Source organism: Bifidobacterium pseudolongum subsp. globosum (assembly GCF_000741295.1).
In the GTDB taxonomy this organism is placed as follows: domain Bacteria; phylum Actinomycetota; class Actinomycetes; order Actinomycetales; family Bifidobacteriaceae; genus Bifidobacterium; species Bifidobacterium globosum.
The window spans coordinates 1-57,671 of the sequence record NZ_JGZG01000004.1; the positions used below are offsets into that span (position 1 = coordinate 1).

Annotated in this window: 49 protein-coding genes, 2 tRNA genes and 1 pseudogene (1 of these 52 running past the window's edge); 24 read left to right on the forward strand and 28 right to left on the reverse strand. The window is 65.0% G+C overall.

What is annotated here, in order from left to right:
- The 3 genes from BPSG_RS08390 to BPSG_RS01765 all read right to left on the reverse strand — a co-directional run.
- On the reverse strand, nt 1-136 hold a 136-nt coding region (locus tag BPSG_RS08390; RefSeq protein ID WP_462138070.1), incomplete at its 3' end, for a helix-turn-helix domain-containing protein.
- Nucleotides 96-2,219 carry a choice-of-anchor A family protein gene (locus BPSG_RS01760; protein ID WP_034878953.1) on the reverse strand — a complete coding sequence of 708 codons (2,124 nt, stop codon included), beginning with the start codon at nt 2,217-2,219 and terminating at the stop codon, nt 96-98. The genes BPSG_RS01760 and BPSG_RS08390, both read right to left, overlap by 41 nt.
- Nucleotides 2,220-3,319: 1,100 nt before the next feature.
- Nucleotides 3,320-3,730, reverse strand: coding sequence for a hypothetical protein (locus BPSG_RS01765; RefSeq protein ID WP_051894167.1), 411 nt, complete (start codon nt 3,728-3,730; stop codon nt 3,320-3,322).
- Here BPSG_RS01765 and BPSG_RS08610 point away from each other — a divergent pair.
- Nucleotides 3,720-3,920 (forward strand): hypothetical protein, encoded by a 201-nt coding sequence (locus tag BPSG_RS08610; protein WP_129865769.1) that lies wholly within the window; start codon nt 3,720-3,722, stop codon nt 3,918-3,920. The two genes, BPSG_RS01765 and BPSG_RS08610, sit on opposite strands and share 11 nt — an antisense overlap.
- A gap of 504 nt (nt 3,921-4,424) precedes the next feature.
- Nucleotides 4,425-5,408 (forward strand): DUF559 domain-containing protein, encoded by a 984-nt coding sequence (locus tag BPSG_RS01770; protein ID WP_080699245.1) that lies wholly within the window; start codon nt 4,425-4,427, stop codon nt 5,406-5,408.
- Between the two features lie 215 nt (nt 5,409-5,623).
- On the opposite strand, the gene BPSG_RS01775 is transcribed toward BPSG_RS01770, so the two are convergent.
- Together BPSG_RS01775 and dapE are read right to left on the reverse strand one after the other, a co-directional pair.
- On the reverse strand, nt 5,624-8,899 hold the full coding sequence (locus BPSG_RS01775) for an Rne/Rng family ribonuclease (protein ID WP_080699246.1): 3,276 nt from the start codon (nt 8,897-8,899) through the stop codon (nt 5,624-5,626).
- 313 nt (nt 8,900-9,212) lie between these two features.
- A complete protein-coding gene (dapE, locus tag BPSG_RS01780; RefSeq protein WP_051592045.1) occupies nt 9,213-10,370 on the reverse strand; it encodes a succinyl-diaminopimelate desuccinylase in 1,158 nt (385 codons plus the stop codon).
- A 192-nt stretch (nt 10,371-10,562) separates the two neighbouring features.
- Between dapE and BPSG_RS01785 the strand changes: the two genes are divergently transcribed.
- On the forward strand, nt 10,563-11,507 hold the full coding sequence (locus tag BPSG_RS01785) for an AEC family transporter (RefSeq protein WP_026643724.1): 945 nt from the start codon (nt 10,563-10,565) through the stop codon (nt 11,505-11,507).
- On the opposite strand, the gene BPSG_RS01790 is transcribed toward BPSG_RS01785, so the two are convergent.
- The 9 genes and pseudogenes from BPSG_RS01790 to BPSG_RS01830 all read right to left on the reverse strand — a co-directional run bounded on the left by BPSG_RS01790 (nt 11,504) and on the right by BPSG_RS01830 (nt 20,427).
- A complete protein-coding gene (locus BPSG_RS01790) occupies nt 11,504-12,967 on the reverse strand; it encodes an FtsX-like permease family protein (RefSeq protein WP_026643725.1) in 1,464 nt (487 codons plus the stop codon). The two genes, BPSG_RS01785 and BPSG_RS01790, sit on opposite strands and share 4 nt — an antisense overlap.
- A pseudogene (locus tag BPSG_RS01795) lies at nt 12,964-13,772 on the reverse strand (ABC transporter ATP-binding protein). The gene BPSG_RS01790 and the pseudogene BPSG_RS01795 overlap by 4 nt, the downstream one beginning before the upstream one ends.
- Nucleotides 13,773-13,862: 90 nt before the next feature.
- Nucleotides 13,863-14,636, reverse strand: a complete 774-nt coding sequence (locus tag BPSG_RS01800) for a ribonuclease HII (RefSeq protein ID WP_026643726.1) — start codon at nt 14,634-14,636, stop codon at nt 13,863-13,865.
- A gap of 18 nt (nt 14,637-14,654) precedes the next feature.
- A complete protein-coding gene (gene lepB, locus BPSG_RS01805) occupies nt 14,655-15,371 on the reverse strand; it encodes a signal peptidase I (protein WP_080699249.1) in 717 nt (238 codons plus the stop codon).
- Between the two features lie 591 nt (nt 15,372-15,962).
- Nucleotides 15,963-16,328, reverse strand: coding sequence for a 50S ribosomal protein L19 (gene rplS, locus BPSG_RS01810; RefSeq protein ID WP_022858343.1), 366 nt, complete (start codon nt 16,326-16,328; stop codon nt 15,963-15,965).
- 513 nt (nt 16,329-16,841) lie between these two features.
- Entirely contained in the window at nt 16,842-18,539 is a 1,698-nt protein-coding gene (pgi, locus tag BPSG_RS01815; RefSeq protein ID WP_026643727.1) for a glucose-6-phosphate isomerase, read from the reverse strand.
- Nucleotides 18,540-18,718: 179 nt separating this feature from the next.
- Nucleotides 18,719-19,930: a mannose-1-phosphate guanylyltransferase gene (locus BPSG_RS01820; RefSeq protein WP_026643728.1), complete on the reverse strand. Its 1,212-nt coding sequence runs from the start codon at nt 19,928-19,930 to the stop codon at nt 18,719-18,721.
- Between the two features lie 295 nt (nt 19,931-20,225).
- Nucleotides 20,226-20,307 (reverse strand) — tRNA-Leu (locus tag BPSG_RS01825).
- Nucleotides 20,308-20,351: 44 nt separating this feature from the next.
- Nucleotides 20,352-20,427: transfer RNA gene (locus tag BPSG_RS01830), tRNA-Thr, on the reverse strand.
- 321 nt (nt 20,428-20,748) lie between these two features.
- Here BPSG_RS01830 and BPSG_RS01835 point away from each other — a divergent pair.
- Complete coding sequence (locus tag BPSG_RS01835; protein WP_026643729.1) at nt 20,749-21,759, forward strand: AEC family transporter; 1,011 nt, start codon at nt 20,749-20,751, stop codon at nt 21,757-21,759.
- A gap of 7 nt (nt 21,760-21,766) precedes the next feature.
- On the opposite strand, the gene BPSG_RS01840 is transcribed toward BPSG_RS01835, so the two are convergent.
- The 5 genes from BPSG_RS01840 to BPSG_RS01860 all read right to left on the reverse strand — a co-directional run bounded on the left by BPSG_RS01840 (nt 21,767) and on the right by BPSG_RS01860 (nt 26,525).
- Nucleotides 21,767-23,041, reverse strand: coding sequence for an aminoacyltransferase (locus BPSG_RS01840; protein ID WP_033502218.1), 1,275 nt, complete (start codon nt 23,039-23,041; stop codon nt 21,767-21,769).
- Nucleotides 23,038-24,318, reverse strand: a complete 1,281-nt coding sequence (locus tag BPSG_RS01845) for an aminoacyltransferase (RefSeq protein WP_026643731.1) — start codon at nt 24,316-24,318, stop codon at nt 23,038-23,040. Before BPSG_RS01845 ends, BPSG_RS01840 begins: the two co-directional genes overlap by 4 nt.
- A 15-nt stretch (nt 24,319-24,333) precedes the next feature.
- A complete protein-coding gene (locus BPSG_RS01850; protein ID WP_026643732.1) occupies nt 24,334-24,999 on the reverse strand; it encodes a non-canonical purine NTP pyrophosphatase in 666 nt (221 codons plus the stop codon).
- A 35-nt stretch (nt 25,000-25,034) separates the two neighbouring features.
- Nucleotides 25,035-25,790, reverse strand: a complete 756-nt coding sequence (rph, locus tag BPSG_RS01855; protein WP_033502234.1) for a ribonuclease PH — start codon at nt 25,788-25,790, stop codon at nt 25,035-25,037.
- A 108-nt stretch (nt 25,791-25,898) separates the two neighbouring features.
- Nucleotides 25,899-26,525, reverse strand: a complete 627-nt coding sequence (locus tag BPSG_RS01860) for a Pr6Pr family membrane protein (protein WP_026643734.1) — start codon at nt 26,523-26,525, stop codon at nt 25,899-25,901.
- Nucleotides 26,526-26,655: 130 nt separating this feature from the next.
- Here BPSG_RS01860 and BPSG_RS01865 point away from each other — a divergent pair, with 130 nt between their 5' ends.
- Together BPSG_RS01865 and BPSG_RS01870 are read left to right on the forward strand one after the other, a co-directional pair.
- Nucleotides 26,656-28,029, forward strand: coding sequence for a nicotinate phosphoribosyltransferase (locus BPSG_RS01865; RefSeq protein ID WP_051592032.1), 1,374 nt, complete (start codon nt 26,656-26,658; stop codon nt 28,027-28,029).
- A 48-nt stretch (nt 28,030-28,077) separates the two neighbouring features.
- Nucleotides 28,078-29,085: an aldo/keto reductase gene (locus BPSG_RS01870; RefSeq protein ID WP_026643736.1), complete on the forward strand. Its 1,008-nt coding sequence runs from the start codon at nt 28,078-28,080 to the stop codon at nt 29,083-29,085.
- An 84-nt stretch (nt 29,086-29,169) separates the two neighbouring features.
- Here BPSG_RS01870 and BPSG_RS01875 read toward each other — a convergent pair whose 3' ends face one another.
- On the reverse strand, nt 29,170-29,475 hold the full coding sequence (locus tag BPSG_RS01875) for a DUF3039 domain-containing protein (protein ID WP_026643737.1): 306 nt from the start codon (nt 29,473-29,475) through the stop codon (nt 29,170-29,172).
- 181 nt (nt 29,476-29,656) lie between these two features.
- Between BPSG_RS01875 and coaD the strand changes: the two genes are divergently transcribed.
- The 10 genes from coaD (at nt 29,657) to cysS (ending at nt 40,282) form a co-directional block, all read left to right on the forward strand.
- Complete coding sequence (coaD, locus tag BPSG_RS01880; RefSeq protein WP_022858331.1) at nt 29,657-30,166, forward strand: pantetheine-phosphate adenylyltransferase; 510 nt, start codon at nt 29,657-29,659, stop codon at nt 30,164-30,166.
- Nucleotides 30,167-30,201: 35 nt separating this feature from the next.
- A complete protein-coding gene (locus BPSG_RS01885) occupies nt 30,202-30,906 on the forward strand; it encodes an ATP synthase subunit B family protein (RefSeq protein WP_371836397.1) in 705 nt (234 codons plus the stop codon).
- A 96-nt stretch (nt 30,907-31,002) separates the two neighbouring features.
- Nucleotides 31,003-31,608, forward strand: coding sequence for a YceD family protein (locus BPSG_RS01890; protein WP_026643738.1), 606 nt, complete (start codon nt 31,003-31,005; stop codon nt 31,606-31,608).
- Nucleotides 31,609-31,680: 72 nt separating this feature from the next.
- Complete coding sequence (gene rpmF / locus BPSG_RS01895; RefSeq protein ID WP_022858328.1) at nt 31,681-31,875, forward strand: 50S ribosomal protein L32; 195 nt, start codon at nt 31,681-31,683, stop codon at nt 31,873-31,875.
- 112 nt (nt 31,876-31,987) lie between these two features.
- Entirely contained in the window at nt 31,988-32,719 is a 732-nt protein-coding gene (gene rnc, locus BPSG_RS01900; RefSeq protein WP_022858327.1) for a ribonuclease III, read from the forward strand.
- Nucleotides 32,720-32,863: 144 nt separating this feature from the next.
- Complete coding sequence (locus BPSG_RS01905) at nt 32,864-34,774, forward strand: acetolactate synthase large subunit (protein ID WP_051592033.1); 1,911 nt, start codon at nt 32,864-32,866, stop codon at nt 34,772-34,774.
- A 14-nt stretch (nt 34,775-34,788) separates the two neighbouring features.
- On the forward strand, nt 34,789-35,343 hold the full coding sequence (ilvN, locus tag BPSG_RS01910) for an acetolactate synthase small subunit (protein WP_026643739.1): 555 nt from the start codon (nt 34,789-34,791) through the stop codon (nt 35,341-35,343).
- A gap of 286 nt (nt 35,344-35,629) precedes the next feature.
- Complete coding sequence (locus BPSG_RS01915) at nt 35,630-36,358, forward strand: type 1 glutamine amidotransferase (protein WP_026643740.1); 729 nt, start codon at nt 35,630-35,632, stop codon at nt 36,356-36,358.
- A gap of 55 nt (nt 36,359-36,413) precedes the next feature.
- Nucleotides 36,414-38,594 (forward strand): ABC-F family ATP-binding cassette domain-containing protein, encoded by a 2,181-nt coding sequence (locus tag BPSG_RS08960; protein ID WP_026643741.1) that lies wholly within the window; start codon nt 36,414-36,416, stop codon nt 38,592-38,594.
- Nucleotides 38,595-38,632: 38 nt separating this feature from the next.
- The gene (gene cysS, locus BPSG_RS01925) at nt 38,633-40,282 is read left to right on the forward strand and encodes a cysteine--tRNA ligase (protein WP_026643742.1); all 1,650 of its coding nucleotides are present in this window, start codon (nt 38,633-38,635) and stop codon (nt 40,280-40,282) included.
- Nucleotides 40,283-40,287: 5 nt separating this feature from the next.
- Here the strand turns inward: cysS and BPSG_RS08795 are convergent, their stop codons facing one another.
- Both BPSG_RS08795 and BPSG_RS08800 read right to left on the reverse strand, forming a co-directional pair.
- Nucleotides 40,288-40,845, reverse strand: coding sequence for a hypothetical protein (locus tag BPSG_RS08795; RefSeq protein ID WP_238548923.1), 558 nt, complete (start codon nt 40,843-40,845; stop codon nt 40,288-40,290).
- Nucleotides 40,803-41,171: an MFS transporter gene (locus BPSG_RS08800; protein WP_225531679.1), complete on the reverse strand. Its 369-nt coding sequence runs from the start codon at nt 41,169-41,171 to the stop codon at nt 40,803-40,805. Before BPSG_RS08800 ends, BPSG_RS08795 begins: the two co-directional genes overlap by 43 nt.
- Before the next feature lie 11 nt (nt 41,172-41,182).
- Between BPSG_RS08800 and BPSG_RS08805 the strand changes: the two genes are divergently transcribed.
- Nucleotides 41,183-41,413, forward strand: a complete 231-nt coding sequence (locus BPSG_RS08805) for a hypothetical protein (protein ID WP_225531680.1) — start codon at nt 41,183-41,185, stop codon at nt 41,411-41,413.
- Between the two features lie 43 nt (nt 41,414-41,456).
- Here the strand turns inward: BPSG_RS08805 and BPSG_RS01935 are convergent, their stop codons facing one another.
- Both BPSG_RS01935 and BPSG_RS01940 read right to left on the reverse strand, forming a co-directional pair.
- Nucleotides 41,457-42,074 (reverse strand): ArsR/SmtB family transcription factor, encoded by a 618-nt coding sequence (locus BPSG_RS01935; RefSeq protein ID WP_051592034.1) that lies wholly within the window; start codon nt 42,072-42,074, stop codon nt 41,457-41,459.
- Between the two features lie 542 nt (nt 42,075-42,616).
- Entirely contained in the window at nt 42,617-43,522 is a 906-nt protein-coding gene (locus tag BPSG_RS01940) for a cation transporter (protein ID WP_026643744.1), read from the reverse strand.
- 138 nt (nt 43,523-43,660) lie between these two features.
- Between BPSG_RS01940 and ffh the strand changes: the two genes are divergently transcribed.
- Both ffh and BPSG_RS01950 read left to right on the forward strand, forming a co-directional pair.
- Nucleotides 43,661-45,289: a signal recognition particle protein gene (gene ffh / locus BPSG_RS01945; RefSeq protein WP_026643745.1), complete on the forward strand. Its 1,629-nt coding sequence runs from the start codon at nt 43,661-43,663 to the stop codon at nt 45,287-45,289.
- A 328-nt stretch (nt 45,290-45,617) separates the two neighbouring features.
- Nucleotides 45,618-46,790 (forward strand): endonuclease/exonuclease/phosphatase family protein, encoded by a 1,173-nt coding sequence (locus BPSG_RS01950; RefSeq protein ID WP_026643746.1) that lies wholly within the window; start codon nt 45,618-45,620, stop codon nt 46,788-46,790.
- Nucleotides 46,791-46,792: 2 nt separating this feature from the next.
- Here the strand turns inward: BPSG_RS01950 and BPSG_RS01955 are convergent, their stop codons facing one another.
- Nucleotides 46,793-50,164: a glycoside hydrolase family 2 TIM barrel-domain containing protein gene (locus BPSG_RS01955; RefSeq protein WP_026643747.1), complete on the reverse strand. Its 3,372-nt coding sequence runs from the start codon at nt 50,162-50,164 to the stop codon at nt 46,793-46,795.
- A 322-nt stretch (nt 50,165-50,486) separates the two neighbouring features.
- Between BPSG_RS01955 and rpsP the strand changes: the two genes are divergently transcribed.
- From rpsP to trmD, 4 genes are all read left to right on the forward strand, one after another.
- Entirely contained in the window at nt 50,487-50,942 is a 456-nt protein-coding gene (gene rpsP / locus BPSG_RS01960) for a 30S ribosomal protein S16 (RefSeq protein WP_026643748.1), read from the forward strand.
- Between the two features lie 7 nt (nt 50,943-50,949).
- On the forward strand, nt 50,950-51,183 hold the full coding sequence (locus BPSG_RS01965; protein WP_022858313.1) for an RNA-binding protein: 234 nt from the start codon (nt 50,950-50,952) through the stop codon (nt 51,181-51,183).
- A complete protein-coding gene (gene rimM, locus BPSG_RS01970; RefSeq protein WP_026643749.1) occupies nt 51,180-51,725 on the forward strand; it encodes a ribosome maturation factor RimM in 546 nt (181 codons plus the stop codon). Before BPSG_RS01965 ends, rimM begins: the two co-directional genes overlap by 4 nt.
- Before the next feature lie 133 nt (nt 51,726-51,858).
- Nucleotides 51,859-52,656: a tRNA (guanosine(37)-N1)-methyltransferase TrmD gene (trmD, locus tag BPSG_RS01975; RefSeq protein ID WP_026643750.1), complete on the forward strand. Its 798-nt coding sequence runs from the start codon at nt 51,859-51,861 to the stop codon at nt 52,654-52,656.
- Here trmD and rsmD read toward each other — a convergent pair whose 3' ends face one another.
- The 3 genes from rsmD to rpmB form a co-directional block, all read right to left on the reverse strand.
- Nucleotides 52,657-53,268 (reverse strand): 16S rRNA (guanine(966)-N(2))-methyltransferase RsmD, encoded by a 612-nt coding sequence (rsmD, locus tag BPSG_RS01980; RefSeq protein ID WP_033502217.1) that lies wholly within the window; start codon nt 53,266-53,268, stop codon nt 52,657-52,659.
- Nucleotides 53,269-53,801: 533 nt separating this feature from the next.
- Nucleotides 53,802-56,195 (reverse strand): ATP-dependent DNA helicase RecG, encoded by a 2,394-nt coding sequence (locus tag BPSG_RS01985; protein ID WP_051592035.1) that lies wholly within the window; start codon nt 56,193-56,195, stop codon nt 53,802-53,804.
- A gap of 56 nt (nt 56,196-56,251) precedes the next feature.
- Entirely contained in the window at nt 56,252-56,449 is a 198-nt protein-coding gene (gene rpmB / locus BPSG_RS01990; protein WP_022858854.1) for a 50S ribosomal protein L28, read from the reverse strand.
- Nucleotides 56,450-56,725: 276 nt separating this feature from the next.
- On the opposite strand from rpmB, the gene BPSG_RS01995 reads away from it, so the two are divergent.
- Nucleotides 56,726-57,671, forward strand: partial view of a PfkB family carbohydrate kinase gene (locus tag BPSG_RS01995; protein ID WP_033502216.1) — the 5' portion only. It continues 107 nt past the right edge of the window; 946 of the gene's 1,053 nt are visible here — the first part of the coding sequence; the start codon lies at nt 56,726-56,728; the stop codon falls past the right edge of the window.

Here is a 57,671-nt window from a genome sequence, read left to right on the forward strand (position 1 = left end):
CGTCCGTTCGACGGGTTCGCCCGTTGCGCCACACCTTTCCCGTGCGCTTGGAGACGCCGACCGCGTGCGCTGCCTGGGTGAAGTTCAGTCCTTCCTCAAGCAGCTGCACATACCGGGCGCGCCGGGCCTCCTGCATGTCTCGAAGCTTCCCGTACTGCACGCCCTCGAACTCGTATGCCATCGCTGCAACCTCCGACTCTCGATGGTGTTGCAACGACCACTAGAATTCGCCCTGGGTTCCAGTCGCCGGATGGGGGGTCATTGTCCTTGACCGCAGGGTAAAGGGCGTTCTGTTCCGCAACGGCATCCTGCACGTTCTTATAGACGCCCCACGTGGAGCCTGCGAGCGTATTGCCGCTTTCATCGACCTTGGTCCAGCTAATGGTGGAGCATTCGCTGCGCAGCGAGCCCTTCCACGGGAAGTTGTGGCGTTCCTGATCCATATCGATGACAGATGAGGAATTGCCTTCGCCAATTCCATCGGGGAAATTCACAGCAAATTTCGGGTTGTACATCATGAAATCCTGACCAACCCACACTCGGCCGTTGGTCGTGACATGGTCCTCGAACGAGCCACGTGGCACGAGGATGGAACCAATCATGGCTGCGGCCGGGTCGTCGTCCACCGTAGTGGAGATATCCGTAACACCAAGAGGGCCGGCATTTGCCCAGCGCACCGCTTGCCCATTGGTCAGTACGCCACCACGGATGGTGAGCTTGGGTGTCTGCGCAAAGTTCCACAAAATGGACTGCGAGGCCTGATTGTAGGCTTTCTGCTTCGCTTCAGACGCGAGTTTGGCGTAGCCGTTGCCGATTTCCTCGCCGTTCCACCAGAAGCGCCAACCATTGTGGAAATCGATTGACTGATTCCCTTTGACATTGACAACGACCGATGCGCCTTCCTTGATGTTCTGGAAGTTGAACACCAGACCATTTGCGCCATCACTGTTGAGATCGGATGCATTCACATCGAACACGATTGTGGAATTCTGGTTGGCCGCCCCACCGCCGTCGAAGGTGATCATCTTCTCTTTGTAGTTCGAATCATTGAACGTCATCTTGACGCCAATGTAAATCGTCTGATTGTTTCCTGACCGGCTATGTCCGGAATTGTACTTGTCTCGAACATAGCCATACTGGCTTTCAGTAGAAGGCGCGGTCTGGTTCACAGTGACTGTAGAGGTCTCCTGCGCAGGAATAGCCCCCAACATATCAGAAAGCTCGGTAATGGTCTGCGTGTTGCCACTGTAATCATGCTGGTTGCCATTCAGAGTAACGGTCTTCAACGGATTGTTCTGGTTCCAATAGACCACGCTGCCCGAGCTAGTGCTGTACAACGATTTGACTGCAGACGGAGTTCCTGCCCGTTCATTACCGTTATCAACCGTCCATGCCAGTTCTGTACCATCAGTAGAGAATTGAGCACCATTATCAAACTGGAAACCAATCTTCGCCGTGGTGGGGAAAGTATACGCTACCCACTCATCGGTAACCCGGTACATTCGAGGGCGACTATTCCAGTCCGTAATATTGCCTCCGCCAACATACCACGCATGAATATATGGCGGCGTTGCTGCGGTATTCTTCAAATAGATAGTGGTACTCGCAACAGGTGCCATCACCGCGGACTCACGGCCGACGATTTGTGCATTGTACTCAGACTCCTCGCTGTTGGTCGTGCCAATCCAGCCACGCCCCAACTGCCCCCAGCCCAATACATTGGTGCTCTGCCCGTCTGAATCCGTCAGCGTAATGTCTGTGCTATTACCACCCACCACAAGCGTGTCGCTACCTGTTCCAGGACGATACTGCGCACCAAAGCCGACGATACCAAAACGGAAGCCTTTTTGGCTCCAGCTGGTCTTGGTTGAGTTTATGGCGAGTTTTCCATTGACAAGAGTCAGGCCTTCAGCCTCAACCGCATAGGATTTATCTGGAGCGTTACCTTCTCTAAATGATGTCTTTCCATCTGGAGCGCCTACATACATGTTACGGCCGACCCAAGTGGCGATGCCATCATCAGTCTGCGCGTTCGAAGTGTTATCACCCATCGTGATGTCCTGCGGCGTGCAGATACCCGCTTCGGCCGCCTGGGCGGTCCTCGGCAGCAACGCGGGAACGGCGGTGGCGAACATCATCGCTACCGCCGTGAACGCAGCGAGCAAACGGGGCTTCATCGATATGGTCGGCCCGCGGTCGCTCCCATGTTTCATCCTCATAGGTCCTTCCCCTTTTGCTCTGTTCTCCCGATCAGGCAGATCGAGACGCTTCTCTAAAGTTCTCATGGCATTGCGCTCGGCTGGATGCCGCGGTGATTCCGGCTGCAATCCTTCGCAGTCACATCCCTCCTCTAACCGATTGGCAACACCGTCGTTTTTGTATATGTACTGCATTTTACCCGAAGCTGGATAAAATGCACGCATCCCGCAGGTGCTGAATCGCTTAAGGCACACTGCTCAAACGTTTGCATCGGCGTTTCGTAGGAGGCTTCAGAATGTCATCGAAAACACCCCAAAGTGCAATGAACAATTACAGCACAACAATCTCAGGAACATCAACCAATTCTCTGATTCCTCACGAAGATTTCACAATCCACCCAAGTGTTCCCGGCTACCGCCGCCGTAGGTACGCGCAGATTCGCGCCAACTCTTCACAGTTAAGCCACCAGAACCGTGTTTGCTCTCTCATGCCGCAACAGGCGCACGGGCGAATCCCAGCCGAGAGCCTGTATTTGAATACGTATTCATACCCATGTACGCGCCGTAACCGCAGGAGCTTCATTGGCTCAATCAAAGCCGCAGCAGAGATATGGAAACAGTGTCTGCACCCCCATTGGCGCAGACACTGTTTCCGGGAGAGTGAGACGGCGGCAATGCGTGCCCGTTGCCGCGCACCTCGCATACCCCTCCACCAAGGAGCCGCTAGGGGTGTATGCCCCTTGGCCATTGTCTCCGTGTTGTACTGTAGGCACCCGCGGCCTGCAGTTCCACTGTCTTCACAGCCCCTGCAAGAAACCTCTACGTCTCCCCCCCACCAGATTAGGGCGAAATCCCCAGTATCCAAAACCCTTCAGAGTCCCAAAACCTCTTGGGTCTCCCTGTATTGCCACGGGAGCCCCAAGATAAACGAGTAGATCGACACATCGATGCATGCCGAACTAGCGCTTCACATCATACCCCATCATCCGTGTAGCTTCAGTGCCGTAGACACCAACGCACGACGGATTTACCTGCCTATCCGTGCAGCTTCGGCGCATACTGCACTAAGGCACGACGCAAACCCGCCAACGCAGCACGCAAACCCGGCTGGCCGCCAGCAGCTACCTGCGTCGCAGTGGCACACCGGCCCTCGCCAGCCGCTGCTTCAGACCTTCCAAGTCGTGCAGATCGTCCATCTGGATGCACACAATCACGTCCACGCCCGCACGCTTGAGCCCCTCGCTGCGTTCGCGTTCATCGTCGATCACACCGCCCAGCGTGCGGCCGTCCATCATCTGCGGATCCCTGTATTTCACGAGCCCGTCGAGCTCGACCACAACAATCCACCCATCGCCCGTGCGCCACAGAAAATCGACGCGGTACCGTTTGCCCGTCTGCGGGTCCACGAATTCCACCTGCTGAGCGGGCGGCTCGAACCCGCACAGGATCATCGCGGCGAGCGCCCTCGCCTCACCGCCGTTTTCCGCGAACGGCGTGGCGAAACGGAACACGCTCTGCGCGTTGGCGTTCATCAGTCCTTCGCGCGTGGCGCATGCGATGATCTCCGTGCTGCTGGTGCCGTTGCGCAACGCGCAGCACATGACCTCCATCGCCGCCATGAACTGCATGCTGTTCGCGCAGACGGCGGCGGTGCGCGCGGGCGTCGTCACCCGCACGCCGCCCACCACGCAGTATTCACCCGAAGCCGACCATAGTCTGTGAATATGCCGGCTGTCTGCATAATTGCCACGCGTATTGCACACTATGAGTACCGTGCGCTGCCGCAACGTCGCTCGCACAGTGCGGTAGTCCACCCACATGCCGTGCGCATGATTGCGGCAGTGCGCGGTACCCAGATCAGTCGGCGAGTTGGTTTTCAGGGCACGCGGGCACCCTCGCCTGTATCCCCTATTCTCCTCCCCTTCCTGCATCCCTCTTTCAGAGCATTGTCATCTTCAGCCACCCAAACCATGGCTTTCGTCCGCGAGACCCGATTCAGTGCTTGTGGATAGGTGGCGTGTCGTCCACTTATCCACATTTTCCGCCAAACCTGCGGTGGTTACAGTTCAAAACCTTTATAGTCGCGGTCATGAATACAACATCAACATCGCCAACCCTCCCATATGGAACAGCAGCCCCAGCCCAGGATCCCACACATGCGTCAGCTGCGGTTCGACACACACGGCGTTCGACATGCCCCCATTGGGGCCTAAACACCCGTGAGCCATGAAGAACGAATCCATATCGCTGGATGAGCTGAGCCAGCGTGCAAGCGACCGCAGACAATGTTGCCAAGAAGCCGAGAGCCTTTGCCAACGGCAATGCGCGTGCGTGTTCACCCTCACCACGGCATTGTTGCTCCAAGGCATTGAGGTACCGGCCATCGATGTGCGCAAGCATCCACGTCTGGGCGAAGGCGTGCTGCAGGTTGCCGTGGGTCCGGACGAATACAAGCCGAGGGACCATGTACGCGGCAATCGGCGCAAGCGCGCCAAATCGGCGGGGCTCCCCTACGCGTTCTTTGCGAGCGGCGTGCCGTTGGACACGGTGGAGGTGGCGCCCGGAATCACCTGCACCACGCCCATATTCACGTGGTTCCTTTTCGCCACGCGGCTCAGTCTGGAGGAATTGGTGGTGTTGGGAGACGCCCTGCTGCGGCGCAACGTGCTCCACGAACGCTACACGTTGCAAGACTTTGAAGACATGCTCGTGCATATTGGGCACTGCGCCCGCAATCCGCGCAGCGGCCGGACGCGGGCGCCCCGAGGCATAACGGCATGCCGCAAAGCATTGGTGCTGATGCAGGAGCATACAGATTCTTCCACCGAGACGCGGCTGCGGCTGATGCTGGAGCGCCACGGCCTGCCACGCCCCACGGTGAACCACATGGTGCAACTGCCGGATGGTGGCGTGGTCTTCATGGACATCGCCTTCGTGAAGGCGCAAGTGGATGTGGAATATGACGGAAAACACCATGAGCTCCAGTGGGAGGCCGATGCACAGCGGCGGTTACGCATCGAATCGGCCGGATGGGACTATGTGCAGGTGGTGAACGGCAGTATGCACTCCGAAAACGGGCAACGCATGGTGGCGGAAGTGGTGGCCCGGCACATCGAGGATCGGACAGGCGTCAACTATCTGCGGACAACGCCTTTCACCCTTGAACAGCTGGCCGATCGGCGCCGCTCACTCTGGAAAACGGCGGCCTAATACCCCTTTCCAGAACCTATCTCGCTTACGAGAGTGCCCTAATCTGGCCACCCCCAAGTATGGGGCCACAGAATTGGTGAAATGACGGCATTTCACAGAGGTCATACTCGAGGGTAGACCGATTAGGGCACTCTCATAAGCGAGATAGACAACACAAAGGGCTCTGAACGCGATATTTGCAGCGTTCAGAGCCCTTGATGCATTAGTCAGGCGCGTTACTCGGCGGTTTCGGCCTCGGATTCGGACGAATGCTCGGTGGATTCCGCATCCGGCTGCGATTCCGCTTCCTCGGCTACGGATTTGGTGGCCGGCTGTGCTGCTGCCGCTTCCTCGGCGTTGGCATCAGAAGCATCCACAATCGTTTCATCTGCGGTTTCCGCGGCTTCTGGCTCCACAGTGGGCTCAGCGGTCTCGGCGCCCTCAGACTCTGCTGATTCCTCGGCGGCCGCGGCAACCTTGGCATCGCCTTCGGCATCCACTGCGGCCTCGGTGGCCTTGATCTGCTCGGCTTCGGCGGTTTCCTCGATGTGTTCGATCTGCACCTCGAGTTCCTCAGCCTGCTTGGCGGCGTCTTCGGCGACCTCTTCGGCGTTGTTCGCCGCCACGGCCGCGGCCGCGATCTGCGCGAGCTTGGCGCGCACCGCGGCGGAAGACCCCTTGGGCGCATGCACGGCATGGGCTTCCGTGCCATGGCCATGCTTGTTGGTCTTCACGAACGGGTCGCCACCTTTGAGCGCGTACGGGTCGTCGTATTCCTTGGAGATCGTGGGTTCGTCGTGCACAATGAACCCACGGCCCTTGCACGCCGGGCATTCCTCGGAGAACGCCTCCACAAGGCCCTGACCGATGCGCTTGCGCGTCATCTGCACCAGGCCAAGCGACGTGACCTCGGCCACCTGGTGCTTGGTGCGGTCGCGCGCCAGGCATTCGAGCAGGCGGCGCAGCACCAGATCGCGGTTCGAAGGCATCACCATGTCGACGTAGTCGATCATGATCATGCCGCCGATGTCGCGCAGGCGCAGCTGGCGTGCGATCTCTTCGCTCGCCTCAAGGTTGCAGCGGGTCACGGTCTCTTCGAGCGACTTGCCCTTGCCGATGAAGCGGCCGGTGTTCACATCGATCGTGGTCATGGCCTCGGTGCGGTCGATGACGATCGAGCCGCCACTCGGCAGGTACACTTGGCGTTCCATGCCCTTGCGCAGCTGCGAGTCGATCTGCCACTTGTCGAACACATCCTTGCCCTCATGCTCGGCCGGGTCCCACTTCTCCAGCTTCTCGCGCAGGTCGGGGGCCATGGTCTCGAGGTATTCCTCGATGCGCGTGTACACGCCATCGCCCTCCACGATCATCTTGCGGAAGTCGTCGTTGAAGATGTCGCGCACCACGCGGATCGCCATGTCGGGCTCGCCCTGCAGAAGCTTCGGGCGCTTGCCATGGCGGAACTCCTCGAGCTTGGACTGGATCTGCTCCCACTGGTGGGTGAGCATCTCCAGATCCTTGGTGATCGCCTCCTCCGACGCGCCTTCGGCCGCGGTGCGGATGATGACGCCCATGTCTTTCGGCGAGATCTTCGAGACGATCGACTTGAGGCGGCTGCGCTCACGGCTGCTGAGCTTGCGGCTCACACCCGTCATGCCACCGGACGGCACGAGCACCAGGAAGCGGCCGGCGAGCGTCACCTGGCTCGTCAGGCGCGCGCCCTTGTGGCCGATCGGGTCCTTGGTGACCTGCACGAGCACCGGGTCGCCGGAGCGGAACGCGAGTTCGATGCGGCGCGGCTGGCCGTCGAGGCGCGTGGAATCCCAGTTCACCTCGCCCGCATACAGCACGCCGTTGCGCGCCTGGCCAATGTCGACGAACGCGGCTTCCATGCTCGGCAACACGTTCTGCACGCGGCCCAGGTAGATGTTGCCCACCGTGGCGACTTCCTGGATATCGGAGACGTAATGCTCCACGAGCACGTTGTCTTCGAGCACGGAGATCTGCGTGTGGCGGTCGCGCTGGCGCACCACCATCAGGCGGTCCACGTTTTCGCGGCGCGCCAGGAAGTCCTGCTCGAGCAGCTGGTTCTGGCGGCTGCGCTCGCGGCGGTTATCGCGGCGGCGCTGCTTCTTCGCCTCGAGGCGCGTGGAGCCCTCCACATCGGCGATTTCGTCGATGTACTGCTGCTTGCGCGAGCGGCGGGTTGTGGTCTCCTCCTCCGCGTTCTTGCCGTTGCGGCGGCGGCGACGACGGCGCGTGACCGTGGTCTCCTCGTCGTCTTCGGAGCTAGACTCGGTGGTCTCCTCGTTCTGCTGCTCCTCGGCGGACTCGTGGTCGGCGCGGCGGCGACGGCGGCGACGGCGCACGGTCGGCTCGCCGTCCTCGCCCTCCTCGCTGCCGCTGTTGAGGTCTGCTTCCACGATGGCCTCGGCCTCTTCGTCGTTCTCATGCTTGCGCTTGCGCTTGGCGTTGCGGGCGATCGCCTCGTCGATCGGCGCATACGTGATGTCGTCGAGCACCAGATCCTCTTCGATCTGCTCCACTTCGGCGGCTGCGCGGCGTTCCTGCGCGTTCATGCGGCGGTTGGAGCGGCGGCGCGACGTGGACTCGCTGACGTCTTCCACGTCGTCGAAATCGGCGTCATAATCGACCGGCGACCGGCGGCGGCCACGCCGGGATTCGCCGGCGGCTGGCTTGGTGGTTTCGGCCGACTCGTCGCCCTTGCGGCCGCGCGTGCGACGGCGGCGGCGCGTGGTGGGCTCGTCGTGCTCGTCGGCCGGTCCGTTGGACTCGCCAGATTCGGCAGCGTCGTCCGCGTCGTCATCGGCATGCTTGGGGCGCTGCGGAATGACGGGCTCTTGGAACAGCAACGACGTCATGGGGCGCGACGATGCATGGTGACGTCGCGACTGGTGCGTCTCATGCTCCTCGGACTCGGCCGGCGCGTCATCGCCAAGTGCATCGAGCGCATCGGCTGCGCGGCTGGCTTCGCTCGGCTCCGGCGCGGAGGCTGTGCGGCGACGGCGCGTGGCGCGTACCGGCTCTTCGACCGTCTCAGGCGTGGCGTCTCCCGCGTGCTCAACGGCCTCAGCGCCTTCATCCGCGGCCGCTGCGGCCTTGGTGGTGCTACGGCGGCGCGTGCGGCGTGGCGTCTCGGCTGCCTCGTCGGTTTCGCCGGCAGTGGAACGGCGGCGCGAACGCGTCGTCTTGCGCGCGGGCTCATCCTGCTCGGCGGCCGAAGCCTCAGCCTTGTCCCCCTTCGCGGCAGGCGCCGCGGTCAGTGCGTGCACCGGCTTCGACGCGGGCAGTGCGGTGGGAGGTTCCTTGAAAAGCGGGCCGTGCTCCTCCACTTTGAGCTCCACCGTGGCGCCGGCGGCACCGGCCCCGCGCACTACTCGGCGGCCTGTACGGCGGCGGCGTGGTGCGGCCGGCTGCTCGTTGGTTGATGAGGAATCGGTATTCGATGCGGTTTCGAGTGGCTCAAAACCCTGTTCTGTCTGTTCGGGCACAATGCTCCTACTGGTGGCGCCGTGCTGCAATCTTGGCGCACTCGTCCTGGCCCCATGCGGCCTCACACCATACTCTCACCATGGCCGCGCCGTGACGGCGCCCGCTGGAAGCAATCCAAAAGTCAAATCATGCGGCAACGGACACCGGCGCTCGCGAAACTGATCACGCAGTTCGTCGCGAGGGGATCAACGCTGTCGGATGGAGGGCGATGTTGCAGATATCGCCCTCTCTAGTATTGCACAACTCATGGTCGATGCCGCGCCGCCACGCAAAATCATTCACGGGCGTAGCGGCGCGGGCGCGCACGGTGCGTCAGTCGAGCCAGTCGATGAGGATGCCGGCCATCAGCGTCAGGTCGGAATTCGGCACTTGCTCGTTGTTTTTGTGGGCGAGCAGCGGACTGCCGGCGCCCAGATTCACCGCCGGCACGCCGAGCTGCGAAAAGCGCGCCACGTCGGTCCAGCCGAGCTTGGCGAGCGGCTGGCGGCCGGTGCGCTCCTCGACGAGTTTGACGAGCGACTGCACGAGCGGATCGCTCATGCCCGGGCGCGCCGACGGCGATTCGTCGCGCATCTCGATGTCGAAACCGTGGAAGAAGCCGCCGGTGGCGGGGTGCTCGCCGTTGCCGAGCTCGGATTCGGCGCCTTCGCCGATCATGAGCGCCTTCGCCTCGGCGAGCGTCTTGTCGGGTGCGAAGCGGTAGTTCACGTGCACGCGGCATTCGGACGGGATGACGTTGGTGCCGTTGCCGCCCGAGATCAGCGTGGCGTTAAGGCCCTCCTGGTAGATGAGGCCGTCCACATCCACGGCCTCGTCCTTGTGCGCGACGAGGCGGTTGAGGATCTCGGCGGCCTTGTGGATCGCGTTGTCGCCCATCCATGCGCGGGCCGAATGCGCGGCCACGCCGTTCGCGATCACGTCGAAACGCATTGTGCCGTTGCAGCCGGCCTCGATGCCGCACGACGTGGGTTCGCCGATGATCGCGAAATCGCCTTGGATCCAGTCCGGGTGGTCTTCGACGACACGGCCCAGACCGTTGTATTCGGCGGCCACCTCCTCGTGGTCATAGAAGACGAAGGTCAGGTCCACCTTCGAGTCGGTCAGCGTGGCCGCGAGGTAGAGCAGCACCGCGTCGGAGGCCTTCATGTCGGTGGCGCCGCGGCCCCACATCACCGGCGTGCCCGGGTACATCTCGGCCACGTCCTTGTCGATGAGCGGGTCGCCGGGGGCGAGCCACTTCGGCGGGAAGTTATCGAGCACCGGCACCGTGTCGAGGTGCCCGGCCAGAATCACACGGTTCTTGCGCCCCAGATCGGTGGACGCCACGATTGTGTCGCCGTCGCGGTGCACCTGCAGGTGCGGGTAGCGCTTGAGGAAGCGCTCCACGCGGTCGGTGAGCGGGCCCTCCGCGTCGCTCACCGAATAGACGGCCATGATCTGGCCGAGCAGCGAGTCAAGGCCGTCCTGCATGGAGGCGGCCGGGTCGAGCACGATTTCGCGCGGCTCGATGTCGAGTGACTTGGACTGCGCAGAAGGCAGGTATTTCTTGGGATTGGTTTGGGTGTTTCGCGTGGCCATGTGGCATCTCCCGTGTGAAGTATCGAATCTGCGCAATATGGTAGTCACAGGTAGTAACAGGGCCGGGAAAGCAACAGGAGCGGCATGGCTGGATTGTTGGACGCGATGCAGGGATTCACCGTGATCGGCATCGTGATCGCGGTGGGGTATGTGGCCGCGCGCATGCGTGTGGGCGGCTCGCAGGCGCAGATGGTGCTCAACCGCATGAGCTTCTTCGTGGCCACGCCATGCCTGATCTTCAGCATCCTGTCACGCGAGCGGCTCACCACGCTCCTGCACCCCTCGATTGTGGTGGCGTTCGTGGCCGCGCTCACCGTGGGCGCGCTGTTCCTGCTGTGCAACCGGCTGTGGTTCCACCTGCGCGCGCCCGACGCGGCGATCGGCGCACTCGGCGCACTGTATCTCAACTCGAACAACATCGGGCTGCCGGTCGCCACGTACATCCTCGGCAATCCCGCCCTCGTGGTGCCGATCGTGATGATGCAGTGGCTCATCTTCATGCCCGCCGGGCTGGCGGCGCTCGACGCCACCACGCGCGGCACGGTCTCCGTGCGCGCGATGGTGCTGCAGCCGCTCAGACAGCCGATCCTGATCGGCAGTGTGCTCGGCGTGGTCGTCTCGGCAATCAATGCGCGCGTGGGGTTCGACGTGGTGCCGGCGTTCGTGCGCAACCCGATCGGCATGATCGGCGACGCGGCCGTGCCGATGATCCTCATGGCGTTCGGCATGTCGTTGCGCGGCGCGCGCCCGCTCGGCAGCAGGTCGGGCCGCGCGGCCGCACTGACCGTGGTGGCGCTCAAAAACCTGGTGATGCCGGCCGTGGCCTTCGCTATGGCCTACTGGGTCATGGGGTTCCGCGGGCCCGTGCTGTACGCGTGCGTCGTGCTCGCCGCGCTGCCGACCGGGCAGAACGTCTACAATTACGCCGCCAGTTACAACGCGGGCGTCGCGTTTTCGCGCGACTGCATCCTCGTCAGCACCATCGTGAGCCCGCTGGTGATCGCCGGGATCGCGCTCGCCCTCGGCTAGTCGTCGGCGCGGGCGGTGACACAGGCCAGACGCGCCGCGGTGCGGTTCGCGGCCACCGCGCCCACCAGCACAAGCGCGTAGCACAGCGCCACTCCCCCGACGAAGCTGATGAGCGGGCCGGGCTGGGTGAACGCATTGCCCACGAGCGGCGCGAGCAGCAGCAGTGAGCAGATGCCGGCCAGCAGCACCACGGTGTTGAGTGGAGTGAGCACCTCCTGGAACCGCGCCTTGCGCAGGGTGGCTTCGTCGGTGCCTTCGAGCACCAGCATGTTGTATTCATTGGATTGGTCAATCACGCTGGCCGATTGCATGACGCCCGAGCTGACGGCCGCGAGCACGCCGGCGAACGCGAGGGTGAGCAGGCCGCCCGTGCCGATGTCGCGCATCATGATCACGTCGGCCGAGTTGGGGTCTCCGCTGGCGAGCGAGCCGAACAGCGAGCACACCGAGGTGATGCCGGCGATGAACACGGCCAGGCCGATGCCCGAGACGTTGCGCCATGCGCGCTTGGGATTGTCGAGGATGCGCCGCATGGCGATCATCGTGGCGGCGTTCCTGGGGCGGCGTGCGCGGGAACGGGCGCGGATTGTGACCGCGAACGAGCCCACCAGATTGATCAGCGCGAAGCAGCCGACGATCAAGCCGAAGATGATGGCGATCATCGCGCCGGTGCCGGCGTTGATCAGTTGCATGTTCGAGAGGATGGCGAGCGCGCCGATCACAGCGACCGCGAAGATGAGCAGGCGGATCTTGCTGGGCAGCGGCTGGCCTTGGCGCGCGCTTACACCGAGCGGGGTGATCGCCACGCGCCGCAGCGTGAGCAGTGCGGAAAGGAGCGCAAGCAATGTGACGCCCGCCACGGTGGCCACGAGCGCAACCGGCCCCACCCACAATTGCGCGAAGGTGAAATGCTGGTTTTGGAACGTGAGCAGCATGATGAGCGGCATCAATGCGAAGTAGCCGGCGATGCCGATCAGTGCGCCGGCGAGCGCCTGCAGCGCGGAGTCGAACGCGGTGAGGCGCACGACCTGGCCCGTGGTGGCGCCGGCGAGGCGCAGGGCGGCGAGGCGCGCGTCGCGGCGGGATGCGGCCAGGCGCGCGGCCGGACCGGCGAGCGCGGCGAACGGCACGAGCAGCAGCAGGCACGCGAACAGGGCGAGCATGATGTAGGTGGAGGCGTAATTGGCTTGGTCGGCGGCGGCTGCGCTTGTGGCGATCACGTGCTTGTGCGCGGCGAGCGCGGTGGCGCTGCAGTGGCTTTCGTCGAGCAGGCACGCGATTGTATGGTCGGGCGAGGCGCGCCAGATGAAGCCGTGCAGACCGCCGAGCACGGTGAGGAAGATCGCGGTGGCTGCGGCGAATGCAAACACGGCGAGCATGGTGGTGGAGTCGGCGGAGTCGGAGCCGCGCACACCGCGGGCGGGGCGGTGGAACAGGCGCCAGAGTGCGAATGTGCTCATCGTGCGCCTCCCTGCAATGGCGCCTGCATGGGCATGCGGGCGGGGTCCTGGCGTGCGGCTTGCGCTGTCGGGGTGGGCTGCGCGGCGGTAATCATGCCGTCGCGCATGTGCACGGTGTGCGAGCAGTAGGCGGCCACGTTCGGTCGTGCGTCACGAGCACGACGGACGCGTTGTTGGCGCGCGCGGCGTCCATGAGCAGGCGCATCACCGCATGGCCGGTGGTCTGGTCGAGCGCGCCGGTCGGCTCGTCGGCGAAGATGATGGCCGGGTTCACGCTCAGTGCGCGGGCGATGGCCACGCGTTGCATCTGGCCGCCGCTCATCTCACCGGGGCGTTGCGCCATCAGCGGGCGCAGGCCGAAGCGCTCGAGCCACAGCACGGCCTGCGATGTGGCCTGCGCGTAGGGCATACCGCCGAGCATGAGCGGCAGCGCGATGTTCTCCACTGCGGGCAGTTCGGGCAGCAACTGGCCGGACTGGAAGACGAAGCCGAACGCGTTGCGGCGCAGTGCGGTGCGCTCGGCGTCGGGCATGGCGGCGAGGTTGGCGCCGCGGAACTGCACGGTGCCGGCGGTGGGCGTGATGATGCCGGCGAGCGCGTGCAGCAGCGTGGACTTGCCGGAGCCGGAGGGGCCCATCACAGCCACGGTCTCGCCGGGGTGCAGCGTGAAGTTGACGCGGTTGAGCGCGAGCGGGTGCGGGGCGAACGCGCCCTGGTCTTGCGCAGTGCGCGGTTTGGCGGCCTGCGCGGCGTAGTCCATCGTAAGGTCGGTGGCGGTGAGGATCGGTTGTGCTGTGGTGTTCATGCCTCCGACTGTATGAGCCGGCGGGCGGCGCGGGTATCGTGCGCGGGAATGAATGCGCGCGCGGGCTCATCCTCAAGAACGAGGGGCGGCTCAGAGCAGCTTCCAGCTCGTGCGGTGTTCGTCACAAGGGCCGTATTGCGCGATGGCGGCCTTGTGTGCTGGCGAACCGTAGCCTTTGTTGTGCGCCCAGCCGTAGCGCGCGTAGTCGGGGTTGGAGTCGGCGAGCTGGGTCATCAGGCGGTCGCGTGTGACCTTCGCGAGCACGGCCGCGCACGCCACGGAGCCGCAGTGCTGGTCGCCCTTGACCTGCGTGACGACGTGCGCGGGCACGGGCACGGCCGGCGCCTCGAACGTGCCGAGCGCCTTGGTGATGTAGTCGCTCGGGCCGTCCAGGATCGCGCCGACGCGCGGCATGCGGGCGTCCCAGTCGGCGACAAGCGTGGGCTGCTCGGTCTGTTCGGCGGCCGCGGCGGGCGTGCCCGCGGCGTCGGCGAATGCGCCGAACAGCGTGCGCTCCACCGCGTCGAGTGCGCGCAGTGCGGCGATGCCGAGCGCGTGCGAGATGCCCCACTCGTCAATCTCCGCGCTCGTGGCGGAGCCGACCGCCCACGCGTCCGCCCACTGCTGCAGCGGTTCGTACAGCGCCTCGCGCCGGCGCTCGGTGAGCATCTTCGAATCGGCCAGATAGTGCGGCATGCTGCGCGCGGCCTGCGGCAGGCGCTGCGCGAGGAACGCCGCCGCGCCCACCATGACAGGGCCGGCGAGGCTGCCGCGGCCGACTTCGTCGAAGCCGACGATCACGCTGTACCCTTCGCGCGCGAGCGACTCCTCAAGATCGAATGTGGGGACTGCGGAAATGCTCATTGTTCCTCTTTTGATGGGTCAGCTGGTTGGTGTGCGGGAGGGCACGGCGCGGAAGACGTCGTGGTGCGCGCTGAGCCAACCCACGCGGTTGAGCGGCCAGTAGCGCATGAACGCCACGCCCTCCACGTCGCCGACCGGCACCAGGCCCTGCGCGCCGTCGTTGGTGTGCGCGCGCGAATCGGCGGAATTGGCGCGGTTGTCACCGAGCACAAACAGGCGGCCGGCGGGCACGGTCACCGCGAACGCGCTGCGGCTCGGCTCCACGCCCGGTTTGAGATACGCCGATTCGTCGATCGGCACGCCATTGATCACGATCGGCGCGCCATTGCCCGCGCACTCCACCGTGTCGCCGGGCAGGCCGATCAGTCGTTTGATCAGGCGGTCGCTGTTGTGTGTGGCGCCTTCGTTTGCGAGCCAATTGGCGGGGTCTTTGAAGACGATGATATCACCGCGCCGCAACGCGATCGGGCGCGGCGAGAGGTGTGTGGTGATCACGCGGTCGCCGGGCATGATCGTGTTTTCCATCGAGCCGGACGGGATCGCGTACAGGCCGAACACGAACAGGCGCAGGCCCAGCACGACCAGCACCGGCAGCACGCACCACAGCAGGATGTCGCGCAGCGTAAACGGTGCAAGGGTTGGTGTGGGGGCGCGGTGCCGGAAGTGCGCAGTCGGTGTGGGGGTGGCCGGGCCAGACTGGGTCTGCGGCAGCGGTGCGGCCAAGGCGGCGGGCATGTGCGGATTGATCGCGCGGCGTGATGTGGCGGAACCCATGCGCGGTGGCGCGGCGTGATGCGGGGTGTGAGGTGTGCCCGCACGCAGCTGGATGAGGTGGCGAGCATCGGTTAGGCGGAATGGCGTGCGGCGCGGCACGGCCGGGGTGGCGGAGTCAGCGGCGCGGGTGGCGGAGAAGTGCGCGCTCGCGGCGGGCGGCATATGCGGGTTCGTATGGCGCGGCGCGGGCCCGGTTTCGGCATGCGGGGCCCGGTGCGGGTTCCCTGCGTGGTGATTGCTCATGCCGACTCCTTATATATGGGCTGCAGTCGTAGGCCATTGTAAGCCACAGCCGGCATATGCCAGATCAGGCCTAGCCACGACCTTCGTCAAGCACTCCCCGACAAAAGTCATGCCAAGCAACCCAAAACATGACTTTTGTCGAAAGGGGGACGAGGAAAGTCATGCGGGTACATGCAACCAGACCAGTAGATTAAGTGGGCTAAACAGGCTAAGTGGACTTGGCTTGCGCGCAGGCCAGCACACACAGGCGGCGGAAACGCAAAGACCCCGGGCGAACCGGGGTCTTTCTTACAAATTACCGTGTGAATATCACTTGGCGGAGTTGTCGCGGCGCTCGGCGATGCGGGCGGCCTTACCGCGCAGGTTGCGCAGGTAGTAGAGCTTGGCGCGGCGCACCTTGCCACGGCGGACGACCTTGATGGAGTCGATCGTGGGGGCGTGCAGCGGGAAGCGGCGCTCGACACCGGTGCCGAAGCTGATCTTGCGCACGATGAAGGTCTCGCGCACACCAGCACCCTGACGGGCGATGACCACGCCGGTGAACGTCTGGATACGGGAGTTGTTGCCTTCCTGGATCTTCACGTTCACGTCCACGGTGTCACCGGGGCGGAAGTCCGGGATTTCCTCGGAGGCCTTCAGATGCTTCGCATCAAATGCTTCAATAGCGTTAACCATTGTTCCCTCGCTCGCTGCCGCATATCAGCGCAGTGGTTGGGGCGCCCTGGGCAGGCGCCTGAATCGTCGCGGACCACTTCGGCCCGCGGGCTGCCAATCCGCCGAAAGTCAGGGTTCGGCTGGACCTTGTGATGCACTGGGCTATGCGGCGCCCCGCGCATCGGCACAACGGATGGTATTGTACACGTGGCCATGAACAGTGGCGGCCTTCCATGGCTGACCCTAGACGCCAGCAGCCGCCGCGCCCCCATGCAACAGCAGTCTGTGTCTACCGTCCAGACACGAGCAGCCGCCAATCCCTGCCGAGATGGTTGTGGATGTCTACCGTCCAGACACCGACTGCCACCAATCCCCCGCATGGCAGCAGTCTGTGTCTATCCACTAGCTGCCAACAGCCATCTGCACCCACACCGCAGCCACAGCAAAGAGGCGCGCAGTCCATAACAGACCGCACGCCCCTCGGATCAGCGACCAACAGCCGAATACGGCTCATCGGTCAACCGCACACGCGAATCAGAACTCGCGCACCTTGCGGTAGAAGTTGATCAGGCTGCGCGTGGAGGCATCCTGCGCGGCGAGCGCTTCGTCGCTTTCGGAGATCGCCGGGGTGATCTCCTTGGCCAGCTGCTTGCCCAGCTCAACGCCCCACTGGTCGTAGGAATCGAGGCCCCACACGGTGCCCTCGACGAACGTGATGTGCTCATAGAGCGCGATCAGCTCGCCGAGCGCGAACGGGTCGAGGCGCACGCCGAAGATCGACGTGGTCGGGCGGTTGCCGGTGAACACGCGGGCCGGGACGATCTCTTCCGGCGTGCCCTCGGCGCGCACTTCTTCGGCGGTCTTGCCGAACGCGAGCGCCTTGGTCTGCGCGAAGTAGTTGCCGAGCAGCAGCTCGTGCATGTCCTGGTCGCCGTCCTTGAGCGGGTTCGGCGTGTTGGCGAACGCGATGAAGTCGGCCGGGATCAGCTGCGTGCCCTGGTGGATCAGCTGGTAGAACGCGTGCTGGCCGTTGGTGCCGGGCTCGCCCCAGAAGATCTCACCGGTCTCGGTGGTGACGGGCGTGCCGTCCCAACGCACGGACTTGCCGTTGGACTCCATGGTGAGCTGCTGCAGGTACGCCGGGAAGCGGTGCAGGTACTGGTCGTACGGCAGCACGGCGTGCGAGGCGACCTTGAAGAAGTTGCGGTACCAGACGTTGAGCATGCCCATGAGCACCACGACGTTCTTGTCGAACGGGGTATTGGCGAAGTATTCATCGATCTGGTGGAAGCCGTTGAGGAACTCCTCGAAACGCGCCGGTCCGAAGACGATGGCGAGCGTGAGGCCGACGGCGGAATCGACGGAGTAGCGGCCGCCGACCCAATCCCAGAAGCCGAACGCGTTGGTCGGGTCAATGCCGAACTCCTTGACGCGCTCAAGGTTCGTGGACACGGCCACGAAGTGCTTTTCGATGGCTTCGGCCTTGGAGACCTCGGTGCCGTCAATCGCGTTGCTCGCGGTGAGCTCCTCGAGGAGCCATGCGCGCGCCTCACGGGCGTTGGTCAGGGTCTCGAGGGTGCCGAAGGTCTTGGAGACGACGACGAACAGCGTGGTCTCCGGGTCCAGGTCGCGGGTCTTCTCGGCGATGTCGTTGGGGTCGATGTTGGAAACGTAGCGGGCCTTGATGCCAGCGTCGGCGAACGGCTTGAGCGCCTCGTACGCCATGACGGGACCCAGGTCGGAGCCACCGATGCCGATGTTGACGACGGTTTCGATCTCCTTGCCGGTCACGCCCTTCCATTCGCCGGAACGGACCTTCTCCGCGAACGCGTACATGCGCTCGAGGGTCTCGCGCACATCCTTGACGGTGTCCTGTCCGTCCACGATGTACTTGCCTTCGTCTTCGGCCGGGCGGCGCAGCGCGGTGTGCAGCACGGCGCGGTCCTCGGTGTTGTTGATGTGCACGCCGGTGTACATCTGCTTGGTGCGCTCGGCGAGGTTGACCTCGTTGGCGAGTTCGGCGAAGAGCTCCAGCGTCTCCGGCTTGATCAGGTTCTTGGAAAGATCGAAGTGCAGCGTGCCCGCTTCGAACGTGAGGTCGTCCACGCGGTTCTCGTCGTCCGCGAACCACTTCTTGAGGTCGATGCCCTCGGACTGCATCTCGTCGTAGTGACGCTGCAGCTTGGCCCATGCCTCGGTCTGAGTGGCGTCAACTGGCGGATTGATAGCCATATTTGGTCCTTTCATCATCATCAGGTGGAAAGCGCGGCTGCGGCGGCTGTGTCAACGCATGTTCCGCACACGTTCGCAACGCTTCACCGAAATTCCACACTACTCATGAAATGCGACAGTGCCGCCGCACGCCGCACACCCGCGCAGCGCGTGCTGCACGCAGCGGAAAATCGTGGCGCCTACAGCAGATCCTCGTGCCCGGAGTCGGCGAGATGCTTGACCATCGCCTTGACCTCCTGGCTGCGTGCACGTGGGGCGATCAGCAGCGCGTCGGGCGTATCGACGACGACCATGTCGTTCACGCCGAGCAATGCGATGGTGCGCCCGGAATTCGGCACCACCACGTCGCCCGCCGAATCGAGATACGCCACGTCGTCCACATTGCCAAGCACCTTGATGTTGCGCTCGTTCACGCTCGGCAGCAGCGCGGCGACCGAGTTGAAATCACCTACATCGTCCCAACCGAAGTCGCCCGGGATCATCGCCACGCCGCCCTCCACCGAAAGCGGTTCGGCCACCGCATAATCGAACGCGATCTTCTCAATCGACGGCCAGTGCGCGTGCATCGCCTCGTCGCGGTGCTCGTGGAAATCCGCGCGCGCGACCGTCTCGAGCTGGTTCTCGCCGCGCTCGTGCGCCTCCGTGCAGGCGCGCTCGAACGCGCGGTCGTCGTCGATGATCGCGTCGGCGATCGCATCAATCGCGCGCGCGAGTTGTGGTTTGTGCGCGTGCAGATGATCGAGCAGCACGTCTGCGCGCATGACGAACATGCCCGCGTTCCAGCGGTATTCGCCCGTGGAGAGATACGCCTGCGCGGTCGCGGCGTTCGGCTTTTCGACGAACCGCTCCACAATGCATGCGCTCGGCGCGTTCGGAATCTGCTCGGCGAGCGACGGGCCTTCGTGAATGTAGCCGAACGCGGTCGACGGGCGCGAGGCGGCGATGCCAATCGTGGTCACATACCCGGCGCGCGCGGTCTCCACCGCCTGCCGCACCGCTTCGATGAACGCGATCTTGCCGCGGATCACATGGTCGGCGGCGAACGAACCGACAACGATGTCACCGCCGTTGCGCCGCGCCAGCACGGCGGTGGCGAGCGCAATCGCCGCGGTCGAGTCGCGCGGCGCCGGCTCGGCGAAGATCTGGTCCGCGCCGATTTCGGGCAGCTGTTCGCGCACGGTGGCCACGTGGCAGTCGCCGGTGCTCACGCACACGTGGTCCATGCCGCAGATCTGCGCGAGACGGTCGTAGGTGGATTGGATGAGCGTGCGGCCCTGGCCCAGCAGGTCGTAGAAGAACTTGGGCCGGCGCTCGCGGCTGAGCGGCCACAGGCGCGTGCCGGTGCCGCCGGCGGGGATGATGGCGTAGAAATCGTCAAATCCGTTGGTCATGGGGATTATCTTAGCGGTGCCGGTGGCGCAGGGGTATGGGTAAGTGAGGCGGTTGCGTACGAATTGTACGCAGTCTGGCCCATGCTGCGTACAATTCGCACGCAGGCCCTATCCTTCAGCGGAAGAAACACCACCCCCGATGACGTCCGTCAGAAAGTCATCACGCATTGGCTCGCACCGGATGACGTTCGGCAAAGAACCACAGAGGAAAGTCATGCCCAGAGGCCCCACAGATGACATTCGTCAGAGGAACACGGAGCGAAGTCTCAGAAACCACAGGATGCCTCAGGAAAGGTGCGCGAGATGGGACTCGAACCCACACGACCGAAGTCACAGGAACCTAAATCCTGCGCGGCTACCAATTACGCCACTCGCGCGCATAGTACAAAACCCTAGGTGGCAAACACCACCTAGGGCCTGATGGAGCCACTTGACAGAATCGAACTGTCGACCTGCTCATTACGAGTGAGCCGCTCTACCGACTGAGCTAAAGTGGCGTGCCACATGATTTGCATCTGTGCACAGAAAGAATATCTTACCCAACATCGCTGATTTGTCCAATCCGGGCGGCACAGACAACCGCGCACGGCGTGTCGCACCACACGACACGCGGTATTCACCCGCACGATATACCATGATCGCGCATATTGAAACACAATCACACAGCCCAACCACTACCCGTAGCAGGAGAAGCCCAAGCCCACAAAGGCACAACGGACGAACAGGAACAAGAACGGGAGGCAGACGGCGCGACAGCACCGCCAGACACCCGACCCGGCATCCACTACCCGTAGCAGAACAGGGGAAGAACCGACACCATGCTCGCCATGCTCCAACCCATTGCGCTCCTGCTCATCATCGTGGCGGGCTATCTGTTCAAGCGCAACAGACTGTTCGGCCCGCGCGACTACCGCATTGTGCAGGTGGCGCTCTTCGACCTGGTGCTGCCGGGCGCGATCGTCTATTCCTTTGCCAAGAACCCGCACGACATCTCGCTGCTGTGGCTTTCCGCATACGGCTTCATTGTGGCGCTCGTGCCGGTCATCATCATCTACCTCGCCACATCACGCCGCCCGATCGCCCAACGCGCGTTCCTCATGTTCAACGGCACGGGCCTGAACATCGGCTGCTTCTGCTTCCCCGTGGTGCAGGCGTTTCTCGGCAACGCGGCCGTGGTGCCCGCCGCGATGTTCGACATCGGCAACTGCGTGATGGTGGCCGCCGGCACGAATGTGATGACGCAGACGCTCCTGCACATCCAACCCGGCCGCACGCTCGCCGAACAGCACGCGGGCAATGCGCCGACACTCCCCTACTCGCCGCCCACCGACCGCGACGCCAAACGCCTGGCCCGCCGCGCGCTCGCGAAGACGATCGCACGCGGCTTCGTCGGCTCGGTGCCGTTCGACGTCTACATGCTCATGATCGCGCTCACGGTGGCGGGCTGGTCGGTGCCCACGTGGCTCGCCGACATGTTCGCGCCGTTCGCCAACGCGAACGCGTGCGTGGCGATGCTCATGGTCGGCATGCTCATGGACCTGCCCGCGAACAAACACGACATGCTGTCCGTGCTGCAGGTGATCGCCTGGCGGTTGCCATTTGGCATCGCGTTCGGCCTCGCTGCCTGGTTCCTGCTGCCGTTCAGTCCGATGATCCGCGAGACCACACTGATGTGCTGCCTGGCGCCGATCGCCGTCTTCTCCACGCTGTTCACCGACGAGGTGCTGGGCAATGCGAAACTCGCCGGCTTCTCGCTCACCGTGACCGCCGTAATCAGCCTGCTGACGATGACCGGCGCACACGCGCTGATCGCCACGGGCGTCCTGTAGAGGCCGCTCAGCCGCCGATCACTTTCTGCGCGATCCGCTTGACCGCGCACCGCACGCGGCTCACCGGCAGCGTGAACTCGCCGGGCAGTTCCTCGACGTACCCGTTGAACCCCTGCTTGAACTCGAGCACGCCGTGCCCTTCGCTGTGCGGGTCGTCGAACACGCCGTCGATGCCGTAGAAATTGTACCGGTCGATGCCGCGCTCCACGCACAGCCGCAGCATCGCCTCGTGCTGGATCAGCGCGGACGCATAGAACGGCTTGAATTCCTCGAGCGAACCGGAGAACAGGTAGACGACCTCGTTTGGATGCTCCACGAACAGCGAGCATGCGGCCGGTAGCAGGGCGCCGCGCGTCGCGAGTTCGCGCGCCGCCTGCAACCGCTTGGTCGCGGCGGCCAGGTTGCTTGACTCCTCGTTGTACCGGCGGCGCAGTTTGGTCGTCTCGCGTGCCTGCATCTTCGCGCTGATCGAATCGACGAGCGCCTGCAGATCATCGGCCTTGCGCTGCATGGATTCGAGATAGCGCGCGGTGTCGATATACGCAATCATGAAGTGCGCGCGGTCACCGAACGCCCGCGCGAAATCATGGAAGTACTGCTCGCCGCGGAACGCGAACCGGCGCCGCTCTGCGGTCTGCTGTTCGATCCGCGCGAACACGCCGAACTGGTCTTCGCCCACTTCGCGCACCACCACGCCCATGCTGCGCGCGCGTTTTACGCTCCACTGCGTGCGCTTGGAGTATGACCCGAGCAACGCGCGCTCATCGCCGATGCCGCTGAGGTCCTTGACGTAGACCCAGCGGTTCATCACCGAGTCGTAGCCGGTGCCGAACCCTTGGTGCCGCCAGTGCGCACGCGTGTAGTCGCGCATAAGCGCGCCGTCCGCCGCGCCGTCCGCGCTGCCGTCGGAATGGTGCCTGCGGTAGACGTCGTTGGGCCAGCACGAGATGCTTAGCGCGTGGTGGCGCCGGCCGTCCGCGAGGATCGCCTCGCTCACCGCGCTCACCATGTCGGAGTCGTCCGGGTCGCACAGCGGCCCCGCCCACACCGACCCGACCGGCCCGAAGCGCGAGGGCGTGTACACGATCATCGCGCCAGCGACCGGCTCGTCATGCTCATCGACGACACCGACGAGCGACGTGCGCGCGCCGTGCGACTGCGCCATGTCGCGCATGCCCAGCGACTGTTGGAAGCTGCCTTCGGCCATGCGCTGCGAGAGCTGCTCGAATTCGCCGTCGCGCAACGGGCGCACGTTCCAGTGGCGTGCGGTTGCCTGTGTCATCGTCCTGCCTTCCGTGAACGAACGGTGTGCACGAACTGTTCAAGCCGGTAGATTGCGGGGCGCAGCACACGCATGAACTCGCCGGGCAGTTCCTCGACGTACCCGTTGAACCCCTGCTTGAACTCGAGCACGCCGCGGCCCTCGCTGTTCGGGTCATCGAACACGCCGTCGATGCCGTAGAAGTTGTAACGCGCGATGCCCTGCTCCACGCACAGCCGCAGCATCGCCTCGTACTGGATCAGCGCGGACGCATAGAACGGCTTGTATTCCTCGAGCGAACCGGAGAACAGATAGACAACCTCTTGCGGCATGTCTACAAACAGCGACGCCGCGACCGGGAGGCGCTCGCCACGCTCCACAAGCACGCGCGCCTCGTCGAGCCGCTTGCGCGCAGCGGCGAGATTGCTCGACTCCTCGTTGTGGCGCCGGCGCAGTTTGGTCGTCTCGTGCACGGCGATCTTCGCGTCCAGATCGTCCACGAGCCGCTGCAGATCATCGGCCTTCTGCTGCATCGCGCTCGCGTAGGCGTGTGTGTCGATCTCGGCGATCAGAAAATGCGCGTGCTCGCCGTACGCCTGCGCGAACTCGCGGAAATACTCCTCGCCGCGGTAGGCGAAATGCCGGCGTTCGGCGGTGTCCTGCTCGATTGACGAGAAGATGTGCAGCTCGTCCATACCGATCTGCCGGATGCGCACGCCCATGCTGCGCGCGCGTTTGACGCTCCACTGCGTGCGCTTCGAGAACGACGCGAGCAGCTGCTGCGCGCTGGCGATGCCGGTGAGGTCCTTGACGAACCGCCAACGCGGCACGGCCGTGTAGCCGCGCGTGAACCCGCCGTGGGCCATGTGCGCGGCGGTGATGTTCGCAATCATCGCGTTGTCCGGGTTGCTCGCCGGGTCACCGGCGATCGGGCCGCCATCCGCGCCAAGCACGCGGTACGGCTGTTCGGGCGTGATGTCGAGGTGCACGGCGTGCAGGCGCTTGGCGTACGCGGCCAAGTGGTCCAGGAAGAATGTGGTCAGTTCGCGGTCGTCGTAGTCGCACAGCGGCCCGTCGTGCACCGTGCAGAACGTGGCGGGGCCGGACCCGTGCGTCTCCAGCAGCGCGGCCGCCACAATCTCGGCGCCGTCGCGCACGCCGACGAAGCGCGTGGCCGTGCCATTGCGTTTGCGCAGATCGGCCGCCATCACGGTCTGCTGGAAGTTGCCATGTGCGGCGCGTTCGGAGAACGCCTCGAAATCATCCCGAGAAAGCTCGGTGAACGTCAAAACACGCATGAATACCTCCCCAGCCTAGTCGGCGAGCAGCGCCTTGACGGCGGGCACAAGCGCGCGTAGCGCCTTGCCGCGGTGCGAGATCGCGTTCTTCTGCTCGGGCGTCATCTGTGCGCTCGTGAGCAATTCGCCGCTGTCCTGCGCGCTCTGCGGCTGTTCGTCGGGCATGAAGATCGGGTCATAGCCGAAGCCGTTCATGCCGTGCGGGTGGCGCAAAATCGTGCCGGGCATCTCGCCGAGCGCCACGGTCTCGTGGAACTCGCCGAGGCCGTCGCCGTCGCTCTCCACCGGCACCACGAGCGCGGCGGCGCAGCGGAAGCGCGCCGTGCGGTCGTCGTCGGGGATGTCTTCGATCTGCGCGAGCAGCAGGCGGTTGTTCGCTTCGTCGTCGCCGTGCGTGCCCGACCACCGCGCGGAGAGGATGCCGGGCGCGTTGCCCATCACGTCCACGATCAGGCCCGAGTCGTCGGCGATCGCCGGCAGGCCGGTGGCGCCGGCCACGAACCGCGCCTTGAGCAGCGCGTTCTCTTCGAACGTCACGCCGGTCTCCGCGGGGTCGGCGAGGTCCAGGCTGCCGGCCGAGACGAGCTCGATGCCCTGCGCGGCGGCGCTGAGTTGCTCGTTGAGGATGTTGCGGATCTCGACGAGTTTTCCTTCGTTGTGCGTGGCGACGACAATCTTCACGGTGTGCTCCTTGCTGCGTTGATGTGACTGGATGATCAGTGCTCGGCGAGTTCGGCGAGCGCGTCGGCCTGCGCGCGCTGCAGTTCGCGGTTGCCTTTGGTGGCCAGGTCGAGCAGTTCATTGAGTTCGGCGCGCGAGAACGGGCGGTGTTCGGCGGTGCCTTGGATCTCGATGAAGTCGCCCGATCCGGTCATCGCCACGTTCATGTCGGTCATGGCCTGGCTGTCTTCGATGTACGGCAGGTCGAGCATGGGCGTGCCGTTGATCACGCCGACCGAGACGGCGGAGACGCTGTCTTTGAGCACGCGCTCCACGCTGCGGATCTTGCGCTGGCTTTTCGCCCAGTGCAGCGCGTCGACGAGCGCCACGTAGGCGCCGGTGATCGACGCGGTGCGCGTGCCGCCGTCGGCCTGCAGCACGTCGCAGTCGAGCTGGATCTGATTTTCGCCCAGGGCCTTCATGTCGACTACGCCGCGCAGGCAGCGGCCGATGAGGCGGCTGATCTCGTGCGTGCGGCCGCCGACCTTGCCGCGCACGGATTCGCGGTCGGTGCGTTCAGCGGTGGCGCGCGGCAGCATCGAATACTCCGCGGTCACCCAGCCGAGGCCGCTGTCCTTGCGCCAGCGCGGCACGCCGGAGGTGAACGTGGCGGTGCACATGACGCGCGTGTTGCCGCATTCGATGAGCACGGAGCCTTCGGGCACGTCGGTGAAGCTGCGGGTGATCTTCACGGGGCGCAGTTCGTCGACGGCGCGGCCGTCAGGGCGAATGATCGTCTGGGCTTCGAGCATGTCTTTGATTTCCACGGTGTTGGGTGTCCTCTCATGGTGCGCGCACGGCGGCGCACCGGTTGTGTTGCTCTTTGCAGGATAGTACGTGCGCGCCGGTTCAGCGCATGGCTACTTCGTGAGCGTGTGTTCGGGAAGCGCGCGGTCGACGAGGCACACCACCGCGCCGCTCGCCAGGAACGCGGCGAGCACTTTGAGACACGCGATGCCGAACTGCGCCCAGCCCACGGCCGGCAGGTTGAGGAAGTCGTACGGGTAGGGGCTGCCTCCGGCGCCAGGGCCGGCGTGCGGCCACCACCACGCGCGCACAAGCACGAACGTCAGGTAGAGCGGCGGGTAGATGAGCCACAGCAATGGATACGACGCCTTGAGGCGCCGGTGTTCGTCGAACAGCAGAAAATCGAGCACCACCATGGCGGGCACAATGCGGTGCAGCATCGTGTTGGTCATGATGCCCATGATCTGCGGCACAGTGCGCGGGTCGTCGGGCGGCAGCATCGTGAACGCCACAAGCGCCACCACGATCGCATAGGTGGTGGCCGCGCCTTTGAGCCACGCCGGCGGCTGCACACCGTGTACAAGGCTCGCCGCGGCCGCCCACAGCATGACGAAGCCGACGAGCGCGCCGGTCTGGAACGTGAAATACACCCAACGGTTCGGCTGGGTCCACGCTTCCGACGTGCCCATCACGCACAGCGCCACGATCGCCAGGCGCCAGATTCCCGCAACAAAACGCATGGCCCCAGTTTAGCGTGCAGTCCTGCACCACCCGCGCGCCGCCACCCCTCGACCCGCCCGCAGCGCATTGCCGCTCGCGGCGACTACGCTAAGAGCAACGCTGCACACAGCCCAACAAAAGGAGCCACCCATGCCCACACCAGCCAACCAGACCGCCGACCTGAGCCGTTCGATCAGCGGGCCGATCAATCCGTCGATGATGACCGACATGTATGAGTACACGATGCTCGACGCCACGCTGCGCGACGGCACCGCCAATCGCGACTGCGTGTTCGAGGTCTTCACGCGCCATCTGCCCGAGGGCCGCCGCTACGGCGTGGTCGCCGGCATCGGGCGCCTGCTCGACGAGCTCGAGGCGTTCCATCCGAGCGAAGCGGACCTGCGGTTCCTGTCCGACCGCCACATCGTGGACAAAGAGACGATCGCCTGGCTTGAGAACTACCATTTCAACGGCACGATCCGCGGCTACCGCGAAGGCGAGGCGTACTTCCCCAATTCGCCGATTCTGCAGGTCGAAGGCACGTTCGGCGAGTGCACGCTGCTCGAAACGCTGATCCTGTCGATCCTCAACTACGATTCCGCGGTGGCCGCCGCGGCCTCGCGCATGACCTCGGCCGCGAAGAACCGCCCGTGCATGGACATGGGCGGCCGGCGCACCAACGAGTGGGCGGCCGTGGCGGCGGCGCGCGCGTCGATCGTCGGCGGGTTCAAGGGCACGGCGAATCTGCTCGCCGCGCAGCTGTACGGCCTGACCGCGATCGGCACGGCCGCGCACTGCTTCACCCTCGTGCACGACAGCGAGCGCGCCGCGTTCGAATCGCAGATCGCCGCGCTCGGCAAGAACACGACACTGCTCGTCGACACGTACAACATCGAGGAGGCCGTGCGTACGGCAGTGGAAGTGGCCGGACCGGAGCTCGGCGGTGTGCGCATCGACTCGGGCGACCTGGCGGCGCTCGCCCAGCGCGTACGCAACCAGCTCGACGCGCTCGGCGCGGTCAACACGAAGATCACGGTGACGAACGACCTCGACGAATACGCGATCGCCGCGCTGCAGACCGCGCCGGTCGATTCGTACGGCGTCGGCACGCAGCTCGTCACCGGTTCGGGCGCCCCCACGTGCGCGATGGTCTACAAGCTGACCGAGCGCATGGGCGCACACGGCGTGATGGAGCCGGTGGCGAAGAAGTCGAAGGACAAAGCCACCGTGCCGGGGCGCAAGCTCGCGTTCCGCTCGTACGAATACTCGCTCGCGAGCTGCGAGCATGTGATCGCGGGCAGTGCGCAGGCGCTCGCCGATTTCGCGCCGGGAGAAGGGTGGAAGAACCTGCTCGTAGACTATGTGGACCACGGGCAGATCGACGACCAGTGGCGCGGGCATGACGCGATCATCAACGCGCGCGACTACCACGCGCAGTCGCTGAGCGAACTGCCGATCACCGCGCAGTCGCTCATGCGCGGCGACCCGGTGATCCCCACCGAGACGACCGTGCTGCCGCAGTGACGCGCGGCCTGCACAACCCGTACACAACCCATTGAGGATGAAGTGACGATGCTCGAACCGACCCATGTCTATACACCCGACCCCACGCGCTACGCGTCGATGGACTACATGCGCTGCGGCACGAGCGGCCTGCGCCTGCCGCAGGTGGCGCTCGGCCTGTGGCACAACTTCGGCGACCTGACGCCGATGGGCCAGATGCAGCAGGTGGTGTTCACCGCCTTCGACAATGGCATCACCTATTTCGACCTGGCCAACAACTACGGCCCCGAACCAGGCGCGGCGGAACGCAACTTCGGGCAGATCCTGCGCCGGCACCTGCGCGCGCACCGCGACGAGCTCGTGATCGCCACCAAGGCCGGGTTCGAGATGTGGGAGGGTCCGTACGGCGCCGGCGGCAGCCGCAAATACCTGCTGGCGAGCCTCGACCAGTCGCTCGCGCGGCTCGGGCTGGACTATGTGGACGTGTTCTACCACCACTGCATGGACCCGGAGACGCCGCTCGAGGAGTCGATGGGCGCGCTCGCCGCGGCCGTCACGTCGGGCCGTGCGCTCTACGCGGGACTGTCGAACTACGACGGCCCGACGCTCGAACGCGCCACGCAGCTGCTCGACGCGATGCACGTGCCGTTCATCGTGAACCAGAACCGCTACAACATGTTCGACCGCACAATCGAACGCAACGGGTTGAAAGAAGCCACGCGCAAACTCGGCAAGGGGCTCGTCACGTTCTCGCCGCTCGACCAGGGCCTGCTGTCGGACCGCTACCTGCACGGCATCCCCGCCGACAGCCGCATCGCACACGACGGCCGGTTCCTGCACCAGGCCCAGCTCGACGAGAAGATCGGGCAGATCCGCGCGCTCAACGGCCTGGCCCAGGCGCGCGGCCAGTCACTCGCGCAGATGGCGCTCGCCTGGCTGCTGCACGACGAGGCGGTCACGACGGTGCTCGTGGGCGCCTCGAAACCGGAGCAGGTCCTCGACGACCTGACCGCGATCGACAACACCGACTTCACGCAAGAGGAACTGCAGCGCATCAACGAGATCACCGGCGCATGAAAACACCACTGCCCGTAGCGGGAGAGACTGCTACGGGCAGTGGTGTATGCAAGGCGTGCGCAGTGTGCTGCGGGCACGGCGGGGTTAGAACCCACCGCCGCCGGCGCCATACTCCTCGAAGATGCGCTTGCACTCCGGGCACACCGGGTAGTTCTTCGGGTCGTGCTTCGGCACCCACACCTTGCCGCACAGCGCCACGACCGGCCGGCCGGTCAGGCGCGATTCGGCAATGCGCTCGCGCGAGACGTAATGCGCGAAACGGTCGCCTTCGCCATCGTTGCTGCGCTGCTCCTGCTCCTCTTCGACCGGGCGTTCGAGCACCGCGGTGCTACCGCCCGAATCGGGCGCGAACAGCGGATCGTCATCAAGGCCATCCATCCATGCACTCATCGATCTCTCCGTTTCTGTATGTGCGCACGGTGCGCGCCAACCGCGCGGCCCGTGCAAAAGCCTGCCATGTGCCCTCCATTGTGGCACGCATGGCCGGCATCTGCGCGCGCGTAGGGCACCAAGAGCGAAAAAACGGGCGAAACGCCCCGGTTCAGGCGCGCCGCACAGTACTCTAGTGCGTATGACTATTGCAGTATGCCCCGGTTCCTATGACCCTGTGACAATCGGCCATCTCGACGTGATCCAACGATGCGCGCGCCTGTTCACCGAAGTGCATGTGGTCGTGGCGATCAATGCGGCGAAGACGCCGCTGTTCACCGAAGACGAACGCGTGGATATCATCCGCCATGCGCTCGCCGACATGCAGTGCCACAACGTGGTCGTCAGCTCCACCGAAGGTCTGATCACCGACTACTGCACCAAGGTCGGCGCGCCGGTGATTGTCAAGGGCCTGCGCCAGAACGGCGATTACGAGGCTGAACTGGGCATGGCGCTCGTGAACCGCAAGCTCGCCGGCATCGAAACGATGTTCCTGCCCGCCGCGCCAGCCCTCGAGCACATCTCAAGCTCGGTCGTCAAAGACGTGGCGCGCCACGGCGGCGATGTGACCGGCATGGTGCCCGACTACGTGATCCCCATGCTGTACACCGCGCTGCACGCCGAACGGCCGGCCACAGCGGCACAGCGGTAAACCGAGGCCACAGAGAGGCAAGAAGGAGCACACCCATGACGGACATGACCGATCCACACCCCGAGCCGGACGCCCAGACCGCCGGCGCCGAACCCGCGGCTCCCGCGCCACGCCGGCGATTCTCGATGGACGACCTGCCCGACCTGCGCGAGAACCACGCCGATGACGGCGGTGCCACACCGGCGCGCGAACAGGCGGAGTTCACCACCGTATACGACGCGATCGACGCGATGGAACGCATGCTCGACGAAGCGAAAGGCTCGATCTTCTCGCCCACGGCCGTCAAGATCGACCGCGACGACTTCCTCGAACAGCTGCAGTCGCTCAAATCGATGCTCCCTGTGCAGCTCGAGCGCGCGTCCGCACTCATGCGCGAAGCCGAGCGCCGGCTCGCCGACGCGCAAAGCCAGGCGAACGTGATCATCACGTCCGCGCAGAGCCGCGCCGCCGACATGGTGCGCGATGCGAACGACCAGGTGCGCTTCATGGCGAGCCAGGAAAACGTGACACAGCTGGCGCGCGAAAAGGCGCGCTCGATGCTCGACAAGGCGCAGAGCAAATCCGACCACCTGACACAGGGCGCCGACCGCTACTGCATCGGCGTGATGAACGACCTCGAAGAACAGCTGCACAAGCTGGAGCGCGACGTGCAGGCGGGGCTCAAGGTGCTCGAAGACCGACAGCAGAAGGCCGCCGAGCAGCTGCCGCGGCTCGACGAGGACGACTACCCGAACGAATAGCCGGCGGCGTGGAATACCACGCGCGCGCAGGCGATTGAACCAAGCAGCAGACTGGGCCCGCATGGCCCGGCACGAGGAAATGGAGAGAGCAGTCACATGGCACGAGTCACATACACGGATTGGACGATTCCCGTGGCGCAGATCGGTTCGCGCGCAGGGCAGTCGATGGAGATCGACAAGGCGTTCCCCGCGCCGGGCGGCATCGGCGACACGATCGTCGGCGTCACCGAAGGCAGCGACGTGCAGGTGCGCGGGCGGTTCGACTCGATCGTGGACGGGCTGATCTTCACCGGCAGCTTCACCGCGCCGGTGCACGCCGTGTGCACGCGCTGCGACACGCCGCTCGACCGCGACTGGACGGCGCAGGCGACCGCGTTCTTCCCCTTCGAGGAGCAGCCGGACGACGGCAAAGACAAGGACGAGGAAGTGGAGATCTTCGCCGGTGAAGACGAGGCGGAGGACGTGTACCCGCTGATCGACCGCGGCGCGTTCGCCGACATCGAAGCGCTGATCCGCGACACCTTCGTCGACGCGCTGCCGCTGCAGCCATTGTGCCGCCCGGATTGCAAGGGCCTGTGCCCGCAGTGCGGCGTGGACCTCAACGAGCACCCCGAGCACGAGCACAAGATGGCCGACATGCGGTTCGCCGGTCTGGCCGCGCTCAAGGAGCAGCTCGAGGCGGAAGAGCAGGGCGACGCCTGAGTTGTACCGCAGCTGTGTTAACATGCTGAACGCTTAAGCTCATATTGTTCGAACGAAACAGAGGATACGACTATGGCACTGCCAAAGTACAAGATGTCGCGCGCCAACACGCGCACGCGTCGCTCCACCTGGAAGGCCAAGGCCGCCCAGACGATCAGCTGCCCGAACTGCGGCGCTCCGACCCTGGCCCACATGGCCTGCCCGACCTGCGGTTCCTACCGCGGCCGCGTCTACCGCGAGGCCATCCGCGCCACGCATTCGCGCTGAATCCAGGCGGTTCACTGACGCTCAACGCCCTGCCATCGACGGGTGGCAGGGCGTTTTTTCTATGCATCGGCGCGCCCGGCGCCCCGTTACGGCACCGAGTAGTATGCCAACTATGAGTTCACATTCCGTTCGGGTAAGCACAGACACCACATCACCTTCCAGCGAACTGCTCGCCGCGCTCGGCACCACGTTGCAGCCGGACCTGCTCGTGGAGGCGCTCACGCACCGCTCGTTCTCGCACGAGCACCCCGGCGTCAAGAACTACGAGCGGCTCGAGTTCCTCGGCGACGCCGTGCTCGAGCTCGTCACCACAGAGACGCTGTTCTCACGCCACCCCGACATGACCGAAGGCCAGCTCGCCAAGATCCGCGCCAAGGCCGTCTCCGAAGAGGAACTGAGCGCCATCGCACGCGACAAACTGCACGTGAGCCCCTACATCCTGCTCGGCCACGGCGAGCGCGAACAGGGCGGCGCCGAGAAAAGCTCGATCCTGTGCGACATCGTCGAGTCGCTCATCGGAGCCACGTTCGTGGAACACGGCATCGACGAGGCGCGCAAGGTCGTGCATCACCTGATCGACGACACGCTCGCCGAAGTCGCGAGCGAGGGCCCGGCGCTCGATTGGAAGACGTCGCTCACCGTGAAGGCGCATCAGATGGGCCTCGGCGAGCCGCGGTACCAGATGTCGGTGGCCGGCCCCGAATATGCGCCGGTGTTCACGGCGCGCGCCATGCTCGGCGATTCGATCGAGATCATCGGCACCGGCACCGGCACGAGCAAGCGCAAGGCGCAGCTCGCCGCCGCCGAAGAGGGGTGGAAGAAGCTCGACGCGCGCGGCAAGTAGCGGCGTGAGCCATCTGCGACGCGCGCCGACGGGTGTGGCGCGCGCGTCCATATCTCGATTCAGCATTCGGTCACCGCTCCCCACGCACCGCGTGCGTCCAGTAGTATGGCTGCAATCGTGGGGCCAGCCCCAGCCGTACTATCAATGAGAGGGAAAGCAGTGTCACCTACACCCCTGCAGGCGTTCCGCGGCGTGAACAAATCCGCCGCAGATCAGCACAAGCGCACCATCGCCGACGGAGAGAAGATGACCGGCGCGCAAGCGCTGGTACGCTCGCTGGAGGACCTGGGAGTCAAAGACGTGTTCGGCATCCCGGGAGGCGCAATCCTGCCCGTATATCACGCGATCAACGACCAGACCGGGTTCCGGTTCATCCTCGCGCGCCATGAGCAGGCCGCGGGACATGCCGCCGAAGGCTACGCCGTGGCCACGGGTGAGGTGGGCGTGTGCATCGTCACGTCCGGGCCCGGCGCCACGAACATCATCACGGCGATCGCCGACGCGAACATGGATTCGATCCCGATGGTGGTGATCACCGGCCAGGTGGGCGTCGACTCGATCGGCACCGACGCGTTCCAGGAGGCCGACATCGTGGGCGCCACCTACCCGGTGGCCAAGCATTCGTACCTCGTCACCAATGCGCAGGACGTGCCGCGCGTGCTCGCCGAAGCGCATTACATCGCGCGCTCCGGCCGCCCCGGCCCCGTCGTCGTCGACCTGACGAAGACTGCGCAGAACGGCGAGATGTATTATTCGTGGCCGCAGCGCATGATCCTGCCCGGCTATAACCCGGTGACCGAAGCGCACGGCCACGTGCTTGCCGACGCCGCGCGCATGTTCCAGCGCTCGTTCCGCCCCGTGCTGTATGTGGGCGGCGGCGCCGTGCGTTCCGACGCCGGCAATGAGATCAAGGCGCTGAGCGACCTGACCGGCGCGCCGATTGTGACGACGCTGCCCGCGCGCGGCATCGTGCCCGACGACGACCCGGCGGTGCTCGGCATGCTCGGCATGCACGGCACGATCGCGGCGACCGGCGCCGTGCAGCGCTCCGACCTGCTCGTGGCGATCGGCGCGCGCTTCGACGACCGCGTGACCGGCAAGCTCGAGGCCTTCGCCCCGGGCGCGCGCGTGATCCACATCGACATCGACCCGGCGGAGATCGGCAAGAACCGCGTGGCGGACGTGCCGATCGTGGGCGATGTGAAAACCGTGCTGCAGGCATTGATCCCGCAGATCGAGCAGCTGCACAAGGAGTACGGCAAGCCGGATCTGACGACATGGTGGAAGTTGCTCGACAAGTGGGTGGAGCAGTATCCGGTGGCGTACGAGGAGCCGACGGACGGTACGCTCGCCCCGCAGTGGGTCGTGCAGCAGCTTTCGGCCGAGGCGGACCCGAACACGATCTGGGTCTCGGGCGTGGGCCAGCACCAGATGTGGGCCACGCAGCTCATCGAGTTCCACCACCCGCACCAGTGGATCTCGTCGGGCGGCCTGGGCACGATGGGCTTCGGTCTGCCCGCCGCGATCGGCGCCGAAATCGGCTCGCAGCAGTATTTCGACGGCAAGAAGCCGGTGTGGCTCATCGACGGCGACGGTTCGTTCCAGATGACGAGCGAAGAACTCGCCACCGCGTTCATGGAAGGCACGCCGATCAAGATCGCGCTGCTCAACAACTCCGTGTACGGCATGGTGCGCCAATGGCAGACGCTCTTCTACGAGAAGCACTATTCGGCCACGATCCTCCATGAGGAGGAGAAGACCGGGCTCGTGGGCGTGCCGGACTTCGTCAAGCTCGCCGAAGCCTACGGCTGCGTGGGGCTGCGCGCGCGCACGAAGGAAGAGGCCATCGAGTGCATCCGCAAGGCGAACGAAATTAACGACCGGCCGGTACTCATCGACTTCCACGTGTGGAAAGACGCGATGGTGTGGCCGATGATCGCCGCCGGCGACGCCAACGACAACGTGACCTACATGCCGGGCATCAAGCCGCTGCTCAACCCGCAGGGCAACGTGAGCCTGCAAGACGAGCCGGACACCACCGAGGAAAACAACTGAAAGGGGCGCCGCAGATGACATCCTATCCTGCATCCAAGCCGGGTTCCCAGCGTCACACGCTGTCGGTGCTCGTGGAAAACCGACCGGGCGTGCTCGCGCGCATCGCCGGGCTGTTCGCACGCCGCGCGTTCAACATCAATTCGCTTTCGGTCTCACCGACCGAACGCCCCGACATCTCGCGCGTCACCGTGACCGCCGACGTGGAGGACGTGCCGCTCGAGCAGATCATCAAGCAGCTCAACAAACTGCTCCATGTGCTCAAGATCGTCGACCTTGACCCCACGACGACCGTGGAGCGCGAACTCGTGCTGATCAAGGTGGCCGCCGACGAGTCGAACCGCTCCGACGTGCTCGAGATCGTGCGCCTGTTCCGCGTGCGCGTGGTGGATGTGAACCCCGAATCGCTCACGATCGAGGCGACCGGCGCGGGCGGCAAGATCGACGCGCTGCTCGGACTGCTCGAGCATTACGGCATCATCGAGCTCGTGCGCTCGGGCGCCGTCGCGATGACCCGCGGCCCGCGCGCGCTGAGCGAGAAGGTGGTCGGGTCCGAAATCACCGGCCGCTGAACGCAGGAACGCCGTGCACCGTGCGCGGGGCATCCGCCCCATGCACGGTGCACGGCGTTCCTGCATATCGGGAGCCCAGGTTCGCAGCGGCCTGTACACCACCACATCGTTGTGTTTTCGCCGTTTTGGTCACTGTTTTCGCCATTATCGTCAGGAATCCGGCTCAAAAGTGACGATAACAGCGAAAACAGTGACCAAAACGGCGAATCCAGTGACGCAAACGGCGAAATGCGGCTGGGTAGTAGGCGGCCGCCGCCTCGTCCGGGCAGATGGCACAATAGTGGCTATGAGCAAACCGGAAGTTCTGATCCTTCAGCATGCCGCATGGGAAAAACCAGGGCGCATCCTCACCGACCTCGAAGAGATCGACCTGCCCACGCAGACGCTGAACATCACCACACACAAAAAACCGGACATGCCGGACTTCGACGAAGTGGCCGGCGTGGTGCTGATGGGCGGCCCGATGGGCGCGACCGACTTCGACGACTACCCCGGGCTCAAAGCTGAAGCCAAACTCGTGCGCGCCGCCGTGAGCGTGGGCAAACCCGTGCTCGGCGTGTGCCTGGGCCACCAGATCATCGCCACGGCATTGGGGGCCAAACTCAAGCGCAACGGCACGCCAGAAATCGGCGTGATGCCGATCAAACGCATGGAGCGCCACGACTACTTCTCCATGTGGAGCAAACAACTCGACGTGCTGCACTGGCACACCGACGCCGTCACCCTGCCCGAAGGCGCGCAACTGCTCGCCCGGTCCGCCGAGACCAAAATGCAGGCGTTCCGTTTCGGGTCGGCCCTCGGCATGCAGTTCCATCTCGAAGTCACGCCGCAGCTGCTCGAGGAGTGGCTCGACGAACCCGCCATGGTCAAGCAGCTCAAAGCGTCGGGCGGGTCCAAATCCCAACTGCGCGACGCCTACGCCGCGATCTACGGCCAGCTGCAGCCGCTCGCCGAGCAGGTGTTCTCCGGGTTCGCCGCGCGCTGCAACACCTACGCGCGCTCGCTGATGAACTAGCCGGCGCGCAGCTCCAGCACAGTGATTTACCGCGGTCTCATTACAGTGGAACACTATGCCGACTTATGACCTGGGACTTGAGCATGTATCGCTCGCATTCGCCACAAAAACCGTGTTCACCGACGTCACGCAAGGCGTGTTCGAAGGCGACCGCATTGGCATCGTGGGCCGCAACGGCGACGGCAAATCCACGCTGCTCAAGCTGCTCGACGGCACACAGGAGCCCGATTCCGGGCGTGTGACGCGCCGCAACGGCCTGACCTTCGGCATGCTCACGCAGCGCGATGCGCTCGACGACAATGCGACACTGCGCGAAGCCGCGCTCGAAGGGCGCGAAGACTACGAATGGGCGTCGCAGCAGCAGTCGCGTGAGATCGTGGAGGCGCTGCTGGGCGGCATGAACCTCGACGCGAAAATCGGCTCGCTCTCCGGTGGGCAGCGGCGCCGCGCCGACTTGGCGCGCCTGCTGCTCAAGGACTGGGACATCCTGGCGCTCGACGAGCCCACGAATCATCTGGATGTGATCACCATTCACTGGCTCGCCGAACACCTCAAGAACCGGTGGAGCCGCGGCACCGGTGCACTGCTGCTCGTGACGCACGACCGCTGGTTCCTTGACGAAGTGTGCGAATCGATGTGGGAAGTGCACGACGGGCAGATCGAACCGTTCGAAGGCGGCTACAGCGCCTACATGCTGCAGCGTGTGGAGCGTGACCGGCAGGCCGACGTGCGCGAGACCAAGCGCCGCAACTTGGCGCGCAAGGAGCTCGCGTGGCTCTCGCGCGGAGCGCGCGCACGGTCCACAAAGCAGAAATTCCACGTCAAGGCGGCCACCGAACTCATCGCGGATGTGCCGCCGATGCGCAACACGTTGGAACTCAAGCAGATGGCCACCGCGCGCCTGGGCAAGCAGGTCGTGGATCTGGTCGACGTGACGCAGGTCTACGACCGCGAGCAGGGCGCGTATGCCGACATCGACCCCGATGCGGCGGCGCTCGCGGCGAGCGCGCGGTCGGCGAGCACCGTGGACGTGGTGGAGCCGATGGTGCAGGAACCGCAAGTGTTCGGCAGCGTCACAATCGCCGTCGACGACGCCGACGACCCGCGGCTCGCGTCCGCATTCGGTGCGCGCGCGGGCGAGGTCGCCGCCGAGCACGGGCTGACGCCCCACGAGCCGGCGGGCGAGATCAACGCGTTGCGCGGCACGCGCGGCGATGCGGACGCTGAGGAGACGAGTGCGGCCGTGGAGATCACGGTGAGCGGGCGCAAGATCCTCGACGACGTGACGTGGCTCATCGGACCGGGCGACCGCTTTGGCATCGTCGGCGCGAACGGCGCGGGCAAATCGACGCTGCTCAAGATCCTCGACGGCACGCTCACGCCCACGGCCGGGCGCGTGAACATCGGCAAGACCGTGCGCTTCGCCGTGCTCTCGCAGCGGCTCGACGAGCTGGAGAAGCTCGGCAAATACAAGGTCAAGGAAGTGCTGAGCCGGTACAAACCCAGCTACATCGTGGACGGCAAAGAGGTGACGCCGGGCCAGCTCATGGAGCGGCTCGGGTTTGAGGCGGCGCAGCTCATGACGCCGATCCGCGACCTTTCGGGCGGTCAGAAGCGCCGCATGCAGCTGCTGCTGATTTTGCTCGACGAGCCGAACGTGCTGATCATGGACGAGCCGGGCAACGATCTGGACACCGACATGCTGGCCGTGATGGAGGACCTGCTCGACACATGGCCGGGCACGCTGATCGTGGTGAGCCACGACCGCTATCTGCTCGAGCGTGTGACCGACGAGCAGTTCGCGCTCATCGGCGGCAAGGTGCGCCACCTGCCGGGCGGCGTGCAGGACTACCTCGACATGGTGGAGCAACTCAAGCGCGGCGAGGACCCGCTGGGGCTGAAGGGCGCCGCGGACGCCCCGGTGACCGGAGGTGACTCCCCCGCCAATGGCGGCGGTTCAGCCGACGCCGCGTCTGCTGGCACCACCACCGAACCGGAAGCGCCGAAGCTCAGCGGCAAGGCCTACGCCGACGCCTCGCGGCGCGTATCGGCGATCGAACGCAAGCTCGAGAAAATCGCAACGCAGAAAGAGCAGCTCGAAGCGCAGATGGCGGCCCACGACCCGAGCGACTACGCCGGCCTCAACGAGCTCAACGGGCAATTGCAGGCGCTCGCGGCGGAATCGGACGGTCTCGAAGCCGAATGGCTCGACCTTTCCGAGCAAATGGGCCAGTAGCGGCCGCACTCGTCTAGTTGTCTACGTACGCTCGAACCATGACCGAGCATACCCACGAAGCAGGCAATTCCAGCACTTTCACGGATTCGCAGTTCGCCGAGACACTTCAGGCCGGCAACGAGGGCGTCGCGAATGCGGCCGTCGACCTCAAGCTCTACGACACGGCGACGCATGGGGTCTCGCGGTTCGAGCCCATCCAGCCGGGCAAGGTGGGCATGTACGTGTGCGGCGCCACCGTGCAAAGCTCGCCGCACATCGGGCACATCCGCGCCGGCGTGGCGTTCGACATCATCCGCCGTTGGTTCCTCAGGCTCGGCTACCGCGTCACGTTCATCCGCAATGTGACCGACATCGACGACAAGATCCTCGACAAAGCCGCGGCGGCCGGGCAGCGCTGGTGGGCGCGCGCCTACCACTACGAGCGCGAATTCACCGGGGCATACGAGCAGCTGGGCGTGCTGCCGCCGACGTATGAGCCGCGCGCCACCGGGCACATCATGGACATGATCCACCTGATCGAGCGCATCATCGACAACGGCCATGCCTACGTGGTGCGTGACGAGCACGGCGAGCTCACCGGCGATGTCTACTTCGACGTGGCGTCGTGGCCGCACTACGGCGAGCTCACGCACCAGAAGCAGACCACCGAGGTCGACGAGGCGGCGGCCGTGGCCGACCGCATGGGGCCATCGGTGGACGCCACCGGCGAAGACAAGTACAATCCGGTCGATCCGGCCGACCTTTCCGAAGACAAGCGCGACCCGCGCGACTTCGCGCTGTGGAAGCGCCCGAAGGCCACCGACCCGGCCGACGCGCGCTGGAAGACGCCGTTCGGCACCGGCCGCCCCGGCTGGCACATCGAATGCTCGGCGATGAGCTACCGCTACCTCGACGGCATGTTCGACATCCACGGCGGCGGCCTCGACCTGCGCTTCCCGCACCACGAAAACGAGATGGCGCAGACGCGCGCGGCCGGTTACCGCACGGCGAACCGCTGGATGCACTCGGCGTGGGTCACCGCGAAGGGCGAGAAGATGAGCAAGTCCTTGGGCAACGGACTCTCGGTGCCTGTCGTGCTCAAGGAGCATTCGGCGTGGGTCGTGCGTTACGCGCTCGGCTCGGTGCAGTACCGGTCGATGCTCGAGTGGTCCGATCAGACGCTCGCCGAGGCGCAGGCCGCCTACGACCGCATCACGAACTTCATCGAGCACGCCGCCGAGGCGCTCGGCGAGCAGCCGTCGCGCGAGGAAATCACCGGTGTTTCCGCCGACGACCTGCCGGTGGATTTTGTGGCCGCGATGAATGACGACATCAATGTTTCACGTGCAACAGCCGCGATCTTCACGCAGGTGCGCGCCGGCAACACGCAGCTCACCGAGCTCGTGGACGACGCCGAAAGCGACAAGCGCGCAGCCCTGCGCACCACGCTTGTCAATGTGCGCGCGATGCTCGACACACTCGGCCTCGATCCGCTCGCCGAGCCGTGGGTCAGCGGCGGCGACGAAGCGGGCGGCGCCTCGGCGGCACAGGACGCGCTCGCGCGCCTCATCGACGCACAGCTCGAGGCGCGCGCCGCGGCCCGCAAGGCGAAGGATTTCGCGGCCGCCGACAAGATCCGCGACGACCTTGCGGCCCTCGGCATCACAATCGAAGACGGCCCCAACGGCTCGACTTGGTCCCTCGACTGACCTAGCTACAGTTCCGCCGTATCCCAGCCGTCGGCGCGCGGGATGCGGCGGATGCGCGCACTGCACAGCACCATCACGGTGGACAGTGCAAGCGTCGCCAAGAACACCGCAATGGTGCTGCGGAAGCCGAGCACAGGCAGCAGTGCGCCAGCGCTCACGCTGGAGAATGCCGCGAGTGCCTGCGCAGGCACGGTGAGCGAAACGGCGATTCTGCCCTGCATCGACGTTGGCGCCTTGGCATACACGAAGCCGAGCAGTAGCGCGTCGATGATCGGGAACGGCAGACCCATCACCGCATTCGCAACGAACACAAGCGCATACGACGCGCCACGCGATGCGCCAGGCCCATACGCGAACAGCATCGGCGCCACGCACACGCACAGGAACACAAAACTGACGCAGATGCAACCGCCGACTGGCACGCGGTCGCTCAACCGTGCCGCGGCGAACGCGCCGACGAGCATCGTCGCGGCGATGCCGCTGACGCCATAATTGAGCACCGCCGCCGCAATCATGACCGTCACGAGCAGCGGTTTGCGCAGCGACCACGACCATCCACCCACAAAGTCGCCGAAGAACGACGGCCGCGCGGTGGGCGCATGCGGCGCGCGGCCGCACCGGAAAGCGCATACAGGCACGCCGTCACGAGGAACGGCAGCCAAGGCGCGACGCCGCAGAGGAATCCGCCGACGGGATTGCCGGCGATGCTGATTGTCGCGTCTCGCCCACGGTTGAGACTGAGCGCTTTCGAGTAGTCGCGCACGCCGATGATAGAGCGGAGCATCGCATCGGTCGCACTACCAAGAAAGCCGCTGACCGCAGAACCAAGCGTGGCAATCACGAGCAGCAGCGGGTAGGTGAGCATGCGCGCCGCGAACAGCGCCGCCACACTCCCCCCATGTGCACACACCGACCGCCGCGTTGATGACGATCAGTGTGCGGCGCTCATGGCGGTCGACGCACGCGCCGCCGAACACGCTCGCCACCTGCTGCGCGATGAGCGCGGCAGTGCCGAGCCAGCCTGCGGCGGCCGTCGACCCGGAGACCGCGTATCCGGCAAGGCTCACGGCGAGCGCACGCAGCGACCCACCCGCGGCGGATGCCGTGTCCGCGGTGAACCAAGCGGCGTAATTCGGCGCGCGCCAGAACGAGCGGCGCGCGGCGGACGTCTCGGTCACGGCACCCATCGGAACACCTGCTGCACCACGGCGACCGGTTCGACGGCGGTCTCCTTGTCTGCGGCGGCGCCAGTGCCACGTTCGGCAGCCGCCCTGCGGGCGTCGCTCAACTGCTCCCATTTATGCATCACCACGTTGAGGTCTTCCACCATCGTGCGCGTCTCCTCCGCGGTGAGCCGCAGCACGCGGTCGTTCGCACCGCACGTCTGCGCCCACTCCTGCGGCAGCGTGGGCAGCACGTCGAGGAACCGCTCATACGCCATTTGATAGGTGAGCGCCGCCGTGCGGCTGAATGCGTCGATGACGTCTGCGTCCGCACTGTCTGGCTGTACATTTGTCGCGTGATGGCAGGATTTCCAGTAGCTTTTGCGTTTGTCTCCATCGGGCGACGCCGCTTTTTCGACAAGCCCGACTTTCGCGAGCTGCGCAAGGTGGTAACTCACCGCGCCCGGCGCCTCACCGGTGGCAGCGCTGAGCTCCCCGACCGTCCGCACGCCACCGACCCGCAGTGCGCCGAGCAGCCGCATGCGGGCTGGATGCGCCATGCACTTGAGCGCCTCCTCCGACTCCGCAGGCGCCGGACCGTCATCCACTTTCATTCGCTGTTCCGTCATCGCTTCTCCTTTCACACAACCTGTTATACAAAATATTTGTACAAATGATTTGTGCTTCAAGAAAGTACCCAGATGGGACTGCAAAGCCCCCCCGCTACGGGCAGTGCCTCCTGAGCTACGGGTAGTGCATATTTATCGACTTACAACAAGTTTTGGGCCATTTTCCACTACCCGTAGCAGGCGAAGCACTACCCGTAGCAGAGAACGAGCCGGCTGTGGATGGCATGGCGTGTGCGGCCAGCATCCGACGCAGAAGCCCTACAGCGCACTGCCATAGCCGTCGATGGCTACCGGCTAGCAACGCACAGCCATAATGCTCGACGGAGACGGCAGTAGGCGTCTACCGGCTAGCAACATACAGCTGTAATGGACCGCGGTGATGGACGTGCGCGGATAGTGGCTAACCATGTACAGCCATCACAGCCCACCACTATGACCATTGACGTCTAGTGGCCAGCCACATACTGCCATGCGGACGCACAAAAAGGCTGCCGGCAGCTACCGTCCAGCCACCGACAGCCAATAATCCAACGGCGCGCCGCCTACTCGAACACGAAGTCCACGTTGACGATGTGCAGCTTCGGCTCCAACGCCTGTTCAATCGTCTGGCGCGCGCCGACGAGCTCCTCCATCTGCACGGTGCCCTTCGTGCTGCCGATGAAGATGTCCACATCGAAGTTCATGCCCGTCTTGAACACGTGGATCTTCTCCATCTGGATGCCCGCCGGCAGATGCGCCTCGACTTCGCGCGTCACAAAACCGGAGATCTCCTCGTCGTCGTGTGTGCCGCCGACGAGCTCCACAAACGCGTCGCGCAGCACCGTGACCGGCTCCTTGATCGTGAGCAGCACAATGATTGTGGTGATGAAGAAATCGCCGGTGTAGTGCAGAAAATCGAACGGCGTGCCACTGGGAAGGAAGTACAGCAGCACCGCCACAATGCCAATGCCGAGCGAGATCATGCCGTCGATCCACGTGCCGTTCGCCTCCGCTTTGAGCATGAGGCTCGCGTTGCCGATTGACCGGTTGCGCGCGCGGTAATACCCCACGAGCACGAGACACACCGCCACGGCCGCGATTTGGTAGATGATCACCGGGCCGAAGCTGAGCCGCTCGCCCTCGCCGTACGCGAAATAGTCGATCGCCACGCGCAGCACGTCGAGGAACGAGAACAGCAGCAGGCAGATCGTGAAGATCGATTTGCAGATCGCGTAGATCGGCTCGAGTGCGAACATGCCGTTGGGGAACCGGTCGCTCACGCGCACTGTCTTCTTGGACAGATACGCGGCGACGCCGCCGGAGATCACCGAGATCACCGTGAACGAGGCGTCGAGGAACATGGCCTTGAGGCCGGTGAGGAAGAACACGAAGAACCCGGCGAGCACCATGACGATATTGACGACGATGCCCACCTTCAACGCCTGCTGCTCGATTTTCTTCTGATGCATGCGCACACTCCTTCGCTCGGCACTCAACGTATTCAGCTTAGCCGCCGCGCGCGGTTATGCGCAGACCAAAACAGCATGCCTCACAGCCCCCACACAATCCCGCCCCTTTTCCCACGCAACGGCTAGAATTGGCTCATTATGGCAGCATTTAGTTCTCTTACAGACAGGCTCTCGAATGCGTTCAAGCATCTCAAGAGCAAAGGCAAGCTTTCCGAAGCGGACATCGACGGCACGATCCGCGAAATCCGCCGCGCGTTGCTCGATGCCGACGTCTCACTCGACGTGGTGCGCTCATTCACCGCGCGCGTACGCGACCGCGCGCTCGGCGCCGAGGTCTCCGAAGCGCTCAATCCGGCGCAGCAGGTGGTGAAGATCGTCAATGACGAGCTCACCGACATCCTGGGCCAGGGCGTCGATCGCCCGCTCAACTTCGCGAAGAATCCGCCCACAATCATCATGCTCGCGGGTCTGCAGGGCGCCGGCAAGACGACGCTCGCGGGCAAGCTCGGCTACTGGCTCAAGGATTCCGGGCACACGCCGCTGCTCGTGGCGGCCGATCTGCAGCGTCCGAACGCGGTGACGCAGCTCGAGGTGGTCGGCGAGCGCGCCGGCGTGCCGGTCTACGCGCCGGAGAAGGGCGTGCAGTCCGCGGGCGGCGACGCCGTTTCCGCTCCGGGCGAGACCACCGGCGACCCGGTGAAGGTAGCGCGCGACTCGATTGAATACGCGCGGCAGAAGCTGTACGACACGGTGATCATCGATACCGCCGGCCGACTCGGCGTGGACGAGACACTGATGCAGCAGGCGCGCGACATCCGCGACGCCGTGCAGCCGAACGAGATCCTGTTCGTGATCGACGCGATGATTGGCCAGGACGCCGTGCGCACCGCCCAGGCGTTCGACAAAGGCGTGGACTTCACGGGCGTGGTGCTCTCCAAGCTCGACGGCGACGCCCGTGGTGGCGCGGCGCTTTCGGTGGCGTCGGTGACCGGCAAGCCGATCCTGTTCGCATCGAACGGCGAAGGCCTCAAGGACTTCGAGGTGTTCCACCCCGACCGCATGGCCTCGCGCATCCTCGACATGGGCGACATCCTCACGCTCATCGAGCAGGCGCAGCGCGAATTCGACGAGGAGCAGACGCGCGAGGCCGCCGCGAAGATGGCGGAAGGCAGCTTCGGGCTGGACGACTTCTTGGCCCAGCTGCAGCAGGTGCGCAAGCTCGGCTCGATGAAGTCGCTGCTCGGCATGATTCCGGGCATGGCGCAGCACCGCAAGGAACTCGAACAGTTCGATGAGCGCGAGATTGACCGCACCGAGGCGATCATCCGCTCGATGACCCCCGAAGAGCGCCGCGACCCGAAGATCATCGACGGTTCGCGCCGTGCGCGTATCGCGTATGGTTCGGGCGTCACCGTCTCCGCGGTCAATGCGCTGCTGCAGCGCTTCGAGCAGGCGGCGAAGATGATGAAGCGCATGAGCAACAAGGCCGGCATGGGCGGATTCCCGGGCATGGGCGGCCCCGGCGGCGGCAAGAAAGGCAAAAAGGGCAAGAAAGGCAAGAAGGGCGGCTCCAAGTCGGGCAATCCGATGAAGCGCGAGGCCGAAGAGCAGGCGTTGCGCGCACGCCTTTCGGGCAAGCCGAGCTCGGGGGGTTCGGCGTTCGCAAAGAAGCAGGGTACCCCGCAGCTGCCGGAAGGCCTGCAGGACGCCTTCGGCGGCGAAATCCCGCCGAACTTGGGTGGCGGCCTGAGCGGCCTCCTTGGCTGACCCCTCTGCTCGGCACCACCAACCAAGTCGGGTGGCGCCGAGCAGCCTTTGCTGGTGGCCAGCAGCCTCTACCGCTGGCCACCAGCCCCTGCGACCGCCGGCCACCAGCCCCATCCTGCGTGCGATTTGTCTAGGTTTTCGCTGTTTTGGTCATTGTTTTCGCCGTTTACGTCACAAATACAGCAAAAAAGTGACCATAACAGCGAAAATGGTGGCCAAAACAGCGAATGCAGTGACGTAAACGGAGAAAATCCACGTGGCCACATGCTTGTTGGCCGCATATGCTTAGGCAAAACCGCCCACCCCATCCACCAGTGAAAGGACCTCCATGCTCATCGCACTGTGGATCATCCTGATTGTCTGCCTGCTATGGCTCTCGCTCACCGAACTGCCAGCCGGCTGGGACGGCCACAGCCCACTGCCGTACCTGATCGCCCTCACCCCCATGCTGTGGATCGCGTTCACCGCGCTCGGCGTCGCCGGCCTGTGCATGCGCGAATGGGGATTCGCCGCATGCTGCGCCGCCGGCCTCATCGCCTCGCTCATGCGCAAGACCGCCTACTGGCTCAACAACCTGAAGTCGCCGAACACCGGCGAGGCGATCGCGCGCAAAATCGCTGAACGCAAAGCCCGCGAAGCGCAGTCGCACATCCAGGCCACACAAGGCACACCCCGCCTCGACAACGGCCACGACGGCCGCTTCCGCGTGCTCACGCTCAACTGCCGCTTCGGCCGCGCCAGCGCCGGCGAGATTGTGCGCACGGTGCGTGACGAAGACGTGGCAGTGCTCGCCCTGCAGGAGCTGACCGAAGACCTGGTGCGCCAGCTCGACGCCGCCGGCCTCGCCGAGCTCCTGCCCTACCGCCAGCTCGGCGACCCACAGGCAAGCGACAATGGCGGCTTCAACGGCGTGTGGCTGCGCGTCGAACCCGCGCAAAGCACACCCACCGGTGTGGCGATTCCCGCTGCCGATGTGCCCGCCGTCACACTGCAGGTCTCGCCGATGCGCGACATCACGTTCGCCTCCGCACACCCCAAATCGCCCCAGCGCGGCTGCCGCGAATGGTCCGAAGGTATCATCGGCCTGGGTGCGCTTGCCCATCCGCAGCAGAACCTGGCCGCCCCAGATGCCCCTGCGCATGAGACGATCACGGTGATCCTCGGCGACCTCAATTCGAGCATCCCGCACCCGAGCTTCCGCAAACTGCTCGCGAGCGGCTTCCATGACGCCGCGCTCGACGATGCGAAGGGGTTGCACCCCACCTACCCCACATGGCTGCCGTGGCCGCGCATTGTGATCGACCATGTGATCTTCACTGACCATCTGCACGCGAGCGACGTACAGGCCGTGCACATCGACGGCTCCGACCACATGGCGCTCGCCGCCACGCTCACCCTGCAAGACAAACACGAACCAGTGAACGCGGCCGCCCGCGAGACCTGGCCCGAATCATTGCCTCCGCTGCCCAGGAAGAAGGCGCGCGAGCAGGCACAGCGTTAGGCTCATGCGCTCTGCGGACGCAGCGTGACGGCGAAGCGGAACTCGGGCGCGTCGAGCCGGTACTGCGGCAGCAACTCAGGCCCGCAGCTGTCCGACCCGATGCCCGACTGCATGTAGTCCACGCTCACCACAGTCACGCCGGCCGGCTCGAGCTCGAAGTCGTGCGCGGCGCGCGTCATCTCCTCGGCCGTGTAGTCGATCGCCTGGAAGTCGAACGCGCGCGCAGGCTGCACGCCGTCGCCGCGCAGCACGATGAGCGCCACGCCGTCGCCCGCCACGCTCGCCCAATCGCAGTCGTGCCGGTTGCCGTTCTCCTGCGGGCGGATCTCGCGCTCGCCGAGCGTGGGTGGCGTGCCTTCGAACATGCCGTGCCAGCAGGCGCGGTGCTTGTCGACGTAACTTTCGCCCGGCCCGTAACCGCAATACACCACGTTGCGCATGGCGCGCGGCAGCATCATGCGGATGCCGAAGCGCGGCAGGAACGGGAACTCGGTGTCGCGCTCCACATCCATCTGCAATGCGATCGAGCCGTCCGCATGCACGGTCCACGTGGTCTGCATGCGCGCGATCGGCTGCACGACCGGCGCCACCGCGGCCATCGCGCAGCGCAGCTCGACGGCGTTGATCGACAGGTGCGCGCCCTGCTCATCGGATTCGCGCGGCTCGGCGTCCGCCTGCGCGATGCCGCTCGACGCGACCGCGCGCGCCGAGACGCTGTACGCGCGCGCCGACGCATGGTGGTATTGCGCGCGCTCCCACTCCTCGCGCACAGTGCGGTCGTTGTCTGTCGGCGCACGCCAGATGCTCAGGCTCATCGGCTCGGTGAGCAGCTGGTGATTGCGGTAGCTCAGCTCACGGAACAATCCGGTGCGCGTGTCGAGCACATACCGCCAATCCACGCCTGTGAGCACAATCGACGCGCCCGCGCGCTGCACCTGGATCGCGGCGCCGCGCTCGTCGCCGGCGAGCATCTCCTCGTGCTGTTGGCGCACCCACTGGTTGCGCGCGCTGCCCACGACCGGCACATCGACCTCGTCGAAGCCGAGTTCGAACAGCGGGTCCATGCCCCAGCGCGCCTCGCGCGTCACATACCGCAGCACAAGCGTGACCTTGCCGTCGTGTACGAGCGGCGGCAGGCCGATGAGCGGCACACGGCCGGCGTCATGCGGCGCGATCATCATCGCCTGCTGCGTGGGCTCGTCGTCGCACAGGCGGTACGCCTGCATCACGCCGTCCACGTAGAGTTCCCACATCAGCATGACCTCGGCGCCGAGCGGCGTGAAGTCGAGGTGATTGCGCAGCGTGACGGACACGGCCGGACTGTCGCCGCCGGTGAGAGTGAAATCTTCCACGCGCGCGGGGCGGAACACGTTCTTGAACTCGTCCAGGCCGGAATGCGGCGTGCGGTCAGGCGCGACCATGCCGTCCACGCAGAAATTGCCGTCGTTCGGATAGTCGCCGAAGTCGCCGCCGTACAGGTATTCGCGCCGCCCCTGCGGGGTGCGGCCGGCGTCGACCGCGTGGTCGCACCATTCCCACACATAGCCGCCCACAAGCCCGGGGTGGCGTTGGATCGCCTGGAAATAATCCTCCAGGTCGCCCGGGCCATTGCCCATCGCGTGGCAGAATTCGCACAGCACATACGGTTTGACCTCGCCGCCGGCGGCCTGCCCGTTCTCGCCGAGCGCGCCGTCCGGGTTCGCGGCGGCGCTCGCCGGGCCTTCGTCAAAGTACGCGTCGATCTCGGCGATGCTCGGGTACATGCGGCTGTGCACGTCGAGGTTGCCGTAGTCATGCGCATCATGCCCGTCGGGCTCCACGTACCGCGCGCTTTCGTAATGCGTCAGGCGCCGCGAATCGTAGCGCTTGGTCCACGCGAGCGCGCGCTCGAACCCCACGCCGAACGCGCCTTCGTTGCCCATCGACCAGAACAGCACGCACCCGTGGTTCTTGTCGCGCTCCACGCAGCGCTGCACGCGGTCGATGATCGCCGGCGCGAAGTCTTCGTTGTCGGCGATCCGCTCGTTCCACAGCTGCGCGGCGCGCTTCCAGTCCTCTTGCGGCACGCCGCTTATGGGGCGGTAGGCGTCGTTCGCGCCGTGCGCCTCGAGGTCGGCCTCGTCGATCACGAGGAACCCGAGCTGCTCGAACGCGTCGTAGAAGTGGGGCGCGTTCGGGTAGTGGCTTGTGCGCACGCCGTTCACATTGTGCTGTTTCATCAGGAGCAGGTCTTCCATGAACTGCTCGGCGCTGATCGCGTAGCCGGTGCGCGGGTCGCTGTCGTGCCGGTTCATGCCGTGAATCACGATCGGCTTGCGGTTGAGCTCCACCACGCGCTGCACGCCGTCGTGCGCCACCGTGCGCAGGTCGCTGATTGTGAGCAGCTGCGTGATCGCCTCGTGGGGCGTCTCGATGGCGAGCCGGTAGCAATACGGGCGCTCTGGATTCCACAGTCGCGGCGCGTCGAGCGTGAGCTGCGCCCGGGCATGCGCGGAGAATGGGCCGTCGGGCATGCACGCCGCGGGCACCGCGCGGGCATGCGCCACCGGTTCGCCCCCGGCGCTGAGCACGGTTACGTCGATCCAGTCGGGCAGGCCGGCCCCGCCGCGCGCGAAATCGATGGAGATCCGCGCGCTGGCGGGCTCGTCGTCGGGCCCGAATTCGACGTTCGTGTGCACAAAATAGTCGCGGATCATTCGCTCGGGCCGCGTAAGCAGATAGACGTCGCGGAAGATGCCGCTCATGCGCAGTTTGTCCTGGTCTTCGAGATAGCTGCCGTCGCACCATTTGAGCACGAGCACCACGAGCGTGTTTTCGCCGGGCGCGATGTGCTCGGTCACGTCGAATTCGCTCGTGGAGTGCGAGACCTGCGAATAGCCGATGAACTCGCCGTTGAGCCACACATAGAAACAGCTGTCCACGCCCTCGAAGTTGAGGTAGGCGCGCGGGGCGGATTCGCTCGGTGTGTAGTCGAATGTGCGGCGGTAGACGGCGCAGGGATTGTCCGCGGGCACGTACGGCGGGTCGAGCGGGAACGGATAACGCGTGTTCGTGTATTGGTTGTGGTCGTAGCCGTGCATCTGCCACACGCTCGGCACGGGCAGCGTGGCGTAGTCGGCGGCGGTGTCGAAGTCCACGTCGAAGAAACGCGGGGCGTAGGCGGCGTCCGCGGCGGCGACCTCCGCGTCTAGATCGTGGATGCTGCCGTAGTAGCGGAACTGCCAGTCGCCACTGAGCAGCTGCAGGCGGTCGGAGTCGAGGCGGTTGTCGAGCGTCGTGTCGAGGGGGCGCGACGCGGGGATGAAGTACGAGCGGTTCGGCTCGCAGCCCACATGCAACGTGTTGAGATCCTCGTAATACCGCGGAATGAACATGCAGACTCCCTTGCCTTGTACGGTATCTACCGCTTGCGATTATAACCGGCCCCGCCGCCCGGCCATTGCCGCCCATTGCCCACAGCATGACGGCGCTCTGCCCTCTCCTGACAAAGTCATGCAGGACTGCCGCAACCATGACAAATCTCTGCTGGATGGAGCGGATGTCAGGCAGTTTTCCATGGCTGATTGTATACTGTATGGGTTATTTGACCATGCGGGGCCCTCTACTACCGTGTGGCCAAGGAACACGTGCACCGGCCGGGCTGTGCCCCACACGGCACGGGATGGCGCACACCCCTAGTTACCAAGGAGAGCCATTTTGGCAACCAAGATTCGTCTCAAGCGCATGGGCAAGAAGTTCTACGCGGTCTACCGCGTGGTCGTCATGGATTCGCGCGCAAAGCGCGACGGCAAGGCGATCGAGGAGATCGGCCTGTATAACCCGAACACCCAGCCTTCGACCATCGAAATCAACTCCGAGCGCGCCCAGTACTGGCTCGGCGTTGGCGCCCAGCCGACCGAACAGGTGCTCAACCTGCTCAAGATCACCGGTGATTGGCAGAAGTTCAAGGGCCTCAAGGGCGCCGAAGGCACCCTGAAGACCGTCGCCCCGAAGAAGGACGCCGCCACGCTGATCGAAGAGGCCGACACCAAGGCCCAGAAGCTCAAGGCCGCCAAGGCCGAAGCCGAGATCAAGGCGAATGAGAACGCGACCGCCGCCGACGAAAAGGTCGAGTTCGCAGACGCCGAAGAGTCTGCACCGGAAGCAGTGTGATCTGATCATGCTTGCTCAAGCCGTGGAACATCTGATTAAGAACATCGTCGATTTTCCCGACGACGTTTCGGTCAAGTCCCATGAGAATGCGCGCGGGGAACTCATTCGCGTACGCGTGAATCCTGAAGACATTGGCCGCGTGATTGGCCGCAACGGCCGCACCGCCAACGCGATCCGCACCGTGGTGCAGGCCATGGCCGACCACAAGGTGCGTGTCGACATCATGGATGTGCGTAGGTGAGTGGTGAACTTCCTGCAGACCCTCAACAGCCCGAGTTGTTGAGGGTCTGTCGTATTGGCCGTGCACAGGGACTCAAGGGCGAAGTGACCGTGCGCATCTTCACGGACGAACCCGAAGAGCGGTTCGCCCCCGGCGCCGAGCTGTTCAACCGCGACGGCTCCGTGACCTATACTGTGGAACGTGCACGCACGTTCAAAAACCGCTGGTACCTCAAACTCGAAGGTGTGGACGACCGCAACGCCGCCGAGGAGCTCAACGGCACCGTGCTGTACGGTGAACCGTGGGAGCTGGAAGACGACGAATTCTACCCCAAGGACCTCGTGGGCCTCGAGGCACGCCTGAAGGCCGATGGCCGCGTACTCGGCAAGGTCGTGGACATGATCGAAGGCGCGCAATGGCTGCTCAAGATCCGCCTCGCACAGCCCGTGGGCGATGAGACCACCGCACTCGTGCCATTCGTGATCAATCTGGTGCCGGACATCGACCTTGAGGAGGGTTATCTGACGATTGACCCGCCTGGTGGCCTGATCCCCGGGGTGTGATCTTCCACTTTTTTCGGGGCGTGGTGATTTGTGCGCGCTCCAGCGCGCACAAATCACCATTTTCCCCTCAAACTCCTTCCACTTTTTTCCAAGCCTGAAAAAAGTGCGCGCTGCAATTTCTCAAAGGACTGCCATGGACATCGACATCGTTTCGGTCTTCCCCGAATACTTCGACGTACTCGACCTGAGCCTGCTCGGCAAGGCGAAGAGCAAGGGGCTCATCAGCGTGCGCGCGCACAATCTGCGCGACTGGACGCACGACGTGCACCAGTCCGTGGACGACACCCCTGTCGGCGGCGGCGCAGGCATGGTGATGAAACCGGCCGTCTGGGCGGAGTGCCTCGACGAACTGCTTGGCATTCACACTGAGTCCCCAGACCGCCCGATCCTCATCTTCCCCAACCCCTCCGCCCCGCTGTTCACGCAGCAGGACGCGACCGAGCTCTCGCACGCGCAGCACCTCGTGTTCGGCTGCGGCCGCTACGAGGGCTACGACGCGCGCATCCCCGTCTACTACCGCGAGCGCGGCGTGGACGTGCGCGAATACTCGATCGGAGATTATGTGCTCAACGGCGGCGAAGTGGCTGTCTCGGTGATGCTCGAGGCGATCACGCGCCTGCTGCCGGGCTTCATGGGCAATCCCGACTCGATCGTCGAGGAGTCGTACACCGGCGGCAATGCGCTGCTCGAACACAACCAGTACACGAAGCCCGCCACGTGGCGCGGCCTGGATGTGCCGGCCGTGTTGCTTTCCGGCGACCATGCCAAGGTCGACCGTTTCCGGCGCGACGAGGCGCTTGAGAAAACGAACCGCATCCGCCCCGACCTCATCGCGCAGCTCGACTGCCACGCGCTGAGCAAGGCGGACCGCAAGACGCTGATCGAACTCGGCTGGGAGGTCTCCGGCGACCACCCGCGCCGCATCAGCTGATTATTCCCCTGATTGTTCCTGCACGATCTGCTCGTATTCCTGCGAGCGGAACGTGTAGACGGCCGTCTCGCCGTAGTCACGGCGGTCGGCCATAACCCATCCCTCCGGGGCCGCCGGCGGCGCGGTGCGCGTGGAGCGTTCGAGCACAATCGCCGCAAACCGAGCGACGAGTCCGCGCGCGGTCAGGTCGCGGAGCAGGCGCTCGCAATCGGCTGTGGCGAACGCGTACGGCGGGTCGATCAACACCAAATCAAAAGGCTCGCCCGGCTTCGCTTTCGCCGCGTACCGCTCCGCTTTCGCGTGCACGACGCGCGCGCTCATCCCCTTTTCCCAACCGGCATGCCGGCGCAACGCGGTGAGTGTCTGCGCGATGCGCTGCGCCGCCTGCGCGGATGATTCCACCGTGACGAGTTCGCGCGCGCCGCGGCTCAGCGCCTCGATGCCGAGCGCGCCGGTGCCGCCGAACAGGTCGAGCACACGCGCGTCGCGCAACAGGCCGTGCGCCTCAAGCCGTGAGAACAGCGCCTCCTTGGTGCGGTCGGTCGTCGGCCGTGTCTCCGCGCGCGGCGTGGCAAGTGGCATTCCCTTGAATCTGCCGGTAATCACATGCATATTCCCCGAGCATAGCCGCCGTGCTGCACCATCTAGTGATTGACGCCCCTGTTACCCGCAACCGAAGACGACCGCCGTTGTCCGCCCCTGCTACGGTAGTGCCTCTTCTGCTACGGGTAGTGCCTCCCCAAGTAGATGGCGCTCATTTCATCGCTACGGGTAGTATATGTTTATCGAAAAGCAATATATTTTGCTCCCCTTTTCACTACCCGTAACGAAAAGATTACCGGAGTCTACAAAGGCAGGCACTACCCATAGCAGAAGAGGCACTACCCGTAACGCATAAGGGCCGCTTGTAACCCATCAGCTTAACATCCGTGCGGTGGATCCCCACTGGCGGCCACTTCAGAAACCGCCCCGCGCCAGCCACCTCGTCATCGCCTTATCCGCTGGTATGACTGCCCTCGCGCAAAACCCGCATCTCAACATGCTGGGCGGCAAATATGTGCGAACATTTCACAACCATTCCCATATACCGGACAAACCGGCCAATCCATGGTCATTTCCGCCCCGCATGTTGCGACAGACGGCTGTCAGTTGCTCGTCAGATATTGCTCGTTGCCGCGCGTGAAGTCGAGCACGGCGCCCGCGAGCTGCACATGCCCCTCAAGGTCGGGGTCGTGCGCGAGCAGCTCCTGCGCCCGCGCGCGCGCATCGGCGATCATGCGCGCGTCCTGCACGACGCGCAGCAGTTTGAGGCTCGATTTTCCGCCCGACTGCGCGTCGCCGAGCACGTCGCCGGCCCCGCGCAACTCGAGGTCGCGACTCGCGATTTCGGCGCCGTCGAGCGAGCCGGCGATCACTTCGAGCCGCTCCTGCGCGACTGTGCCCGGCTCAGCGCGCGAGACGAGGAACGCCCAGCTGTCGGTGCCGCCGCGGCCCACACGCCCGCGCAACTGGTGCAGCTGCGACAGGCCGTATCGGTCGGCATCAAAGATCGTGATGCAGCTGGCCTGCGGCACATCCACACCGACTTCGACCACGGTCGTGGCCACCATGACCGGCGTCTCGCCCGACTCGAAATCCGCCATGACCTGCGCTTTCGTCGCGTCGTCGTCCCGCCCGGTCAGCGTGCACAGCCGCACGCCGTTGAACTGCGGCAGCGACCGCAGCCGCTGCGCGATCTCCACCACGGCGTGCAGCGGAGGCCGCGGCTCGCCTGTGTCGCCGAGCGCGGCGTCGCTGAGCAGTTCGGGCGCGTCGGCCTCGCCGCCCCCGTCTTCGGTGTCACTCGGTTCGATGCGCGGGCAGATGATGTACGCGCGCTCGCCGGCGTTAACGCGGCGGCGGATATGCCAGAACATGTCGGCCATCATGTGCGCGTCGGCCTCGGGAATCACGAACGTGCGGATCGGCTTCCTGCCGCCGGGCAGTTCGGTGAGCCACGAGATGTCGAGGTCACCGAACCATGTCATCGCCGCCGTGCGCGGGATGGGCGTGGCCGTCATGACGAGCAGGTGCGGGTCGCGCTCCGACTTCGCGCGCAGCGTCTCGCGCTGTTCGACGCCGAAGCGGTGCTGCTCGTCGATCACGGCGAGCGCCAGGTTCGGCGCTTGGAACGATTTCGAGAACGCGGCGTGCGTGGCCACTACAATGCACGGCTCGCCGCTCGCCGCCGCCGCGAGCACCTTGCGGCGCGCGGCGAGTTTCATGCCGCCGGTGAGCAGGTGCACAGGCACGAGATCACCCACCGAGGCGCTGATCGATTGGAAATGCTGTTCCGCAAGCACCTGTGTTGGCGCGACGAGCACGGCTTGGTGCCCCGATCCCACGGCCTGCAGCATCGCGGCCACAGCCACGACCGTCTTGCCCGAGCCGACTTCGCCCTGCAGCAGGCGTTGCATCGGGTGCGCACGGCCCATGTCGGTGCCGATCGCGTCGATCACCTCGCGCTGCCCGTTCGTCAGTGCAAAAGGCAACCGCTCAATGTACCCGTCGCGCAACTGCACATCCGCGCACGGGTAGGCGTTGCTTGTGGCGGCGCGGTTGCGCGCCATCAGCAGCGCGCACTGGCAGACGAACGCCTCCTCATAGCGCATCGTCCCGATCGCGCGCTTGAAGTCGGCCACCGACTGTGGCTCGTGGATCGCGCAGAACGCCTGCGCACGGTGCATGAGCTGCTTCGCTTCACGCACCGGCTCGGGCAGCACGTCGGGGATCCGTTTGGCGAGCCGCGCGCGGGCGGCCTCGCCGAGCGCGAACTGCTCGCCGAATTGCGCGCTGTCGGCGGTGACGGGCGAGGCGGCGAAGGGGTCTTCGCCGGCGAGCAGGCGCAGCACCTGGTCGATCGTCTCGTGGATGTGCTCGCTCGAGATGCGCGAGTTCGCATGGTAGACCGGGCGCGGGCGTGTGGCGCGCGCCAGTCCCTGCGCCACCGAGTCCACGTCGTAGCGCAGGCGCGGCTGCGGCTGCACGGCCGGCTCGCCGAACGCGAGCTGCGGTTCGGCCGCCGGCGGCTCGGCCGGAGCCACGGCCAGGATGTCGGGGTGTGTGAACTGCAGTCGGTCGTTGAACGTGCTCGGGTCGCCCGAGATGACGAGCTGCAGGCCCGCGCGCAGGCGCGAGGCCATCCAGTCCACATAGGATTTGCGGTGCGAGAAAAAGACGAGCGCGGCGGTGCGCGGCTGCATGGCGCGGGAGGCGGCGGTCGGCGCGTCATCGACGAGCACCTCGAGCCGGTAGCCGCGGCGCGCGTTCATCGGCGTCACGCGCAGCGCGCGCACGTCCACCGCGCACGCCATCTTCTCCCCGAAGCGCACCTCGGCGAGCGCGCGCACCGGCACGGGGTCGGTCACGCGGAACGGATAATACGTGAGGGCGTCGGCCACGGTGAGCACGCCAAGCGCCTTGAGGGCGCTGACGCGGCGTTTGTTGGTCAGCAGCGCCGCAAGGGGCGTGTTCACGGTGGTGTCGGTCATGCGGTCCATTGTACAAAAACAACCCCGGGAGCATCGCTCACCGGGGTTGTGGTCGTCTGCGCATATCAGACAGCGCTCACACGCTGAACCTTGCCTGCCTTGAGGCATTTCGCGCACACGCGCACGCGGACGTTCTGGCCGTCCACGGTGGTGCGCACCGGCTGCAGGTTCGGCAGGAAGCGGCGCTTGGTACGAATATGCGAGTGCGAAACGGTGTAACCGGTCTGCGGTCCCTTGCCGCACACTGCACAACGAGCTGCCATAATGGACTCCCTACAATTACTTCTATAGACTTGCAAGTCTGTGCACTCGCGCACGCGCCCGCAAAAGGGCATGCACCAATACACACAACTTCCCAATAGTACAACCCGGCCACGGACAACGCAACACCCGCGCGGCCAAGGCGCGGCACGGCGGCGTTTTCAGGCAATTCCCCGAAAATACGGTCTACAATCGTGCTAACCGTGATGCGCCACACCCATCAGCGTCGATGCATTGCGGGGCCGGTCGGGAATTTTCAGGGAAGGAGCCCAACGCACATGCTCAGCGACATCCTGCATAAGATCCGCGCACAGCGCGACCATGAACCAACGGTCATCTCGGTAGGCCAGATCTGGGTCGACATCACCATGCATGTGCAGGAGATGCCGCAGCCGGGCGAGTTCACGAACGCCCCTTCGGTGACCAAATCGGCGAGCGGCAGTTTCCATGTGCTGCAGGCGGCGAGCCGCATGGGCGCGCGCACCGAACTGGCGAGCATCATGGGCACCGGACCGTGGGCCACGATGTTGCGCGATTCGCTGCGCCGATCGCACATCCTGCACACCGGCCCCACCAGGCCGAACCAAGACAACGGGTTCCGCATTGTGCTCACCGACGGCATGCAGAAGTCGTACGTGGCGCACCATGGCGCCGAAGCGCACGGCGACCCCCGCGCGTTCGCGCATGTGCGCCCGCAGCGCGGCGACGTGGTGCACATCAGCGGCAATGCGCTGATGAACGAGTCGTCGCTCGCCGTCAACGCGTTCATCCAACAGCCGCAGTGCCGCCCGCAGGAGCGCGAATTCCGTATGGTGATCAACCCCACGAACACGCTGCGGCTCGTCAACGACCAGCTGCTCGAGAATCTCGTGCTCACGCGCCCCATCTGGTCGATGAACCGGCAGGAGGCGCGCACACTCGCCTATCGTCTGGGCGTGACCTTCGACGAAAGCGCCACGATGCGCGTGAACGCCGGCTTCGACGAGTCGATGCACGCGCTGTGCGAGGCGCTCGGCGAGACGCTGCGCGCGCCGGTCGTGCTGCGCGCCGGCGCACGCGGCGCCTGGGTGCGCCAGCACGGCAAGGGGGTGGAGCACATCGACGGCTTCCCCACGAAGGCCACGCACATCCGCTCCGCCGGCCCCGCGCACACTGGCGCACTGTGTGCGCTGCTCGCCGAAGGGTGGGACCTGGAAAGCTCGGTGCAGATCGCGAACGCCGCCG

Excerpts from the sequence above, each read along its gene's own strand:
- BPSG_RS01835 (WP_026643729.1), top strand. The coding sequence starts at position 20,749 with ATGCTCGCCATGCTCCAACCCATTGCGCTCCTGCTCATCATCGTGGCG.
- BPSG_RS08960 (WP_026643741.1), top strand. The coding sequence starts at position 36,414 with ATGCCGACTTATGACCTGGGACTTGAGCATGTATCGCTCGCATTCGCC.
- ffh (WP_026643745.1), top strand. The coding sequence starts at position 43,661 with ATGGCAGCATTTAGTTCTCTTACAGACAGGCTCTCGAATGCGTTCAAG.
- BPSG_RS01885 (WP_371836397.1), top strand. The coding sequence starts at position 30,202 with ATGACGGACATGACCGATCCACACCCCGAGCCGGACGCCCAGACCGCC.
- rph (WP_033502234.1), bottom strand. The coding sequence starts at position 25,790 with ATGCTCGAAGCCCAGACGATCATTCGCCCTGACGGCCGCGCCGTCGAC.
- BPSG_RS01950 (WP_026643746.1), top strand. The coding sequence starts at position 45,618 with ATGCTCATCGCACTGTGGATCATCCTGATTGTCTGCCTGCTATGGCTC.
- BPSG_RS01940 (WP_026643744.1), bottom strand. The coding sequence starts at position 43,522 with ATGCATCAGAAGAAAATCGAGCAGCAGGCGTTGAAGGTGGGCATCGTC.
- lepB (WP_080699249.1), bottom strand. The coding sequence starts at position 15,371 with ATGCCCGCCGCCTTGGCCGCACCGCTGCCGCAGACCCAGTCTGGCCCG.
- rsmD (WP_033502217.1), bottom strand. The coding sequence starts at position 53,268 with ATGCATGTGATTACCGGCAGATTCAAGGGAATGCCACTTGCCACGCCG.
- ilvN (WP_026643739.1), top strand. The coding sequence starts at position 34,789 with ATGACATCCTATCCTGCATCCAAGCCGGGTTCCCAGCGTCACACGCTG.
- rpmB (WP_022858854.1), bottom strand. The coding sequence starts at position 56,449 with ATGGCAGCTCGTTGTGCAGTGTGCGGCAAGGGACCGCAGACCGGTTAC.
- BPSG_RS01985 (WP_051592035.1), bottom strand. The coding sequence starts at position 56,195 with ATGGACCGCATGACCGACACCACCGTGAACACGCCCCTTGCGGCGCTG.
- BPSG_RS01955 (WP_026643747.1), bottom strand. The coding sequence starts at position 50,164 with ATGTTCATTCCGCGGTATTACGAGGATCTCAACACGTTGCATGTGGGC.
- BPSG_RS01865 (WP_051592032.1), top strand. The coding sequence starts at position 26,656 with ATGCCCACACCAGCCAACCAGACCGCCGACCTGAGCCGTTCGATCAGC.
- BPSG_RS01760 (WP_034878953.1), bottom strand. The coding sequence starts at position 2,219 with ATGAGGATGAAACATGGGAGCGACCGCGGGCCGACCATATCGATGAAG.
- BPSG_RS01905 (WP_051592033.1), top strand. The coding sequence starts at position 32,864 with ATGAGAGGGAAAGCAGTGTCACCTACACCCCTGCAGGCGTTCCGCGGC.
- rnc (WP_022858327.1), top strand. The coding sequence starts at position 31,988 with ATGAGTTCACATTCCGTTCGGGTAAGCACAGACACCACATCACCTTCC.
- trmD (WP_026643750.1), top strand. The coding sequence starts at position 51,859 with ATGGACATCGACATCGTTTCGGTCTTCCCCGAATACTTCGACGTACTC.
- BPSG_RS01770 (WP_080699245.1), top strand. The coding sequence starts at position 4,425 with ATGAAGAACGAATCCATATCGCTGGATGAGCTGAGCCAGCGTGCAAGC.
- BPSG_RS01870 (WP_026643736.1), top strand. The coding sequence starts at position 28,078 with ATGCTCGAACCGACCCATGTCTATACACCCGACCCCACGCGCTACGCG.
- BPSG_RS01840 (WP_033502218.1), bottom strand. The coding sequence starts at position 23,041 with ATGACACAGGCAACCGCACGCCACTGGAACGTGCGCCCGTTGCGCGAC.
- dapE (WP_051592045.1), bottom strand. The coding sequence starts at position 10,370 with ATGCAGGACGGCCTTGACTCGCTGCTCGGCCAGATCATGGCCGTCTAT.
- rplS (WP_022858343.1), bottom strand. The coding sequence starts at position 16,328 with ATGGTTAACGCTATTGAAGCATTTGATGCGAAGCATCTGAAGGCCTCC.
- pgi (WP_026643727.1), bottom strand. The coding sequence starts at position 18,539 with ATGGCTATCAATCCGCCAGTTGACGCCACTCAGACCGAGGCATGGGCC.
- coaD (WP_022858331.1), top strand. The coding sequence starts at position 29,657 with ATGACTATTGCAGTATGCCCCGGTTCCTATGACCCTGTGACAATCGGC.
- cysS (WP_026643742.1), top strand. The coding sequence starts at position 38,633 with ATGACCGAGCATACCCACGAAGCAGGCAATTCCAGCACTTTCACGGAT.
- BPSG_RS01785 (WP_026643724.1), top strand. The coding sequence starts at position 10,563 with ATGGCTGGATTGTTGGACGCGATGCAGGGATTCACCGTGATCGGCATC.
- BPSG_RS01915 (WP_026643740.1), top strand. The coding sequence starts at position 35,630 with ATGAGCAAACCGGAAGTTCTGATCCTTCAGCATGCCGCATGGGAAAAA.
- BPSG_RS01845 (WP_026643731.1), bottom strand. The coding sequence starts at position 24,318 with ATGCGTGTTTTGACGTTCACCGAGCTTTCTCGGGATGATTTCGAGGCG.
- BPSG_RS01860 (WP_026643734.1), bottom strand. The coding sequence starts at position 26,525 with ATGCGTTTTGTTGCGGGAATCTGGCGCCTGGCGATCGTGGCGCTGTGC.
- BPSG_RS01875 (WP_026643737.1), bottom strand. The coding sequence starts at position 29,475 with ATGAGTGCATGGATGGATGGCCTTGATGACGATCCGCTGTTCGCGCCC.
- BPSG_RS01800 (WP_026643726.1), bottom strand. The coding sequence starts at position 14,636 with ATGAGCATTTCCGCAGTCCCCACATTCGATCTTGAGGAGTCGCTCGCG.
- BPSG_RS01890 (WP_026643738.1), top strand. The coding sequence starts at position 31,003 with ATGGCACGAGTCACATACACGGATTGGACGATTCCCGTGGCGCAGATC.
- BPSG_RS01765 (WP_051894167.1), bottom strand. The coding sequence starts at position 3,730 with ATGAACGCCAACGCGCAGAGCGTGTTCCGTTTCGCCACGCCGTTCGCG.
- BPSG_RS01790 (WP_026643725.1), bottom strand. The coding sequence starts at position 12,967 with ATGAGCACATTCGCACTCTGGCGCCTGTTCCACCGCCCCGCCCGCGGT.
- BPSG_RS01935 (WP_051592034.1), bottom strand. The coding sequence starts at position 42,074 with ATGACGGAACAGCGAATGAAAGTGGATGACGGTCCGGCGCCTGCGGAG.
- BPSG_RS01820 (WP_026643728.1), bottom strand. The coding sequence starts at position 19,930 with ATGACCAACGGATTTGACGATTTCTACGCCATCATCCCCGCCGGCGGC.
- BPSG_RS01965 (WP_022858313.1), top strand. The coding sequence starts at position 50,950 with ATGCTTGCTCAAGCCGTGGAACATCTGATTAAGAACATCGTCGATTTT.
- rpmF (WP_022858328.1), top strand. The coding sequence starts at position 31,681 with ATGGCACTGCCAAAGTACAAGATGTCGCGCGCCAACACGCGCACGCGT.